The sequence below is a fragment of the Rhodococcus sp. P4_F5 genome (assembly GCF_056401315.1).
In genome coordinates this window covers 1-57,671 of the sequence record NZ_JBFUJP010000024.1, presented here as the reverse complement: position 1 = coordinate 57,671, position 57,671 = coordinate 1, and the positions used below count along the sequence as shown (strand labels likewise).

At 70.9% G+C, this 57,671-nt stretch carries 49 protein-coding genes and 3 pseudogenes (1 of these 52 running past the window's edge); 33 read left to right on the top strand and 19 right to left on the bottom strand.

From position 1 onward, the window contains the following. On the top strand, positions 1-745 hold the 3' portion of the coding sequence (locus tag AC1DU4_RS12335) for an alpha/beta hydrolase (RefSeq protein WP_477840168.1). The gene continues 65 nt to the left of window position 1, outside the view; only the last 745 of its 810 coding nucleotides appear in the window; its start codon lies beyond the left edge, outside the window; its stop codon occupies positions 743-745. A 3-nt stretch (positions 746-748) separates the two neighbouring features. On the opposite strand, the gene AC1DU4_RS12330 is transcribed toward AC1DU4_RS12335, so the two are convergent. Continuing rightward, positions 749-1,768 carry an alcohol dehydrogenase catalytic domain-containing protein gene (locus tag AC1DU4_RS12330; RefSeq protein ID WP_477840166.1) on the bottom strand — a complete coding sequence of 340 codons (1,020 nt, stop codon included), beginning with the start codon at positions 1,766-1,768 and terminating at the stop codon, positions 749-751. A 340-nt stretch (positions 1,769-2,108) separates the two neighbouring features. On the opposite strand from AC1DU4_RS12330, the gene AC1DU4_RS12325 reads away from it, so the two are divergent. Next, positions 2,109-2,702 carry a VOC family protein gene (locus AC1DU4_RS12325; protein ID WP_477840206.1) on the top strand — a complete coding sequence of 198 codons (594 nt, stop codon included), beginning with the start codon at positions 2,109-2,111 and terminating at the stop codon, positions 2,700-2,702. 9 nt (positions 2,703-2,711) lie between these two features. Here AC1DU4_RS12325 and AC1DU4_RS12320 read toward each other — a convergent pair whose 3' ends face one another. The 8 genes from AC1DU4_RS12320 to AC1DU4_RS12285 all read right to left on the bottom strand — a co-directional run bounded on the left by AC1DU4_RS12320 (position 2,712) and on the right by AC1DU4_RS12285 (position 15,580). Beyond that, positions 2,712-4,136 (bottom strand): aldehyde dehydrogenase family protein, encoded by a 1,425-nt coding sequence (locus AC1DU4_RS12320; RefSeq protein WP_477840164.1) that lies wholly within the window; start codon positions 4,134-4,136, stop codon positions 2,712-2,714. A gap of 29 nt (positions 4,137-4,165) precedes the next feature. Next, positions 4,166-5,290, bottom strand: a complete 1,125-nt coding sequence (locus AC1DU4_RS12315) for an NDMA-dependent alcohol dehydrogenase (protein WP_477840162.1) — start codon at positions 5,288-5,290, stop codon at positions 4,166-4,168. A 117-nt stretch (positions 5,291-5,407) separates the two neighbouring features. Next, entirely contained in the window at positions 5,408-9,592 is a 4,185-nt protein-coding gene (locus AC1DU4_RS12310) for a TIGR02680 family protein (RefSeq protein ID WP_477840160.1), read from the bottom strand. A gap of 12 nt (positions 9,593-9,604) precedes the next feature. Next, entirely contained in the window at positions 9,605-11,035 is a 1,431-nt protein-coding gene (locus AC1DU4_RS12305; protein ID WP_477840158.1) for a TIGR02678 family protein, read from the bottom strand. Beyond that, entirely contained in the window at positions 11,032-12,483 is a 1,452-nt protein-coding gene (locus AC1DU4_RS12300; RefSeq protein WP_477840204.1) for a TIGR02677 family protein, read from the bottom strand. Before AC1DU4_RS12300 ends, AC1DU4_RS12305 begins: the two co-directional genes overlap by 4 nt. Positions 12,484-12,683: 200 nt before the next feature. Next, entirely contained in the window at positions 12,684-13,388 is a 705-nt protein-coding gene (locus AC1DU4_RS12295) for an MspA family porin (protein WP_477840156.1), read from the bottom strand. Positions 13,389-13,523: 135 nt separating this feature from the next. After that, positions 13,524-14,666, bottom strand: coding sequence for an MFS transporter (locus AC1DU4_RS12290; protein ID WP_477840155.1), 1,143 nt, complete (start codon positions 14,664-14,666; stop codon positions 13,524-13,526). Continuing rightward, a complete protein-coding gene (locus AC1DU4_RS12285) occupies positions 14,663-15,580 on the bottom strand; it encodes a PAC2 family protein (protein WP_477840152.1) in 918 nt (305 codons plus the stop codon). Before AC1DU4_RS12285 ends, AC1DU4_RS12290 begins: the two co-directional genes overlap by 4 nt. Before the next feature lie 51 nt (positions 15,581-15,631). Here AC1DU4_RS12285 and metH point away from each other — a divergent pair, with 51 nt between their 5' ends. The 8 genes from metH to hisG are packed head-to-tail and all read left to right on the top strand — an operon-like array spanning position 15,632 to position 26,057. Continuing rightward, entirely contained in the window at positions 15,632-19,201 is a 3,570-nt protein-coding gene (gene metH, locus AC1DU4_RS12280) for a methionine synthase (RefSeq protein WP_477840150.1), read from the top strand. Continuing rightward, the gene (locus AC1DU4_RS12275) at positions 19,194-19,901 is read left to right on the top strand and encodes an HAD family hydrolase (protein ID WP_477840148.1); all 708 of its coding nucleotides are present in this window, start codon (positions 19,194-19,196) and stop codon (positions 19,899-19,901) included. Before metH ends, AC1DU4_RS12275 begins: the two co-directional genes overlap by 8 nt. A gap of 23 nt (positions 19,902-19,924) precedes the next feature. Then, a complete protein-coding gene (locus AC1DU4_RS12270; RefSeq protein ID WP_477840146.1) occupies positions 19,925-21,436 on the top strand; it encodes an ABC transporter substrate-binding protein in 1,512 nt (503 codons plus the stop codon). 4 nt (positions 21,437-21,440) lie between these two features. Next, entirely contained in the window at positions 21,441-22,388 is a 948-nt protein-coding gene (locus tag AC1DU4_RS12265) for an ABC transporter permease (RefSeq protein ID WP_477840145.1), read from the top strand. Next, on the top strand, positions 22,385-23,200 hold the full coding sequence (locus tag AC1DU4_RS12260) for an ABC transporter permease (protein WP_477840143.1): 816 nt from the start codon (positions 22,385-22,387) through the stop codon (positions 23,198-23,200). The genes AC1DU4_RS12265 and AC1DU4_RS12260 overlap by 4 nt, the downstream gene beginning before the upstream one ends. An 11-nt stretch (positions 23,201-23,211) precedes the next feature. Continuing rightward, a complete protein-coding gene (locus AC1DU4_RS12255; protein WP_477840202.1) occupies positions 23,212-24,843 on the top strand; it encodes a dipeptide ABC transporter ATP-binding protein in 1,632 nt (543 codons plus the stop codon). Positions 24,844-24,870: 27 nt separating this feature from the next. Next, positions 24,871-25,152, top strand: a complete 282-nt coding sequence (locus AC1DU4_RS12250) for a phosphoribosyl-ATP diphosphatase (RefSeq protein ID WP_477840141.1) — start codon at positions 24,871-24,873, stop codon at positions 25,150-25,152. 53 nt (positions 25,153-25,205) lie between these two features. After that, positions 25,206-26,057, top strand: a complete 852-nt coding sequence (gene hisG / locus AC1DU4_RS12245; RefSeq protein WP_477840139.1) for an ATP phosphoribosyltransferase — start codon at positions 25,206-25,208, stop codon at positions 26,055-26,057. A gap of 80 nt (positions 26,058-26,137) precedes the next feature. Here the strand turns inward: hisG and AC1DU4_RS12240 are convergent, their stop codons facing one another. The 3 genes from AC1DU4_RS12240 to AC1DU4_RS12230 form a co-directional block, all read right to left on the bottom strand. Continuing rightward, positions 26,138-27,256, bottom strand: coding sequence for an NADH:flavin oxidoreductase (locus AC1DU4_RS12240; protein WP_477840138.1), 1,119 nt, complete (start codon positions 27,254-27,256; stop codon positions 26,138-26,140). After that, positions 27,253-27,768 (bottom strand): nuclear transport factor 2 family protein, encoded by a 516-nt coding sequence (locus AC1DU4_RS12235; RefSeq protein WP_477840136.1) that lies wholly within the window; start codon positions 27,766-27,768, stop codon positions 27,253-27,255. The genes AC1DU4_RS12240 and AC1DU4_RS12235 overlap by 4 nt, the downstream gene beginning before the upstream one ends. A 67-nt stretch (positions 27,769-27,835) precedes the next feature. Next, positions 27,836-28,561, bottom strand: a complete 726-nt coding sequence (locus AC1DU4_RS12230) for an IclR family transcriptional regulator (protein ID WP_477840134.1) — start codon at positions 28,559-28,561, stop codon at positions 27,836-27,838. 344 nt (positions 28,562-28,905) lie between these two features. On the opposite strand from AC1DU4_RS12230, the gene AC1DU4_RS12225 reads away from it, so the two are divergent. The 4 genes from AC1DU4_RS12225 to AC1DU4_RS12210 are packed head-to-tail and all read left to right on the top strand — an operon-like array spanning position 28,906 to position 31,634. Beyond that, positions 28,906-30,060, top strand: a complete 1,155-nt coding sequence (locus AC1DU4_RS12225) for a 3-ketosteroid-9-alpha-monooxygenase, oxygenase component (RefSeq protein WP_477840132.1) — start codon at positions 28,906-28,908, stop codon at positions 30,058-30,060. Beyond that, positions 30,060-30,287 carry a hypothetical protein gene (locus AC1DU4_RS12220; protein WP_477840130.1) on the top strand — a complete coding sequence of 76 codons (228 nt, stop codon included), beginning with the start codon at positions 30,060-30,062 and terminating at the stop codon, positions 30,285-30,287. Before AC1DU4_RS12225 ends, AC1DU4_RS12220 begins: the two co-directional genes overlap by 1 nt. A 28-nt stretch (positions 30,288-30,315) precedes the next feature. Further along, positions 30,316-31,104: an SDR family NAD(P)-dependent oxidoreductase gene (locus tag AC1DU4_RS12215; protein ID WP_477840128.1), complete on the top strand. Its 789-nt coding sequence runs from the start codon at positions 30,316-30,318 to the stop codon at positions 31,102-31,104. After that, on the top strand, positions 31,104-31,634 hold the full coding sequence (locus AC1DU4_RS12210) for a nuclear transport factor 2 family protein (RefSeq protein ID WP_477840127.1): 531 nt from the start codon (positions 31,104-31,106) through the stop codon (positions 31,632-31,634). Before AC1DU4_RS12215 ends, AC1DU4_RS12210 begins: the two co-directional genes overlap by 1 nt. Positions 31,635-31,726: 92 nt before the next feature. On the opposite strand, the gene AC1DU4_RS12205 is transcribed toward AC1DU4_RS12210, so the two are convergent. Further along, the gene (locus AC1DU4_RS12205; RefSeq protein WP_477840125.1) at positions 31,727-32,536 is read right to left on the bottom strand and encodes a thioesterase family protein; all 810 of its coding nucleotides are present in this window, start codon (positions 32,534-32,536) and stop codon (positions 31,727-31,729) included. Next, complete coding sequence (locus tag AC1DU4_RS12200; RefSeq protein ID WP_477840123.1) at positions 32,533-33,438, bottom strand: RecB family exonuclease; 906 nt, start codon at positions 33,436-33,438, stop codon at positions 32,533-32,535. Before AC1DU4_RS12200 ends, AC1DU4_RS12205 begins: the two co-directional genes overlap by 4 nt. A gap of 88 nt (positions 33,439-33,526) precedes the next feature. Between AC1DU4_RS12200 and AC1DU4_RS12195 the strand changes: the two genes are divergently transcribed. Beyond that, positions 33,527-34,393 carry a tRNA (adenine-N1)-methyltransferase gene (locus AC1DU4_RS12195; RefSeq protein ID WP_072844727.1) on the top strand — a complete coding sequence of 289 codons (867 nt, stop codon included), beginning with the start codon at positions 33,527-33,529 and terminating at the stop codon, positions 34,391-34,393. Between the two features lie 20 nt (positions 34,394-34,413). Here AC1DU4_RS12195 and AC1DU4_RS12190 read toward each other — a convergent pair whose 3' ends face one another. After that, the gene (locus AC1DU4_RS12190) at positions 34,414-34,896 is read right to left on the bottom strand and encodes a WKL family lipoprotein (RefSeq protein WP_477840121.1); all 483 of its coding nucleotides are present in this window, start codon (positions 34,894-34,896) and stop codon (positions 34,414-34,416) included. 171 nt (positions 34,897-35,067) lie between these two features. Here AC1DU4_RS12190 and arc point away from each other — a divergent pair. After that, positions 35,068-36,822, top strand: a pseudogene (arc, locus tag AC1DU4_RS12185) (proteasome ATPase); the annotation flags it as partial. A gap of 24 nt (positions 36,823-36,846) precedes the next feature. Here arc and AC1DU4_RS12180 read toward each other — a convergent pair. Continuing rightward, a complete protein-coding gene (locus AC1DU4_RS12180) occupies positions 36,847-37,398 on the bottom strand; it encodes an NUDIX hydrolase (protein WP_477840201.1) in 552 nt (183 codons plus the stop codon). An 89-nt stretch (positions 37,399-37,487) separates the two neighbouring features. On the opposite strand from AC1DU4_RS12180, the gene AC1DU4_RS12175 reads away from it, so the two are divergent. From AC1DU4_RS12175 to prcA, 7 genes and pseudogenes are all read left to right on the top strand, one after another. Then, positions 37,488-37,820 carry a nitroreductase family deazaflavin-dependent oxidoreductase gene (locus AC1DU4_RS12175; protein WP_477840119.1) on the top strand — a complete coding sequence of 111 codons (333 nt, stop codon included), beginning with the start codon at positions 37,488-37,490 and terminating at the stop codon, positions 37,818-37,820. Positions 37,821-37,877: 57 nt separating this feature from the next. Further along, positions 37,878-39,140, top strand: a complete 1,263-nt coding sequence (locus AC1DU4_RS12170; protein ID WP_477840117.1) for a hypothetical protein — start codon at positions 37,878-37,880, stop codon at positions 39,138-39,140. 238 nt (positions 39,141-39,378) lie between these two features. Further along, on the top strand, positions 39,379-40,086 hold the full coding sequence (locus AC1DU4_RS12165; protein ID WP_477840115.1) for a hypothetical protein: 708 nt from the start codon (positions 39,379-39,381) through the stop codon (positions 40,084-40,086). Then, entirely contained in the window at positions 40,011-41,510 is a 1,500-nt protein-coding gene (gene dop, locus AC1DU4_RS12160) for a depupylase/deamidase Dop (RefSeq protein WP_477840113.1), read from the top strand. The genes AC1DU4_RS12165 and dop overlap by 76 nt, the downstream gene beginning before the upstream one ends. Before the next feature lie 183 nt (positions 41,511-41,693). Continuing rightward, complete coding sequence (locus tag AC1DU4_RS12155) at positions 41,694-41,888, top strand: ubiquitin-like protein Pup (RefSeq protein WP_072844720.1); 195 nt, start codon at positions 41,694-41,696, stop codon at positions 41,886-41,888. Continuing rightward, a complete protein-coding gene (gene prcB / locus AC1DU4_RS12150; protein ID WP_477840111.1) occupies positions 41,885-42,769 on the top strand; it encodes a proteasome subunit beta in 885 nt (294 codons plus the stop codon). The genes AC1DU4_RS12155 and prcB overlap by 4 nt, the downstream gene beginning before the upstream one ends. Then, a pseudogene (gene prcA, locus AC1DU4_RS12145) lies at positions 42,766-43,515 on the top strand (proteasome subunit alpha); the annotation flags it as partial. The gene prcB and the pseudogene prcA, both read left to right, overlap by 4 nt. 35 nt (positions 43,516-43,550) lie before the next feature. On the opposite strand, the gene AC1DU4_RS12140 reads toward prcA, so the two are convergent. Next, entirely contained in the window at positions 43,551-44,969 is a 1,419-nt protein-coding gene (locus AC1DU4_RS12140) for a phosphatase PAP2 family protein (protein WP_477840109.1), read from the bottom strand. Between the two features lie 88 nt (positions 44,970-45,057). Between AC1DU4_RS12140 and pafA the strand changes: the two genes are divergently transcribed. The 7 genes from pafA to AC1DU4_RS12105 all read left to right on the top strand — a co-directional run bounded on the left by pafA (position 45,058) and on the right by AC1DU4_RS12105 (position 53,498). After that, positions 45,058-46,416, top strand: a complete 1,359-nt coding sequence (pafA, locus tag AC1DU4_RS12135; RefSeq protein WP_477840107.1) for a Pup--protein ligase — start codon at positions 45,058-45,060, stop codon at positions 46,414-46,416. Positions 46,417-46,442: 26 nt separating this feature from the next. Beyond that, positions 46,443-47,453 (top strand): helix-turn-helix transcriptional regulator, encoded by a 1,011-nt coding sequence (locus AC1DU4_RS12130; protein ID WP_477840105.1) that lies wholly within the window; start codon positions 46,443-46,445, stop codon positions 47,451-47,453. Beyond that, complete coding sequence (locus tag AC1DU4_RS12125; RefSeq protein ID WP_477840103.1) at positions 47,450-48,421, top strand: helix-turn-helix transcriptional regulator; 972 nt, start codon at positions 47,450-47,452, stop codon at positions 48,419-48,421. The genes AC1DU4_RS12130 and AC1DU4_RS12125 overlap by 4 nt, the downstream gene beginning before the upstream one ends. A 74-nt stretch (positions 48,422-48,495) precedes the next feature. Further along, positions 48,496-48,762, top strand: a complete 267-nt coding sequence (gene tatA, locus AC1DU4_RS12120) for a Sec-independent protein translocase subunit TatA (protein ID WP_072844714.1) — start codon at positions 48,496-48,498, stop codon at positions 48,760-48,762. Positions 48,763-48,832: 70 nt separating this feature from the next. Then, entirely contained in the window at positions 48,833-49,774 is a 942-nt protein-coding gene (gene tatC, locus AC1DU4_RS12115; RefSeq protein WP_477840101.1) for a twin-arginine translocase subunit TatC, read from the top strand. Between the two features lie 51 nt (positions 49,775-49,825). Next, positions 49,826-52,546 carry a DEAD/DEAH box helicase gene (locus tag AC1DU4_RS12110; protein ID WP_477840099.1) on the top strand — a complete coding sequence of 907 codons (2,721 nt, stop codon included), beginning with the start codon at positions 49,826-49,828 and terminating at the stop codon, positions 52,544-52,546. Positions 52,547-52,667: 121 nt separating this feature from the next. Continuing rightward, the gene (locus AC1DU4_RS12105) at positions 52,668-53,498 is read left to right on the top strand and encodes a DUF4333 domain-containing protein (protein ID WP_477840097.1); all 831 of its coding nucleotides are present in this window, start codon (positions 52,668-52,670) and stop codon (positions 53,496-53,498) included. A 19-nt stretch (positions 53,499-53,517) separates the two neighbouring features. Here AC1DU4_RS12105 and AC1DU4_RS12100 read toward each other — a convergent pair whose 3' ends face one another. Beyond that, entirely contained in the window at positions 53,518-54,471 is a 954-nt protein-coding gene (locus AC1DU4_RS12100; protein WP_477840095.1) for a 5'-3' exonuclease, read from the bottom strand. Between the two features lie 37 nt (positions 54,472-54,508). On the opposite strand from AC1DU4_RS12100, the gene AC1DU4_RS12095 reads away from it, so the two are divergent. The 3 genes from AC1DU4_RS12095 (at position 54,509) to AC1DU4_RS12085 (ending at position 56,848) form a co-directional block, all read left to right on the top strand. Then, complete coding sequence (locus AC1DU4_RS12095; RefSeq protein WP_477840093.1) at positions 54,509-55,648, top strand: M24 family metallopeptidase; 1,140 nt, start codon at positions 54,509-54,511, stop codon at positions 55,646-55,648. A 150-nt stretch (positions 55,649-55,798) separates the two neighbouring features. Then, a complete protein-coding gene (locus AC1DU4_RS12090) occupies positions 55,799-56,278 on the top strand; it encodes a helix-turn-helix domain-containing protein (RefSeq protein WP_477840091.1) in 480 nt (159 codons plus the stop codon). Positions 56,279-56,416: 138 nt separating this feature from the next. After that, positions 56,417-56,848, top strand: coding sequence for a DUF6278 family protein (locus tag AC1DU4_RS12085; RefSeq protein ID WP_477840198.1), 432 nt, complete (start codon positions 56,417-56,419; stop codon positions 56,846-56,848). Positions 56,849-56,922: 74 nt separating this feature from the next. On the opposite strand, the pseudogene AC1DU4_RS12080 reads toward AC1DU4_RS12085, so the two are convergent. Continuing rightward, positions 56,923-57,441: pseudogene (locus AC1DU4_RS12080) on the bottom strand (recombinase family protein). Between the last annotated feature and the right edge of the window lie 230 nt (positions 57,442-57,671).

The following is a 57,671-nucleotide window of genomic DNA, read 5'->3' as shown; positions in this document are numbered from 1 at the left end:
GACGACCGCGGTCCCGGCGGCCGCGAAACCGCTGCCCACGATCGTGCTGGTGCACGGGGCGTTCGCCGACACCACCAGTTGGGACGGCGTCGCGGCGAATCTGCGGGGCCGCGGCTACACCGTCGTCGTACCGGACAACCCGCTGCGCGGGCCCGGCCACGACTCCGCCGCGATCGAGAAGACGCTCGCCGGCATCTCGGGCCCGGTGGTGCTCGTCGGGCACTCCTACGGCGGCGCGGTCATCACCAACACCCACAACCCGAATGTGCGGGCGCTCGTCTACGTGGCGGCCTTCGGCCCGGCGCAGGGCGAGCCGGTTCAGCTGGCACTGGACCCGATCCGATTCCCGGGCAGCCAACTCCTGCCGCCGGCCCTGCAGGTGAAGGTCGTCGACGACGCGCACGCGATCGGCGGCAAGAACCTCGACGGCTACATCGCCGACGCATACTTCCACCAGGTGTTCGCGCCCGACGTCAGCGACAGTGTCGCCGCGACCATGCTCGCCCACCAGCGCTCGATCGCCCTGTGGGCGAACCTCGAACCGTCCGGGCCCACGTCGTGGTCGAACACCCCGAGCTGGTACCTGGTCTCGGCGGGCGACACGGTGATCCCGCCGGCGGCGCAGCGGTTCATGGCCGCCCGCATGCACGCGCACACCAGCGAGGTCCAGGCCTCGCACGTCGCGCTGGTCTCGCAGCCCGGCGTGGTGGCCGACACGATCGTCGCGGCGGCCAACGGCTCGTAGCGGTCAGAGCCCGGTCGTCAGGACGACGCGGAATCGGGCCTTGCCGCTGAGGGCGTGGCGATACGCGGCCGGCGCGTCGATCAGCGGGACCTGCTCGATCATGGGACGGATGCCGGTGAGGGCCGCGAAGTCCAGGGTCCGTTCGACGTCGCGGGCGGTGCCGGCCGGGTGCCCGCGCACCGCGCGTGACTGAAAGATCAGTTGGAGGGGGCTGACCGGGATTGGATCCGGGACGGCGCCGATGACGATCAGTTCGCCGTCCGCGGAGAGTCCGTCGATGGTGGCGGCCATGGCCGCGGAGTTGGCGGCGGTGGCCTGGACGACCCGGGCCCCGCCCAGAGCGAGCAGCTCGACGGCGACGTCCTGCGTGGTGGAGTCGATGTAGTGCCGGGCGCCGAGCTGGCGGGCAAGCGGTTCCTTGTCCGGGCCGCGGGCGATCGCCACCGTGTCGAAACCCATCTTCGCCGCGAACTGGACGCCCAGGTGCCCGAGGCCACCGAGGCCGAGGACCGCGACCAGGTCGCCGGGCCGGGCCGAGCTCCGGCGCAGCGAGTTGTAGGTGGTCACCCCGGCGCAGGCCATGGGCCCGGCCTCGGCGGCGGTGAACTCGTCGGGGATGCGGGCGATCGCGGTGGCGGGCACCACCACCGCGTCGGCGTACCCGCCCGGGTAGTGCCAGCCGGGAACCTGGAGGCTCTCGCAGTGCATGAAGTCCCCGTCACGGCACGGGTCGCAGTACAGGCACGCGCCGCCGAACCAGCCGACCGCCACCCGATCCCCGGGGCGCCAGCGGGCGACCGCCTCGCCGACCGCGTCGATGCGACCCGCGATTTCGTGGCCGGGGGTCACCGGGAAGGTCACGCCGGGCAGGGCGTTGGTGACGAACGCGTCGTCGGAGTGACAGATGCCGCAGGCCTCCACGGTGACCCGCACCTGACCCGGACCGGGGTCGGGAATCTCGCGGGTGGTGAGGTGCAGTTCGGCGCCGGGCTGGTCTACCTGGACGGACCGGATACTGGCCATGACGAATATCTCCTCCCTGGCGTGATCAACGCGGGTCGGAGGACCGTACGAGATGTCGTGCGCGGCAGAGATACTCGCCAGGAGTTGGGTGCAGAGACGGTCCGGACCGCCGCGGCGCGTCCCGTCCTGACGGGGCCACCGGCATTCGGCGTCGATGCTTCGAGCGTAATGCCCATCCGTCGCGATGACCATCGCCCGGCCGGTCGCCATCTCCTTCGAGGTGCTACGGGTGATGGACTTTCAGCGTTTCGTGGTGGGAGTGTGGATCTCGGGCCAATCGGAGTGAGATCGGCCGGCGGTGACATCGGCCGGCAGCAACGGAGGAGTGGTTGCCGTGGACATGAAGCTCGAGATCGTGGTCTTGCCGGTCTCCGATGTGGACCGGGCCAAGAACTTCTACCAGTCGCTCGGGTGGCGTGAGGACGCCGACGTCACCACCGGCCGGGATTTCCGGGTGGTGCAGCTGACACCGCCGGGTTCGGCCTGCTCGGTCATCTTCGGCACCGGTGTCACCTCGGCGGCCCCCGGCTCGGCGGACGGCCCGCAGCTCGTGGTGACCGACATCGAGGCGGCCAGGGCCGACCTGGCGAGCCGCGGTGCGCCGGTCAGCGACGTCTTCCACGACACCGGTGGGGTGTACCACCACGCCGGGGCCACCGGACGGGTCCCCGGGCCGGACCCGGACCGCCTGAGCTACTGCTCGTGGCTGTCCTTCGCCGACCCGGACGGCAACACCTGGTTCGTGCAGGAGGTCACCACCCGGCAACCCGGCCGGGTGGTGACCTCCGGTCCGGTGGCCTACGCCTCCGCCGCCGACCTGGCGGAGGCGCTGCGCCGCGCGGCCGCCGCGCACGGCAGGCACGAGGAACAGATCGGGCAGGCGGACCCGAACTGGCCGGTTTGGTACGCGCAGTACATGGCGGACGAGCGCTAGGGACGAGCGTCAGAACTGGATGGACTTCGTCTCCAGGAACTCGGCGAGGCCGTCGGGTCCGAACTCGCGGCCGTTGCCGGACTGCTTGTAGCCACCGAACGGTGCGTTCAGGTTGAACGCACCGCCGTTGACCGCGACCTGACCGGTCCGCAGGCGTCCGGCCACCGCGCGGGCCCGGTCGACGTCCCGCGACCACACCGCGCCCGAGAGGCCGTAGTCGGTGTCGTTGGCAATGGCGACGGCCTCGTCCTCGGTGTCGTAGGGGACGATCGAGAGGACCGGCCCGAAGATCTCCTCCCGGTGAATCGTCATGTCCGGGGTCACATCCGAGAACACGGTCGGCTTGACGTAGTACCCGGCCGGCAGTCCGGGGAGCGGTCCGCTGCCGCCGGTGAGAAGGGTGGCGCCCTCCGCCACGCCGCGGTCGATGTAGCCGCGGACGCGGTCCAGTTGCGTCTTCGAGACCAGAGGGCCGAGCACGGTTCCCGCGTCGGCGGGTTCGCCGACGGCGACCGACTCCGCGGCGGCCTTGACCGCGGACTCGACCTCGGCGAGCCTGTCCCGGGGGACGATCAGGCGCGTCAGCGCCGAGCAGGTCTGGCCGGAGTTGAGGAACGCCATCTGCACGGCGTGCGGCACGACCGCGTCGAGGTCGGCGTCGGGGAGCACCACGTTGGCGCTCTTGCCGCCGAGTTCGAGGGTGACCCGCTTGACGGTGCGGGCGGCCAGTTCGCTGACCCGGGTGCCGGCGCGCGTGGACCCGGTGAAGGACACGAGGTCGACGTCTGGGTGCGAGGCGATGGCCTCGCCGACCACCGGTCCGGTGCCGCTGACCAGGTTGAACACCCCCTTGGGCAGGCCGACGGCGTCGACGATCTCCGCCAGCAGCCAGGCGTCGAGCGGCGCCACCTCGCTGGGTTTGACGACGACGGTGTTGCCGGCGGCGAGCGCGTAGGCGACCTTGCCCGCGATCTGGTGCAGCGGGTAGTTCCACGGGGTGATCGCGCCGACGACCCCGACCGGTTCGCGGACGATGAGCGAGTTGCCGCGCGCGGTCTCGAACTCGAAGGACTCGGCCACCTCGGCGGCGTGCAGGAAGCTGTTGATCGGCATCGGCACCTGCACCGCCGCCGCGAACGAGAGCGGGGACCCCATCTCGTCCGAGATCGTCTGCGCGACTTCGTCTGCGCGGTCGATCAGGCCCTGCGCGACGGCCCGCAGGTAGGTGGCGCGTTTGTCGACCGGGGTGTGCCACCAGTCCTCGAACGCGGCCCCGGCCGCGGCGACCGCGGCGTCCACGTCGGCGGGCGTGCCGTCCGGAATCGCGGCGATCACCTCCTCGGTGGCGGGGTTGAGGACGTCGATGCTCGCGGTTCCCTGGGAGGGGACCCACTGCCCGCCGATGTACAGCTGGTCGAAAGGATGTGTGCTCATGTCTGCCTGCTCCGTTGGTCGGTCGGCGGTCAGTAGTCGGCGTCGGTGAACTCGATGACGCCGCGCAGGTTCCTGCCTGCCAGCATGTCGTCGTAGCCCTGGTTGATCTCCTCGAGCGTGTACGTCCGGGTGATCAGCTCGTCGAGTTTCAGCGCGCCGCTGCGGTACTCGTTGAGCAGGGCCGGGATCTGAGTGCGCGGCCCGATGCCGCCGAAGATCGCGCCCTGCAGGCGTTTCTGCAGCAGGGTCAGCTCGAACAGGCTCAGGGTCACGTTGGTGTCGGCGTAGTCGCCCATGCCGACCACCACGACGGTGCCGCCCTTGGCCGTGATGCTCATCGCGGGCGCGATGATGTCGCCGGTGATCTCGCCGACGGTGATGACCGTGACGTTGGCCATCTCGCCCCAGGTGATCTCGCCGATCGTCGCGGCGGCCTCCTCGATGGAGGCGAAGGCGTGGGTGGCGCCGAACCGGATCGCCTCGGTCCGCTTGAACTCGACCGGGTCGATCGCGACGACGAACCGGGCACCGGCGGCGTGCGCGCCCTGGACGGAGTTGATGCCGACACCGCCGACCCCGACCACCACCACGGTGTCGCCGACCTTGGTGCCGCCGGCCTCGGTCGCCGATCCCCACCCGGTGGCGACGCCGCAACCGAGCAGCGCCGCCGACTTCAGCGGAATGTCGTCCTCCACCTTGACCAGTGACGCCTGGTTGACCGTGATGTAGGGGGAGAAGGTGCCGAGCAGGCACATCTGCGTGAGACCCACGCCGTCCTGGGTGACCCGGTACGTCTTGTCGGCGATCGAGAGCCCGGTGAGCAGTCCGGCGCCCTCGTCGCAGATGTTCTGCAGACCCATCGAACACGGCTTGCACACGCCGCAGGCCGGGATGAACGCGGTGACGACGTGGTCGCCCTCGGCGAGCCGGCTGACGCCCCGGCCGACCTTCGTGACGATGCCCGCGCCCTCGTGACCGCCGACGACGGGGAAGGGGACCGGGCTGTGCCCGGTGCGCAGGTGGTGGTCGGAGTGGCACATCCCGGAGCTGGTCAGGCGAACCTGGACCTCGCCGTCCACGGGATCCCCGAGGTCGACCTCCTCGACCTTCCAGTCCTCGCCGACACCGCGGAGTACAGCTGCCTTGGTCTTCAAGATTGCTCCTTCTGTGGCCCAGCTCACATTGTCGTGATTGGGCCACGTTAGGTGCAGTGGGTGACCTGTGTCACGTGCGCCGCGCCACGGGGCCGCGTGAGCTGCGCGAGGAGCCGCCTACGCCGGCGCGAACTCGAGCCCTCCCTCGGCCGGTGCGAGCATCCGCCGGCGCAGCGGCGAGCCGAGCGCCTGCGCGAGGTCGGTGCCGTCGTGCTCGGCCAGCAGTTCGCCGCCGGACCACACCAGCAACGCGGCGCTCACGGTCTGCTCCGCCGTCGAGTGCGCCAGGTCGTAGTGCGCGCACCCCGGGACCCCGGCGTAGGTCACCCACAGGTCGTAACCGGTCATGAACAGGTCCAGGTCGAACTGCACGCTCAGCCCGAGCAACTCGCTGCGGCCGTTGTCGTCGACACCCGCGAACGCCTCGTCGAGCCCGAGCAGCCGGGGGGAGTGCGGGTCGGCGGACGAGAGCATCACGTGCGCCGCCGCGAACAGGGGCAGGTGCAACGACACCGACTGCTCGCCACCGGAGAGCGCGCCGTGCCGCGCCACCGTCAGCCGGTCCTCGCTGCCGTCGCCGCCGATCAAGGTGAACGAGAACACCCGCCAGCGGCGGTAGTCCAGGGCCGTCGACAGGATCTCCGGGTAGGACCGCTCGGGGTGCGCGGCCCGCGCGATCCGGATCTGCGCCGCGAAATGCGCACGCATCGTGGCCAGTTCGTCCGGGCCGAGGCCCGACGCGTCCCGGTCCAGCAGCTTCGAGATGGCCCGCGAGTTGTCGTCGAGGTTGTCCGCCAGCACCCAGTGCACACCGATGGTGCTGCCGGAGGACATGCGCCGCTCGCGCATCTCCGCGCCCATCTGGCCGATCAGCTCGCGGGCGTCGACGGTCCGCTCGTGGATCTGCTGCGCCAGCCCGGTCAGCAGCGCGTCCTCGAGGATGCGCCGTTCGGACTCGGTGAGCAGCTGCTCCTGGTCGGCCCGCGCGCCGCCGATCCGGGCCGCGAACTCGCCGATCGAGGAGTAGCCCTGCTCGTCCTGCACCCGCACCGTGGTCAGTCCGTCGGGTGCGTCCCACTGCAGCCGGTAGTCCTGGCCGGCCGCCGCGAGTTGCGCGTCGAAGTCCTGCAGCGCGGAGGTCAGGGCCGTCCGGGTGGCCTTGCGGGCGCCGTCGCTGACCTTGACCGACGCGGTCGCGTCCGCCATCGCCGAGTGCAGCGCGTGCACCTCCGGCGGCAGCACCGACGTCCCCGAGCCGGGGCCGTCCTCGTTCTGGATGCGGTACACCAGCTGGTCGGCGCTGAGCCACGCCGCCGCACTCGCGGGCCAGGAGTGGGTGTCGGTGACGCCGATGAGCTCGAGTAGGTCACGGCGCGCATAGGGGGCGAGACGGTCGGCGTCGGCGCGGGCCTCGGTGAGCGCGCTGCGCAGGGTCTCGACCGCGGTGTGGTGGGCGCCCGCGGACTTGCCGATCTCCTCGACCGCCGAGTCGCTGGCCTTGCGCGCCGCCCGCTGCTCGACCTTGCACTCCTCGATCCGCGCCCGGGCCTTCTCGAGGTCCGCGTCGATCTGGTCGGCGTTCGCGCCGAGCAGGTCCCGGAGCATGTCCAGCCGCTGCACCTGCTGGGCGTAGCTCTCCTCCGCGATCGCGGACTCCTCGGCATGCTCCTCGGCGATGCCGCGCGCCTCGGCGTGCCGGTCGTCGGCCTCGCGCAGGTGCTCCACCTCCTTGGCGTGCTCGCGGCGGCACCGCAGCACCAGTTCGCCCTGCTTCTCGAAGTGCCCGATGGCGGCCGCCAGGGAGTCGAGGTCCCGGGCCAGGTGCGGGGTCCGGTGCGCGACCGCGGTGGACCGCAACGCCTTCTCCTTGGCGCCGAGGTCGGCGATGGCCTGGTCCAGCTCCCGCTGCAAGGACGCCGCGGCCTCGGAACGGGTCCGCAGCGCGCCCGCCGACTCCGTCACCGCCTTGAGCGCGGCCAGCACCGGGGTGGCGCGCGGCAGCGACTTCGCCGCCGCTGCCACCGCCGTGATCAGCTCGGCCGTTCCGCGTTGGGTGTGCAGGGCGGCCTCGCGGGCTGCCTCGGCGGCCTCGAGGGCGGCGTCCAACTCGGCCAGCCGCAGCTCGCGGCGCCGCGCCCGGGCGGTCGCGCCGATGTACTCGGCGTCGGTCTTGGTGTGGCGGCCCTGCTGCACGCCCTGCCAGAACCGGCCGTCGTGTCCGACCGCGACGGCTGTGTCGGACGAGCCGGACTCGTCGCCGGCTGTGCGCAGCGAGATCGACGCCAGCAGCGCCTCGACCCGGCCCTCGGGAACACCGGCGTCGGCCTCGACCAGCAGCACGTCGGCCAGCGTCGGGCCGTCGGGGCGGCGGTCGGCGGGCAACGGCACCAGGTACTGCTCGGACGCCTCGTCCGGTGCCTCGTCGTCGCCGCACACCCAGCCGTCGAGCAGGTTCGCGGCCTGCAGCGCCGACTCGACGCCGGCGGCGACCGCGGGGTCCACGTCGTCGGCGAACCGCACCAGCCGCCACAGCGGGGCGCCGGACAGGTGCTCGCGCGAGCCGGTGCGGGCCGCGAAAGCCGGTGGTGCATCGTCGCTCTCGGCGGCGATCCGGTCACGGTCGGCGGTCAGTGCGGCCACCGTGGCCGCCGCCTGCGCGGCGTCCGCGCCGGCCTGCTGACGCCGGAACCGGACGGCGTCGAGGCCCTCCTCGGTGTGCTCGGCCAGCAGCGCGGCCAGGCTGGGGGAGTCGTCGTCGCCGACGTCCGCGACCGCGTCGTGCAGGGCCACGAACATCTCGCTCGACACCCCGATCGACRCATAGGTCGCGGAGTTGCGGGTCCACCACGTGCGCAGCGCCTTCGCGCACTCGGACCGGGCCAGCTGGGCGCCGGCCTCGGCCTCCACGACGGCGGCCCGGGCGGCGTCCAGCAGCTCCCGGCCGCGGTCCGCGGCGCGGTCCGCGCGGGTGCGTTCGGTGCTCGCCTTGTCGACGGTGGCCAGTGCCTCCCGGACCACGCGGACGTCGCCGTCGCGCTCCTCGGCGTGCGCACGCACGGCGGCGGTGAGCTGGTCGGTGCGCGCGGCGTCGGGCAGCGGCGTCCAGACGATGCCGGCGTCCTCGGCGGCGGACTGCAGTTCGTCCTCGGCCCGGGCCAGGGCCGCGGTGGCGGCGGAGACGGCGGCGGCGGAGCGGTCCGACTCGCCGGCCCGCTGCTCGAGGCTGGCCTGCGCCTTGCGGGCCTTGTCCGACTGCTGCTCGGTGGAGAGCTTGAGCTGCGCGACCACCGCGGCCAGGTCGTCGAGTTGCTGCTTGCCCTCGTACGCGCCGGAACGCTGCAGCGTCTCGAGGTCGGACCGGCTCTGCTCGAGGTCGCGTTCGGCGGCGGTCAACCGTTCCTCCGCCGCGAGCCGCTCCTCCTGGCGCCGGGCCTGCAGGGCGGCGGCGTCGAACAGCGTGCCGATGCCCTGCTCGACGGACTCGAGCCGCCGGGAGACCTGTTCGACGTCGGCGCGGGCCTGCTGGCGCAGGTACTTGCGGTACACCGTGACGAAGTCCTGTGCCGCCTGGTCGGCCGCCGCGAGACCCTCGAGCGCGCGCCCCACCTCCTCCATGTCGCTGAAGGACCGGGCCGCCTCGAGCACCAGATGCTCGTCGAGCGGCCGGAGACCGTCGGTCAGGGCCTGGGACAGGCCCTTCGGGTCGAGGTTCTTCGCCAGCTGCGGTCGGCGCAGGGTGAGGATCAGGTTGATCAGCTGGTCGTACCGCTCGGCGCCGAGGCCGAAGAGCCGGGCGTCGATCGCGGCCCGGTAGTCGGTGGGACGGTCGGTGAGCGCGTCGGTGCCGAGCTGGTCGGCGAGCTGGCGCTTGGTGAGCGGGCGGTCGTCGCTGCCGAGCAGCGAGAAGTCCACTCCCACTCGGCCTTCGGCGACGAAGTGCCACCGGGTGACCTTGTCGTTCTGCCGGGTGGCGCGCATCCCGATGCCCACCGTGACGGCCTCCGGGTCGTCCTGCGGCCCGCGGGCGAACTCCATCCAGACGTACGAGTGCGCGCTGTCCTGTCCGCGGTAGAGCAGGTTGGACTTCATGGTCCGTTCCTCGCCGGCGAACGGGTTCAGCCGGCGGGGCTCGATGCGACCGTCGAGGACGAACGGGAACAGCACCTCGAGCGCCTTGGTCTTGCCCGAGCCGTTGGGCCCCCGCAGCACCAGCCGCCCGTCGGCGAAGGAGAACTCCTGGTCGCGGTAGTCCCACAGGTTGATGATCCCGGCCCGGGTGGGACGAAAGCGCGCGCGTGCCATGCGAATCTGCCTCTACTTCTCTGCGGGGCTGGGGTCGGTGGAACGGAACTGCGGGGAACCGGACTGTGGCGAGCCGGGGTGCACGTCGAACAGGTCGGGCTGGGCGGCGCGCTCGCGCACCGTCACCACCACGCCGCGGTACCGCGCCAGCGCGGGCAGCGCCAGCACCCCACCGTCGGTGCGCCGCACCAACATCTGCTTGTCCAGCAGCTCGACCGCACGGCGCCGCAGCCCGTCCGGGTCCGCCTGCCACTGCGCCGCGAAGGTGCGCCCGAACCGTCGGACCAGCTCGGCCACCGCCGCGTCGATCCAGCTGTCCTCGATCAGCGGGTACCGCGGCGGCTCCCGGTACTCGGTCTCGGCCGCCACGGCGTCGGTCTCCGGCTCCTCCGGTTCGTCCGCGAGCCCGCGGAAGATGCCGGCGTCCGGGATGGCGGAGTCCAACTGCGCCACCAGGTCCGAGTGCCGGGACTCGGGCAGCGGCAGCCGCACCGGCTCGGGGGCATCGGGATCGAGCACCCGGTCCGCGATCTCCCCGGCCAGCAGCAGGGCCACCTGCGCGACGGTGCCGGTGCTGGGGAACCTCAGGTCCGAGAGCCGGCCGGACGAGTCGATCAGGGTGATGCCCTCGGCGCGGCGCTCGGCGACCAGACCGGTCAGCTTCTCCACGTCCGCGGCGGTGCGGGGCAGGGCCAGCTGGAGGGCCTCGTCGTCGTCGAGCTCGGCGGCGTACACCACGGGCCGCTCCACCAGCGCGCGGCGCACCCGGCGGGCGGTCTCCCGGACGTCCGTGGCGTGTTCGGCGTTCGGCGGCGCGTCGGCACCGCCGGCCACCAACCCCTCGACGGACACGAGGTGCTGCAGTGCCCGGTGCGGCCGGAACAGCGCCACCACCACGGAGCGGTCGATGTCGTAGAGCGCTTCTCCCGCAGCGGGATTCGCGGCCCACCCCGTGGCGTCGCCGTCGGCGAGGGCGATCGCGCCGCGGGCCGTGAGCCACCCGACGGCGTCGACGAAGGCGTCCCGGTCCGCGGCCCGCTCGGTGGACAGGTCGACGCCGTCCACCTGGGCGGCGTCGGCGGCGACGTGGTCGGCGAGCTCGGAGAGGGTGATCTGGTTGCCCGCACGTCCCAGGGCCGCGAGGCACAGCGCCAGATAGGCGTACCGGTGCCGGTCGAAGTCGCGGTCGGTGCCGGTGCGGGCGGGGGTGGTGGCGTCGAGCCGGTCCGCGACGGTGAACAGCCGGGCCGTCGTCTCGGTGACCTCGAGCCGGTACCCGAACAGCTCGAGCAGGTCGTCGCGCAGTTCGGTGGCCCAGCGGCGCAGCAGCGGCAGCGCCACCCGGTCCGGGTAGGTGGCGGTGACGAGGTGGTTGGCCAGGATCACCCGGGCCGCACGCTGGTAGGAGTCCAGGGCCAGCGGTGAGATCTCGTGCGCCCTCACTGCACGCTCACCCGCAGCCCGTCCAGGTGCAGGCTGCCGCGTGCGGTGCGGACGGTCGTCGACTCGGTGTGCGGGGTCAGCGTCAGCCGCACCCCGCTGTCCGATCCGGTGGAGCTGGCCACCCGGCCGCTGACCGGCACCCGCGCGGTGAGCGCGGCGTTGAGCAGGCTGAGCAGCACCTGCGTCTCCTGTTCGTCGAGGGTCCGCTCGTAGACGCCGCCCGCGGCGAGGGACGCGGCGGCGACGCTGCGGGCCCGCTGCTGGTCGAGTTGACGCTCGCGGAGACGGCGGATGCCGGCGTCGTTGCGCTGCACCCGCCCCGGCAGGCCGGTGGAAGGCGTGCGCCCGGTCTCGGCGAGGGTGCGGGAGATCTCCACCGGCGGCGCGTCCCACCAGGACCGCGACTGCGGGATCACGTCCGCGTCGGGGTGCAGCATCGACAGGTGCCGGGGCTGGCCGAGGTCGAATACGGACCGGTACAGCGCGTGCGCCGCGTCCTCGGTGGGGGTCGCGGCGAACCAGCCGGCGAGGTGGCGCAGCTGGCTCTCCCGGCTCACCCCGCCGCGGCGGGTCTCGGTCACCCGGCGCAGCAGCGCGAGCACGGCCGCGATGGCGCTCATGGTGCCCTCACGCAGCCGCTCGGACTCGCTGAGTCCGGCCTCGGCGGCGACGAACCACTGGGTCAGGCCGCGCCAGCGCGCGGCCCAGTCCGCCTCCCGCTCCTCGACCGGCAGGAACATCCGTTCGTCGCTCGCGGCGGCCCGGGCGAGCAGCCGTTCGATGCCGGTTGCCTCGACCTCGGCGATGGCGTGCGCGATCTTCGGCGCGTAGCGGGCCAGGTCGGAGCTGAACTCCCGCATGTGGGTCAGCAGTGCGTCCTTGTGCGTCAGGAACGACTCCGGGGTGATCTCGGTGGTGCGGACCAGGTCGCCGAGCGTCAGGTAGAACTGCGCGGCCCGGGCGGCCATCTCGGAGAGCGTCGAGTCCAGGCGGTTGAGCTTGCGGTAGATCAGGTCGCCGTCCGCCGTGCGGTTGGCCTCCGCGAGTTCGTTCATGTCGGCCAGCAGGTCCGGCAGCGCCAGGCGGGAGAGCGAGGCGTCGTCGCCGCGGGCGCCGAGCACGTCCTCGACCGCGCGGAAGGTCTGGTAGCCGAGCTGGCTGAACTGGTAGACGAAGTGCCGGTTGCGGTACTCGGCGAGGGTCGCGGCGCGGGAGCCGTCGTAGCTTCGTTCGAGCACGCCCCACTGGTGCAACTGTTCGAGCAGGGGGCCGATCTCCGCGGCCGTCAGCCGGCCGGCGGGGTCGTCTGCCGCGATCGTGGCCAGCCGGTCGGCAACCTCGGCGCCGTGCAGGAGCACCACGTAGTTCGCCCGGGCATGGTCGAACGCGCGCAACACCCACAGGTAGTCCGCCCGCTTCTCCGCGGTCGCGAAGGAGAACAACCGCAGCCGGTCGTCGCGGACGAACGTGTCACGGGTTGCCAGGTCGGCGGTACCGGAATCGCTCACCGGGAACAGCCTAGGGGAGCGGGACACTCGCGTGGTCAACCGGCAGGGAGCGCGTGTCCCGGGGCGGGTCGACGGCCCGGAAACGCGGCGCGTCCCGGGACCGTGACGGTCCCGGGACGCGGTCGGACACCTTCGGGTGGCTACAGCGGGACCGGCATGCCGTAGGTCATCACGATGTTGCCGTCGGCGGTCTCGAGCCGCGCGTAGGGGCGGATCGTGGTCTGCCCGATCGCTCCGGAGACGCTGCCCTGCACCCCGCCGATGCGGATCTTGGCCGCAGGTCCGTCGAACTCCTTGTCCTTGACCACCGGGACGTCGGTGATGCCGCCCGGCTGGAGGTCGAAGATGAAGTTCTGCTGCGGGATGATGTCGCCGAGAAGCTCACCGCGGTTCTCGAACCCCAGTCCGAGCGCGAAGTCGTCGGTGAGGTCGCCGAGGACGATGCCGTTGGTTTGCTCCAGTTCGAACCCGAGGCCCGGAGTGTTCAGCTGGATGGAGGCGCCGGTCAGGGCGACCGGGTAGCCGACCTGGTAGCCGAAGGTCAGCTTGCTGCCCCTGGCGTCCGCGGCGCCGGGACCCTCGATGCGGGCCTGCGCGTAGCCGTTGTGGAAGAACTCCCGGCTCAACGGTGAACTGTCGAGCGGCGCGACGGGCTGGATCGAGGTGTCGCCCTGGCTGACTTCGAGCCGGTTGCCGTGGTCGTCGAAGATGCTGTTCGCGTTGTCGACTCCTGCGGACGAGGTCCCGCCGCCGAGCGTGATCCCGAGCAGTGCCGCGCCGGCAACGGCGAGCGCGCGGGTGGCAACTACCTTGCGATTCCGACGTGGCTTGCGATTATCCGTCATGAAATCATCATCCGTTCGGTCGCGTTCCGAGGTGCCCAGCACCTGGTCACCAGTTCAATGATGGATCCCCGATCTTGGTCAGACGTTAGTGGATGACGGCCGAGTGCGCGCGCCTTTGCACACCGGACCCGCCGGTCAATTCCGTTCCGGTGCGGCGGTGTGTCCGTTTCGCGGCATCAGCAGCGGCGCCAGCACCGCGAGCGCCGTCGTCGGCACCAGGAACGCCGCGGCCGGGCTGACCGAGTAGAGCGGCGTCAGCAGCAGCGGGGCCAGCGCACCGCCGCCGAACCTGAAGGCCTGCACCACCGACACCGCGCCACCCCGGTTGGCGCCGGTGCCGGCGAGGATCGAGGCGTTCACCCCGACGAGGACGAGCTGCGAGGCCGCGCCCGCCAGCGCCCAGGCCACCGCGACGACGGCGATCGAGCCCACCAGTCCCGTGGCGATGACCGTCGCGGCACCGCCGATCGAGCCGACCAGCACCGCGGTGCGCGCGCCGTACCGGTCGATCAGGTCGCCCACCGGCCGCGCGGCCAGCATGCCGACGATGCCGAATCCGGTGAGCAGCAGCCCGCGTGACGCGGGTTCGAGGCCGAATGCGTCCTCGGCCCGGAACGCGATCAGGAAGTTGACGCCACCGAGGGCGCCCCAGCCGAGCATCGACACCACGCCGATCCGCAGCACGGTCGGCTCGAGTGCGTCCCGGAGCCGGGGCGGCGGGCCGGTGGTCGCGTGCTCGCTGCTGGCGGGCAGGCCCGCCGCACCCAGCGCGAGCGCGACCGCCGCGATGACGACGAAGGCCAGTCGCCACTCGAACTCCGCGGCCAGCCCGCCGACGATCGGCGCGGTGGTCATGCCCGCGGCCTGCAACGCACCGAAGGTGCCCAGGGCCCGGCCCAGTTTGGCGCGCGGGGTGACCGCGGCCAGCGCTGCGAGCAGCAGCGGCGTGGTGAAGGCGTTGCCGGCGCCCTGCAGCACCCGCCCGGCGAGGAACACCTCGAAGGTCGGGGCCAGCGCGCACAGCAGCGAGGCGAGTACATAGCCGCCGTAGGCGACCCGGACGGTGCGCAACCGGCCCCACCGGGCCCCGTAGGTGCCCGAGACCAGCATCAGGGCCGCGAACGGCAGCAGGTACGCGGTCACCGTGGACGCCGCGGTGGCGGCGCTGACACCGAGGTCTGCGCCCATCTCGGGCAGCATGCTGATGACGACGCCACCACCGAACGGACCGAGAAAGCCGCCGGCGTAGAGCGCGCCGCGTTGAAGTCGAGATCTCACAGACCGCCGAAACTCCCAGGCCCACGCCGCCGCAGGTACCGCTCGAACTCGGCGGCGATGGCGTCACCGTCGATCTTCGAGATCACCTCGGAGATGTCCACCTCCGCGTCGCCGCGTTCCTCGAGCGAGCGGACGTACTCGCTGATCTCCTCGTCGTCCTTGGTCATCTCGGTGATCGACTGCTCCCAGTCCTCGGACTGGGCGGGCAACTCCGCGAGCGGTACCTCGACGTCGAGCACGTCCTCGACGCGCTGCAGCAGCGCCATCGTGGCCTTCGGGTTCGGCGGTTGCGAGACGTAGTGCGGTACCGCGGCCCAGAACGAGATCGCCGGGACCCCGGCCCTGACGCACTCGTCCTGGAGCACGCCGGTGATCCCGGTGGGCCCCTCGTACCGCGTCTGTTCCAGGTTGAACCGGGCCGCCGACTCGGAGTTGTACGCGGTGCCGGTCACCGGGACCGGGCGCGTGTGCGGGGTGTCCGCCAGCAGTGCGCCGAGGATCACCACCGTGCTCACGCCCAGGTCCTCGATGATCTCGAGCAGGTCGTCGCAGAAGCTGCGCCAGCGCATGTTCGGCTCGATGCCGCGCAGCAGCAGGACGTCGCGGTCGCTGCCGGGCGGCGAGCACACCGAGATCCGGGTGGCCGGCCACTCGATCTCCCGGGTCACCCCGTCGACCTGCCGCACCGTGGGCCGATTGACCTGGTAGTCGTAGTAGTCCTCCGAGTCGAGCTCCGCGAGGGGGCGCGCGTCCCAGATCAGCTCCAGGTGCTCGACGGCGCCGCTGGCCGCGTCGCCCGCGTCGTTCCAGCCCTCGAACGCAGCGACCAGGATCGGATTTCGCAGCACCACCGCGTCGCCGTCGGGGGAGGAATGACGGCCGTCGGGCGTGACAGGGGGTTCGCTTGGACTCACCCACCCAGCCTACGACCAGGGTGATTTAGTCCGCCCACTACTGTGGACGGCATGTCTACCCCATTCAATTCCGGCCTGTTGGATGCGCTCACGCGGCGCGTTGTCATCGGCGACGGTGCGATGGGAACGATGTTGCAGGCAGCGGACCTCACCCTCGACGACTTCCTCGGGCTCGAGGGCTGCAACGAGATCCTCAACGAAACCCGGCCTGACGTGCTGCGCGACATCCACGCCGCCTACTTCGAGGCCGGCGCCGACGCCGTGGAGACGAACACCTTCGGCTGCAACCTCCCGAACCTCGCCGACTACGACATCTCCCACCGGATCCGTGACCTGTCCGAGCGGGGCACCCGCATCGCCCGCGAGGTCGCGGACGAGATGGGCCCGGGCCGCGACGGCATGCCGCGCTTCGTGTTCGGGTCCGTGGGGCCGGGCACCAAGCTGCCGACCCTCGGCCACGCGCCCTTCGCGGTGCTGCGCGACGCCTACACCGAGTGCGCGCTCGGCATGATCGACGCGGGCGCGGACGCGATCCTGGTCGAGACCTGCCAGGACCTGCTCCAGGTCAAGGCCGCGATCATCGGCAGCCAGCACGCGATGGACCAGGCCGGTCGCCGGATCCCGATCATCACCCACGTCACCGTGGAGACCACCGGCACCATGCTGCTGGGCAGCGAGATCGGCGCGGCCCTGACCGCGCTCGAGCCGCTCGGCATCGACATGATCGGTCTCAACTGCGCCACCGGGCCGGACGAGATGAGCGAGCACCTGCGGCACCTGTCGAAGCACTCGACGCTGCCGGTCTCGGTGATGCCGAACGCCGGCCTGCCGGTGCTCGGCCGCAACGGCGCCGAGTACCCGCTGACCGCCGAGGAACTCGCGGTCGCGCTGAGCGGCTTCGTCTCCCAGTACGGGCTGTCGATGGTCGGCGGCTGCTGCGGCACCACCCCCGAGCACATCACCGCGGTCGCCGAGGCGGTCCGCCTGGTCGAGAAGGCGCAGCGCACCCCCGCGCCGGAACCCGGCACCTCGTCGCTCTACGCGTCCGTCCCGTTCGAGCAGGACGCCAGCATCCTGGTGATCGGCGAGCGCACGAACTCCAACGGCTCCAAGGGTTTCCGCGACGCGATGATCAGCGGCGACTACCAGAAGTGCATCGACATCGCGAAGGACCAGACCCGCGACGGCGCTCACATGCTGGACCTGAACGTCGACTACGTGGGACGGGACGGCGTACTGGACATGGCCGCGCTGGCCAGCCGGCTCGCGACCGCGTCCACGCTGCCGATCATGCTCGACTCCACCGAGCCGGAGGTGCTCGCGGCGGGTCTCGAGCACCTCGGCGGCCGCAGCGCCGTGAACTCGGTGAACTACGAGGACGGCGCCGGCCCGGACTCCCGGTTCCAGAAGATCATGCGGCTGGTCAAGGAGCACGGCGCCGCCGTGGTCGCCCTGACCATCGACGAGGAGGGCCAGGCCCGCACCGCCGAGCACAAGGTCCGGATCGCGCGGCGGCTGGTCGAGGACATCACCGCCAACTGGGGCCTCGCCGAGTCCGACATCATCATCGACGCGCTGACCTTCCCGATCTCCACCGGTCAGGAGGAGGTGCGCCGCGACGGCATCGAGACCATCGAGGCCATCCGGCAGCTGCACGAGATGTACCCGGAGGTGCACTTCACGCTGGGCATCTCGAACATCTCGTTCGGGCTCAACCCGGCCGCGCGCCAGGTGCTCAACTCGGTGTTCCTGCACGAGTGCACCGAGGCCGGCCTGGACACCGCGATCGTGCACGCGTCGAAGATCCTGCCGATGGCCCGGATTCCCGACGAGCACCGCGAGGTGGCCCTCGACCTGGTCTACGACCGTCGCCGCGACGGCTACGACCCGCTGCAGCGGCTGATGGAGCTCTTCGAGGGCGTCTCCGCGGCGTCGGCGCGCGAGACCCGGGCCGAGGAACTGGCCGCGCTGCCGCTGTTCGAACGGCTCGAACGGCGCATCGTCGACGGCGAGCGCAACGGGCTCGAGCCGGACCTCGACGCCGCCATGACCGAGGTACCGCCGCTGGCGATCATCAACGAGACGCTGCTCTCGGGCATGAAGACGGTCGGCGAACTGTTCGGCTCCGGCCAGATGCAGCTGCCGTTCGTGCTGCAGTCCGCCGAGGTCATGAAGGCCGCGGTGGCGTACCTGGAGCCCCACATGGAGGCGTCCGACGAGGACGGCAAGGGCCGGATCGTGCTGGCGACCGTCAAGGGCGACGTCCACGACATCGGCAAGAACCTCGTCGACATCATCCTGTCCAACAACGGCTACGAGGTGGTCAACCTCGGCATCAAGCAGCCGATCGCGACCATCCTCGAGGCCGCCGTCGACAAGCGCGCTGACGTCATCGGCATGTCCGGTCTGCTGGTGAAGTCGACCGTGGTGATGAAGGAGAACCTGCAGGAGCTGAACTCCCGCGGGGTCGCGGAGCAGTTCCCGGTGCTCCTCGGCGGCGCGGCCCTGACCCGCTCCTACGTCGAGAACGACCTCGCCGACGTCTACCACGGTGAGGTGTCCTACGCCCGCGACGCCTTCGAGGGGCTGCGGTTGATGGACGACATCATGTCCACCAAGCGCGGCGGCGGCCCGGACCCGGACAGCCCGGAGGCGTTGGCGGCCAAGGAGAAGGCAGCCGAGCGCAAGGCGCGGCACGAGCGGTCCAAGCGGATCGCCGAGGCGCGCAAGGCCGCCGAGGTGCCGGTCGTGGTGCCCGAACGGTCCGACGTGGCAACCGATGTGACGCTGCCGACGCCGCCGTTCTGGGGAACCCGCGTCGTCAAGGGCATCGCCGTCGCCGAGTACTCGGGGCTGCTCGACGAGCGCGCCCTGTTCCTGGGCCAGTGGGGCCTGCGCGGCCAGCGGGCCGGCGACGGACCGACCTACGAGGACCTGGTGGAGACCGAGGGCCGCCCGCGGCTGCGGTACTGGCTGGACCGGCTCGCCGCCGACGGCATCCTGGCGCACGCCGCGGTGGTGTACGGGTACTTCCCGGCCGTCTCGGAGGGCGACGACATCGTGGTGCTCACCGAGCCGGAACCCGATGCGCCGGAACGCTTCCGGTTCACCTACCCGCGTCAGCAGCGGGACCGGTTCCTGTGCATCGCGGACTTCGTGCGCTCGCGCGCCGCGGCCCGTGAGACCGGGCAGGTGGACGTGCTGCCGATGAACCTGGTGACGATGGGCCAGCCGATCGCGGACTTCGCCAACGAGCTGTTCGCCGCCAACTCGTACCGCGACTACCTCGAGGTGCACGGGATCAGCGTGCAGCTGACCGAGGCGCTGGCCGAGTACTGGCACCGCCGGGTCCGCGAGGAGCTGACCCTGCCCGACGGCCACAACCTCGCCGAGCAGGACCCCGCCGACGTCGAGGAGTTCTTCAAGCTCGCCTACCGCGGCGCCCGCTACTCGTTCGGGTACGGCGCCTGCCCGGACCTCGAGGACCGGGTCAAGCTGGTCGCGCTGCTCGAGCCGGAGCGCATCGGGGTGAAGCTGTCGGAGGAGCTGCAGCTGCATCCCGAGCAGTCCACGGACGCGTTCGTGCTGCACCACCCGGAGGCCAAGTACTTCAATGCCTGACCTGGTACTGGCGGACCCGGCGGTCGTCGGGGGCACGCTCGAGGGTGTGCTGTGGGACATGGACGGCACGCTGCTCGACTCCGAGAAGCTCTGGGACGTGGCGATGGGCGAGCTCGCGACCGAGCTCGGCGGGGTGATGACCGAGCAGATGCGGCACGCGGTCCTCGGTGCCTCCGCGCCCGACGCGCTGGCGCGGATCTTCGCGGCGCTGGACCTGGAGCCGACGCCCACCGCGGTGGCCGGCGCGGGGGACTGGATCAACGCCCGCGTCACCGAGCTGTTCGCACTGGGCATCCCGTGGCGGCCCGGGGCCCGCGACGCGTTGCGTGCGGTCCGCGCGAGCGGGCTGCGCACCGCGCTGGTGACGAACACCGAGCGTGAGCTCGCCGAGCAGGCGCTGGACACGTTGGGGCGCGAGCACTTCGACGTCACGGTGTGCGGCGACGAGGTGCCCCGCGGCAAGCCGCAGCCGGACCCGTACCTGCGGGCCGCGGCCCTGCTGGGCCTCGAGCCGGCACAGTGCCTGGCGATCGAGGACTCGCCGACCGGTGCGGCGGCCGCCGTGGCCGCGGGCTGCGCGGTACTGGTGGTGCCGTGCGAGGTGGACGTGCCGACGGGTCCGCGCCGGGTGCACCGGACCACGCTGGAGGGCATGGGCGAGTCGATGCTCGCCTCGGTGTGGCGCGCCGCGCACGCCTGACCTGGGGTGGCAAGATCGCACGCATGACAGTGCGGCGGGGCGGACGGCTGGCGGCTGCCGTCGCCCCGGCCGTCGCCGTGGTGGTGCTGGCGACGGGGTGCTCGGCGGGCGCCGGGCTCTCCGGGGCCGGCGGCCCGGACACGCTCACCGTCGCGCTCACCGCGAAGCCGGACAACCTCGACTTCACCCGCACCGCGGGCGCCGCGATCCCGCAGGCGTTGCTGGGCAACGTGTACGAGGGTCTGGTCCGGCTCGACGACAACGGCGTGATCACCCCGCAGCTGGCCGCCTCGTGGACCGTCAGCGACGACCGCACCGTCTACGACTTCACCCTCCGCGAGGACGTGGTGTTCAGCAACGGGGACGCCTTCGACTCCGGCGACGTCAAGTTCAGCATCGACCGGGTCAAGACCGAGTGGACCGCCAACTCGCCCGCCACGATGGCGGTGGTGGACCGGGTCGAGACCCCGGACCCGCACGTGGCGAGGGTGGTGCTGCGGCGGCCGAGCAACGAGTGGCTCTTCGCGATGACCGGCCCGGTCGGCGCCATGTTCACCCCCGACGGCGTCAGCCACCTGGCCACCACCGCGGTCGGGACCGGGCCGTTCACGGTGGTGCGGTGGAACCCCGGCTCGGAGCTGGTCCTCGCGGCGAACCTCCGGTACTGGGGGCCGGCGCCGGGGATGAAAACCGTTCGGCTGCGCTACTTCGCGGACGCCACCGCCCAGGCCAACGCGATGCGCAGCGGGGGAGTCGATGTCGTCTACAGCCTGGGTGCGCCGCAGCTGCTCGCCCAGTTCGCCGGTGACGACCGGTTCCGGGTCACCCAGGGCACCACCAACGGTGAGGTCACCCTGTCGATGAACGGCGCGGTCGCGCCGTTCGACGACGTGCGGGTGCGCCGCGCGGTCATGTACGCGGTGGACCGGAAGTCGGTGCGGGACACCGCCTATGCGGGATACGGCGAGCTGATCGGGTCTATGGTCCCGCCGACGGACCCGTGGCACGAGGACCTCACCGGCGTCTACCCGTTCGACCCGGACCGGGCGCGGGCGCTGCTCGCCGAGGCGGGCACCCCGAACCCCGTGGTGCGCTTCAGCGTTCCCAACCTCCCGTACGCGAGCGCCGCCGCGCAGGTGGTGGCCTCGCAGCTGCAGCAGGTCGGCTTCGACGTGCGCACCGAGCCCGTCGAGTTCCCCGCGGTCTGGCTGGACAAGGTGTTCGCCCGCCACGACTACCAGATGTCGGTGATCCAGCACTCCGAGCCGCACGACATCGTCACCTTCGCGAATCCGAAGTTCTACTGGGGCTACGACAATCCGGAGGTGACCCGCCTGGTTGCCGAGGCCGACGCCGCCGACGAGGCCGGGTACGTCGAGCGGATGCGGGAGGTGGCCAGGACCGTCACGGACGACGCCGCCGCGGACTGGCTGTTCCTGTTCCCCCTGCTGGTGGTGGCGGACTCGGACCTGACCGGACTGCCCCGCAACGCCACGAGCCTCGCGCTCGACCTCGCACCGGTGCGGCGCGGGTAGCGGGATGGCGCTCGCACTGCTCCGGCGGCTCGGGATCTTCGCGATGACCGCCGCTGTCGCGTCCGTCCTGGTGTTCGCGTTGCTCTCGGTGCTGCCCGGCGACCCGGCCCGGATCGCGCTGGGCGTGCAGGCCGCCGAGGCAGACGTGGCCCGCGAACGCGTGGCGATGGGCCTGGACCGGCCGCTGTACCGGCAGTACCTGGACTGGGTCGGGGGGATGCTGCACGGCGACCTGGGCACCTCGTACCTCACCCGGCAACCGGTGGGCCCGGAGATCTTCGACCGGCTGCAGGTGACGCTCTGGGTGGTCGCGGCGGGCATGGTGGTCGCGCTGGTGATCGCGCTGCCGCTGGGGGTGGCCGCCGCGGTCCGCAGCCGCCGGCCCGACGGCGTGCTGATCGGCGGGATCAGTCAGGTCGGCATCGCGATCCCCGCGTTCCTCGCCGGCGTGCTGCTCTCCACCGTCTTCGCCGTCGAGCTGGGCTGGCTGCCGTCCAGCGGCTGGCAGGCCCCGATCGAGGGGATCGGCGGGTTCCTGTCCTACCTGGCCCTGCCCGCGCTGGCGCTCGGGCTGGTGCAGGGGTCGGTGCTGACCCGGTACGTGCGGTCGGCGGTGCTCGACGAGATGGGCAAGGACTACCTCCGCACGGCGCGGGCCAAGGGCCTGACCCGGACCCACGCGCTGCTGCGGCACGGCCTGCGCAACGCGGCGATCCCGGTCGTCACGGTCGCGGGCCTGCAGCTGACCACGCTGCTGATCGGCGCGGTGGTGGTCGAGCGGGTGTTCGTGGTGCCGGGACTGGGCAGTCTGCTGCTGGACAAGGTGAGCCAGCGGGACATGGCGGAGGTGCAGTCCATCGTGATGGTGCTGGTCCTGATGGTGCTGCTGCTGAATCTGTTGGTGGACATCGTCTACACGGCGATCGATCCCCGCATGAGGAGTAGGGCGTGAAGAGGGCGTCCGGCAGCCTGGTGGCGGGAGCGGTGCTGATCACCGGGGTGCTCCTTGCGGCGCTGGTCTCCTTCGTGTGGACGCCCTACGACCCGACCGTCGTCGACCCCGCCTCCCGGATGCTGCACCCGAGCGCGGCGCACTGGCTCGGCACCGACGACTTCGGCCGCGACATCTTCAGTGCGCTGCTGGTGGGGGCGCGGACGACACTGCTGGTCGGGTTCGTCGCGACGGCGATCGCGGCGACCCTGGGCATCCCGGTCGGGGTGGCCGCCGGCCTGCGGCCCGGTCGCACCGACGAGGTCCTGATGCGCGGGAACGACGTGCTGCTGGCGTTTCCGGCGCTGCTGCTGGCGATCGTCTTCGCGGCGGTGTGGGGTGGCTCGACGGTGACGGCGATGGTCGCGCTCGGCCTCGGCTCGGCGCCGTCGTTCGCGCGGGTGGCCCGGGCCGGCACCCGGCAGGTGACCGCCCACGACTACATCCTGGCCGCCCGGGCGGCGGGCCGGCGGCCGGCGACGATCGCGCGGCGGCACGTGCTGCCGAACATCTCGAGCGCGCTCATCGTGCAGGCGTCGGTGACCTTCGCGATCGCGGTGCTCGCCGAGGCGGCGCTGTCGTACCTGGGGTTCGGCACCCCGCCGCCGACGCCGTCGTGGGGGCGGATGCTGCAGGAGTCGCAGCCGTACCTGTACCTGCAGCCGGCGGTGATGCTGTGGCCGGGACTGGCGATCGCCCTGACTGTGCTCGGGTTCAACCTGCTCGGCGACGGGCTGCGGGACCGGCTCGACCCGAAGTCGGTGCGGCAGTGACGGCCGGGACCCTGCTCACCGTCGCCGACCTGACGGTGCGGACGGGTGACCGGACACTGCTCGACGGCGTCGGGTTCGCCCTGTCGGCGGGTGAGCGGCTGGGGCTGATCGGCGAGTCCGGGTCCGGGAAGTCGCTGACCGCGCTGAGCGTGCTGGGGCTGCTGCCGGACGAACTGCACGCGAGCGGGTCGATCGTCGTCGACGGCGGGCCCGGGAACCTGGTGGGCGTTGCGGAACGGGTGTGGACGTCGCTGCGCGGCGACGACATCGCCATGGTGTTCCAGGAACCGATGACCGCGCTGAACCCGCTGATGCGGGTGGGCCGGCAGGTGGCCGAGATGATCGAGCTGCACCAGCGTGGCACCGACCGCGCCGGCCGGCGCGCCGCGACCCTCGACCTGCTGGCGTCGGTGAACCTGCCGGACCCGGCGCGGACAGCCCGTTCCTACCCGCACGAGCTGTCCGGCGGGCAACGGCAGCGGGTGCTGATCGCGATCGCCATGGCGAACCGCCCCCGGGTGCTGATCTGCGACGAGCCGTCGACCGCGCTGGACGTGACGGTGCAGGCGCAGATCCTGGACCTGATCGACACCACGGTCCGCGACCACGACACCTCGCTGCTGTTGATCACCCACGACCTGGCCGTCGTCTCCCAGCTGTGCGAGCGGGTGCTGGTGATGCGCGACGGCCGGATCGTCGAGTCCGGCCCGGTGGCCGAGGTGTTCGCCGACCCGCAGCACCCGTACACGCGCTCGCTCCTCGACGCCTCGACGCTCGGTCCCGGAAGCTCGGCGGCGGGTGAGCACGCCGTCGCCTCGCCGCCGGAGTCCGGGCCGGCGCCGGTGTTCAACGAGCAGCCGCGGCCGCTGGTGTCGGTGCGCGGGCTCGGCCGCACCTACCGCGGTTCGCGGTCCAGTCTGCTGCGTCCGCCGGAACCGGTTCACGCGCTGGCCGACGCGTCCTTCGACATCGGCCCCGGCCAGCGCTTCGGGGTGGTGGGAGAGTCCGGTTCCGGGAAGTCGACGTTGATCCGGTTGCTGTGCTCCCTGGACACCCCCACCACGGGTTCGATCCGGTTCGGCGGGCAGGAGGTTGCCGGCGCACCGGAACGGGACCTGCGCGGGTTCCGCCGCGACGTGTCCATCGTGTTCCAGGACCCCATGGGCTCGCTGGACCCGCGGATGCGGGTGGGCGAGATCGTGGCCGAGCCGCTCACCGACCGGACCGACGCCGCGGAGAAGGTGGCCGAGATGCTCATCGCGGTGGGCCTCGAACCCGACATGGCACACCGGCATCCACACCAGTTCTCCGGCGGCCAGCGTCAGCGGATCTCGATTGCCCGCGCATTGATCACCAGCCCCAAGTTCCTGATCGCGGACGAGCCGGTCAGTGCCCTGGACGTGTCGGTGCGGGCGCAGGTGCTCGACCTGCTGGCGCGGCTGGTCCGCGAGTACCAGCTGACCCTGCTGCTCGTCTCGCACGACCTGGCGGTGGTGCGGCACGTCTGCGAGGTGGTGGCGGTGATGAACCGGGGCCGGATCGTGGAGTGCGGGCCCACCGAGGACGTCTACGAGCGGCCGCGCGACCCGTACACCCGGACCCTGATCGGCAGCGCGCCGATCCTCGGCCGTCCGGCAGGCTGAGTGCGCGGGTGGCGGCCCGTACCCACTGTGAAACAATCACGACCCGTGAAGACCTTCGAATCGCTGTTCGCCGAGCTGTCCGACCGTGCCGCCACCCGCCCCGAGGGCTCCGGCACCGTGGCCGCGCTGGACGCGGGCGTCCATGCCCAGGGCAAGAAGGTGATCGAGGAGGCCGGYGAGGTGTGGATCGCCGCCGAGTACCAGAGCGACGAGGAACTGTCCGAGGAGATCTCGCAGCTGCTCTACTGGGTGCAGGTCTTGATGGTGGGGCGCGGGCTGAAGCTCGAGGACGTCTACCGACATCTGTGAGCCCCGCTCGCATTCCCGGTAGACCCCATTCGACCTTCCCGAAAGGAAGCCACATGCTGCGCGTCGCAGTCCCCAACAAGGGCTCGCTCTCCGAGTCCGCCGCCGAGATCCTCAGCGAGGCGGGCTACCGCCGCCGCACCGACTCGCGCGACCTCACCGTCCTCGACCCGTCGAACCAGGTCGAGTTCTTCTTCCTGCGCCCCAAGGACATTGCCATCTACGTCGGCTCCGGCGAGCTGGACCTGGGCATCACCGGCCGCGACCTCGCGCTGGACTCGGCGGCCCCGGTCGCCGAGCGGCTGTCGCTCGGCTTCGGCCGGTCCAGCTTCCGGTACGCCGCACCGGCGGGCAAGGAGTGGGCACCCGCGGACCTCGCCGGCCTGCGCATCGCCACCTCGTACCCGAACCTGGTCCGCGCGGACCTGGCCGCGCGCGGCATCGAGGCCACCGTGATCCGCCTCGACGGCGCCGTGGAGATCTCGATCCAGCTCGGTGTCGCGGACGCGATCGCCGACGTGGTCGGCTCCGGACGGACGCTGCGCCAGCACAACCTGGTGGCGTTCGGCGAGTCGCTGTGCGACTCCGAGGGCGTGCTGATCGAGCGGGAGGGGTCCGACCGCTCGGACAAGGCCCGCAACCAGCTGATCGCCCGGGTGCAGGGCGTGGTGTTCGCGCAGCAGTACCTGATGCTCGACTACGACTGCCCGCGCTCGCTCCTCGACGAGGCGCTGCGCGTCACCCCCGGTCTCGAGTCGCCGACCATCTCGCCGCTCGCGGACGAGGCGTGGGTGGCGATCCGGGCGCTGGTGCCGCGCAAGGTCAGCAACGACGTGATGGACCAGCTGGCCGACATCGGCGCCAAGGCGATCCTGGCGTCCGAGATCCGGGCCTGCCGCGCGTTCTGAGCCGACAAACACAGACGAACGGCCCCGACCACAGGGTGTGGTCGGGGCCGTTCGTCTGTGTTCGAGGAACTCCGGTGAGCTCAGTGCAGCCGGCCCTCGTGCCGCTCACGATCGAACGTCGGCATGGGCCCGCCGCCGCGCAGCGTTCGTGCCAGCGAGGGATCCGCGAGGTGCAGCCGTCCGATCGCGACGAGGTCGAACTCCTGGGCCTCGAGTCTGCGGAGCAGCCCGTCGAGCTCGGCGGGTTCGGGGGTGCCGTCGTCGCGCAGTGACTTGCTCAGGCCAACGCTGCCGACCGCCATGCTCGTGGCCCCGGTCAGCTTCTTGGCCCAGCCCGCAAGGGTCAGGTCGCTGCCCTCGAACGCGGGGAGGTCGAAACGCCGGATGCTGGCGTCCAGCACGTCGACTCCCGCCTCGACCAGGGCGCCGAGGATCACCGACAGCTCGTCGGGGGTGTTTGCGATGCGGGCACCGTAGTCCTGCTGCTTGTGTTGCGAGAACCGGTAGAAGATCGGCAGATCCGGGCCGATCTCGCGCCGGATCGCCCGGACCACCTCGACCGGGAAGTGGGTCCGTCGCTGCAGGTCGCCGCCCCAGTGATCGGTGCGCCGGTTGGTCGACTCCCACAGGAACGCATCCAGCAGGTAGCCGTGCCCGGCGTGGATCGCAATGCCGTCGAAGCCGGTGTCGACGGCGTTGCGCGCCGATCGCACGTACGCGGCGACGACGTCTTCGATGTCGCCTTCGGTCATCGCCCGGGTGGGGGCGCTCGCCCGCTCGACGTAGCTGTCCGGGTAGACGGTGCGCCCCACCTGTCCCCAGAGCCCGGACGGGCGCATCGGGGCCAGTGCCGGATCCACCGTGCTCATCGCGCCCCACAGCGGGCCGACGTGCCACAGCTGCGGGACGATCCGGCCGCCCGCCCCGTGTACCGCCTCGACCACGTGCCGCCACCCCGCCAGCGGGGCTTCGCCGTGCAGTCGTGTCACTTTCGGGCTGTCGACGGCAGTGGGGTGGTCGATCGCCACTCCCTCGGTGATCACCAGGCCGGTGCCGCCCTCGGCGCGGCGCCGGTAGTAGGCGGCCACGTCCGGGCCGGGCACACCATCGGGAGAATGCTCCCGGGTCATGGGGGACATGACGATCCGGTTGGGCAGCGTCAGCGAGCGGATCTGGAGCGGGGCGAAGAGCGGGTTCACAGCGCCTGCAGGTAGTCGAAGAATTCCGCGCTCGCGTCTTCACGCAGCCGAGTGAGCTTGCGGTAGCTGATCAGCCAGTGGCCGTTCACCTTTCGGTACTCCTCGTGGTAGTGCCCGTAGCCGTGGAGATGCTCCTCGTGGGTGCCGTTGGTCCACCAGAGCTTGTCCTCCATCGCCCAGATCCCGCGGGCGGTGGTGTCGGAGGTGAGCTCGATCTCCGGGGTGTGACCGTGGTGCACGGTCGTCACCACGGTCTCCCCGCCGAGCATGGTGCTGATCGCGCGAGTCAGGTTCTCCTTGCCCACGACGCGGTTCGAGCCGCCCTCGGCCTGCGGTTGCTTCTCGTCCGGCAGGCCGCCCCACGTCTCGGAGACCACGTCGTCGGTGTGCAGCGTCGGGTAGATCTCCCACTGCTTGTTGTCCATGCATCGCAGCCGGGCCGCGAAGGTGCGCTTGATCTCCTCGATCGCCATGAGCTGCTCGGGGATCGTCAATGTGAGCTCGGATGTCATGGCCCAACGCTGTCAGCGGCCCGGTGCCCGGGCAATTTTCCGTTCCGATGAGCGGACTGACGCCAGGTCAGGCGGGGCGTCGGGTCGCTGCGGCCAGGTCGAGGTACTGCGCGATGGCGGCGGCCGCCATCCGCACCGGCGCGGCATGTCGGTGGTCGAACTTGACCCGGTTCACCGGACCGCTGACCGACAGGCCGACCGCTGCGCCGTCCAGGGAGCCGACCCGCACACCGATGCAGCCGAACCCCGACGCGCAGGTTCCGAACGCAACACCCGACCGGCGTGCGCCACCGGGCTCCGGGCGGCGGCCGCCGAGAACCGCGCCGGACTCGGGGGCGGCGGCGAGCAGCGCCTTGCCGATCGTCGACGACCGCGCGGGTATCCGGTCGCCGACTCGCGTGCGCAGGTCAGACCCGGCCCCGCCGCCGACCTTGTCGAGGTAGAGCACGTGCTTGCCGTCGAGGACACCGAGGTGCACGACATGGCCGGTGACGCAATGCAACTCCTGTAGCAGCGGCGGCACCACCCGATCGAACCGGTTCTGGTACAGCGACAGCGCACCGATTTCCGCGAGTGTGTCACCGAGTCCGTACTCGACACCCAAGCGCCGGAGCCAGCCCATTCGGACCAGATGCTCGAGCATTCGGTACGTGCTCGTCCGCGGTATTCCGGTGCGGCGGGACACGTCGGTGAGGCTGAGGCGCGGAGCGCTGCGGAAGCTGTCCAGCACCAGGGACAGGCGATCGAGCGTGGACGTGGGCAGACCGCGTTCCGAGCGTTCTCCGTCGTGCAATGCCTTCCCTCCTCCAGTGTCGCCCGCGCGGCGGAGTCGGCGCTGCCGGGCCGGCGAGGTCAGCACACCCGCGATCGCCGACCGATACCAGGGGCACGTCCCGGTGAGCGGGATCCGACGCCGACCGACCGGGCGTCGCCGAAGGCGGGCAGAAGGGTCGGTGACCTGCACCGATTCCGCTCAACGGACATGCAAGTTGTTGCCGTGCCCGCGGCGTTGACAGCCTCTCCAGGCGGCGTGACCGCGATCACGTCGACGCCGGCTCTCGCGGTGCCGCGTGCTTTCGAATCAGACGAATCGGCCCGCGCCCGACACGCGCCGGGTCCACGATCAAAGGAGACACAGTGACCACTGTGGATATCGACGGAGCCGGCGAGGTCCGTGTCATCGAGCAGGGCACCCCGCCCGATCGTTTCGCGCGTGGGTGGCACTGCCTCGGCCTGGTCGAGCAGTTCCGGGACGGCAAGCCACACTCGATCGAGGCGTTCGGCACCAAGCTCGTCGTGTTCGCCACCTCCGAGGGCGAGATCAAGATCCTCGACGCCTACTGCCGGCACATGGGCGGCGACCTGAGCCAGGGCGAGGTCAAGGGCGACTCCGTCGCCTGCCCGTTCCACGACTGGCGCTGGGGCGGCAACGGCAAGTGCACCGGCATCCCCTACGCCCGTCGCGTGCCCCCGATCGCCAAGACGCGCGCCTGGACGACCACGGAGCGCGACGAGCTGCTGTTCGTCTGGCACGACCCGGAGGGCAACCCGCCGCCGCCGGAGGTCGCGATCCCCGCGATGCGGACCGACGACGCCGAGTGGACCGACTGGGAGTGGAAGTCGATCGTCATCGACACCAACTGCCGCGAGATCATCGACAACGTCGTCGACATGGCGCACTTCTTCTACGTGCACTACTCGTTCCCCACCTACTTCAAGAACATCTTCGAGGGACACGTCGCCGTCCAGGAACAGGCCGGCGTGGGTCGCGAGGACATCACCGAGTGGACCGACCCCGACGTCCCGAAGCTGGTCGGCCACGGCTCGGTCGCGGCGTACCACGGGCCGTCGTTCATGATCGACGACCTCGTCTACCACTACGACCAGTACGACGTCGAGTCCGTCCTGATCAACTGCCACTACCCGATCTCCCCGAACCAGTTCGTGCTCATGTACGGCATCTCGGTCAAGAAGACCGAGCAGATCCCGGCCGAGGTCGCCGGCCAACTGGTCGACGCGATGATCGGTTACATCGGCGTCGGCTTCGAGCAGGACATCGAGATCTGGAAGAACAAGACCCGCATCGACAACCCGCTGCTCACCAACGAGGACGGCCCCGTGTACCAGCTGCGCCGCTGGTACGAGCAGTTCTACGTCGACGCCGCCGAGGTCACCCCGGAGATGGTCGACCGCTTCGAGTTCGAACTCGACACCACCAGGCCGGTCGAGGCGTGGAAGCAGGAAGTCGCCGACAACCTCGCCCGGCGCGATGGTGCGGAGATGTCGGTCTGATGCAGCACATCGATTGTGCGCGTTGCGGAGTTCAGGTCCTCGTCGAGAAGAACAGCTGGCAGCACACCAGCGTCCAGTGGAGCACCGCCCGCCCCGACACCGTCTGCGACGAGTACCGGGACGACCCGACGCTGACGCTGCGCGGGGCCCGGGTGGGGCGTTGCCCCGCACTGCGCGACTCGATCGTCGCGGCCGCCGTGGACGGACGCATCCCTGTCTCCGACTGACCACCGATCCGGAAGAAACGAGAGAATGATGAGCGACAAAGACAAGTACGGCCCGTGGGCCGTCATCGCAGGCGGCTCGGAAGGCGTCGGCGCCGGGTTCGCCGAGGAACTGGCGGAGGCCGGACTGAACCTCGTGCTGCTCGCCCGCAAGCCCGGCCCCCTCGAGGAGACCGCGGCCAAGGCACGAGCTCACGGAGTCGAGGTGCGCACCCTCGCCGTCGACCTCCTGGCGGCGGACGCCGTCGAACGGATCCGGGAGACCACCGCGGATCTCGAAGTGGGACTGCTGATCTTCAACGCCGGTGCCAACACCTACGGCCACGAGTTCGTCACCGGCGATCTCGACGCCTGCCGAAAGGTCCTCACGCTCAACATCGACCGCCAACTGGAGCTCTCCCAGATCTTCGGTGCACCGATGCGCGAACGTGGCCGCGGCGGCATCATCCTGCTCGGCTCGCTGGCCGGTTTCGTCGGTGCCGAGCACATGAGCATCTACGCGGCGGCGAAGGCCTTCAGTCGCGTCTTCGCCGAGGGACTCTGGCTCGAGATGTCCGGGCACGGCGTCGACGTGCTCGAGCTCGTCCTCGGCGTCACCCGGACGCCGGCCATGGAACGGGCCGGCCTCGACTTCGACCTTCCCGGCCTCAACGCGTCGGACCCGTACGCGGTCGCCCGCGAGGGTCTCGACCACCTCACCGACGGCCCGATCTGGGTCGCGGGCGGCAACTACGAGCTGGCCGGCAGCCGTGCCGGCTTCCCCCGCGCCGAGATCGTCAGGGCAGCCTCCGACGAGGCCCGCGCGATGATGGGGCGCTGATGACCGAGACGGATTTGGGTTTCGGGCCTCGGCTCGTGGTCCTCGAGCAACGCCTTCGGCTGCTGGAGGACCACAACGCGATCATGCGACTCATGTACTCCTACGGCCCGAGCGTCGACAGCGGCCTGGCCGCCGTCGTCTCCGGGCTCTGGACCGAGGACGGCGTGTACGACGTCGACACCGGCCGGATGAACGGGCGCGACGAGATCGCGACGATGGTCGGAACCCATCCGCACCAGGGCTTTCTCGAGAAAGGGTGCGGACACGTGATGAGCCCGGCGCACATCACCGTCGAGGGCGACACCGCCGTGGCGGTGTGTCACACCCAGTTGATTCTTCGTGAGCAGGAGGGGAGTGGCTACCGTGTCAGTAGGGTCACGGCCAACCGGTGGGAACTCGTCCGGACGCGGGACGGCTGGCGCGTCGTAACCCGGACGAGCCGAATGCTCGACGGACACGAGGATTCACGCGCGATCCTCGCGAGTGCCTTCGGCTCGGCGGACGGACTGCGGCAGCAGCACACCTGCTGACGACGCCCTCGCCCGCCGGCGACGGCGCGACGGCATGCGGTCGCGATGGACGATTGCGATCGCATGCCGCCCGTGTCGACGCCACCCGCGGGCTAGCGCCCGCGGACCTGCAGGGTCTGGTTGATCCGGCCGACCGGGCCGGACTCGTCGTGCAGGACGCCCGCGCACATGCCGACCCCGTCCGGGCCGTAGGACGTCTCCGCGGCGATGCCGACCCACTCGCCCTCGGGAACCCGGAACAGGTGCACCGTCAGGTCGGTGTTGAGGAACGTCCACTCGGCCGGGTCGAGCTTGGTTCCGACCCCGTTCGCGACATCGGCCACCACGAACAGCTGCTGGACGGGGGAGAGTGGTTCGCCCTCCACGAGAACGGCATTCGGGCGCGCCCACATCTGCCCCGGGCCCTCGCAGCCGATGTCGGTCAGCCACATCCACTCGAGGCTGGTGACGAACCCGGTGTCCCAGAACGGGCCCTCCAGTGCCGTCTCGTGTGCCTGCGACCGCGGGGCCAGTGCCGGGTCGCCGGCATGCGCGACGGCGGACGAGTCGTCGGTCTGCATGCGCCAGCCGGTGCCGCGGGCCACCGCGCGGGCGGTGCCGTCCGGGCCGGCGGCCCACAGCTCGGCGACCACGAGCTCGACCCGGCGGCCGGGCCGCTCCACCCAGGACCGCACCTCGATGTCGGCGATGGGGACCGGGCCCAGGATCTCCACGACCACCCGGGTCAGCCGGGTGTCCTCACGCGACTCGCACCGCTCGAGCGCCCGCACCAGCAGCGCCGACGGGGGTGCGCCGTGCTGCATGGCCGGTCCCCAGGTGCTCTCCGTCAGCGCGGTGCTGGCGAAGCGCTCGGTGCCGTCGGCGTCCCGTCCCAGCGGGAGGTAATAGGCCTGGTCACTCAATTGTCGATCTCCTCGGAACTCTCGTCTTCAGAACTACCGGCGCCCGATGCGGTCGGACCCTCGGGCCAGCCGGGGTAGGGCGGCGGCGTGCCGCCGAACGCGGGGCAACGGACCTTATGATCGCACCAGTCGCACAACCGCCCGGGATTCGGTGGGAAGTCCCCGGTCGCCCCGGCGGTGCGGATCGCCTGCCAGATCGCGGTCAGCGTGTTCTCGAAGCGGAGCAGCTCCTCCTCGTCGGGGGCGTAGGTGAGGATCTCCCGGTCCGCGAGGTACAGCAGTCGCAGTTGCGCGGGCACGACTCCGCGGGTGCGCAGCAGCACCAGCGCGTAGAACTTCATCTGGAACAGCGCCTTGGCCTCGCTGGTCTCCCGCGGGGCACGTCCGGTCTTGTAGTCGACCACCCGGAGGTGGCCGTTCGGCGCGACGTCGATCCGGTCGACGAATCCTCGCAGCACCACGCCGTTGTCCAGCTCGGTCTCCACCCCCAGCTCGCAGGACTCGGGATCGAAGCGGGTGGGGTCCTCGAGCTGGTAGTAACCGTCCACCAGTGCCCGGGCCTCGGCGAGGAAGGCGGTGCGCTCCTCGGCCGGCACCGCCTCCGCGACCTCGGGGGACTCTGCGAGCACCCGCTCCCAGGCGGGGCCGAGCAGGGTGGCGGCGCGCTCGGGGACCCGCTCGTCCGCGGGCAGGCCGTAGAGCGCCTCCAGCGCGGCGTGCACGACGGTGCCGCGGATCTGTGCCTTGGACGGTGTCTCGGCGATCCGGTCGACCGCTCGGAACCGGTACAGCAGCGGGCACTGTTTGAAGTCGCCGGCGCGGGAGGGGGAGAGAGCAGGCCGGGAGCGGGCTCGAACGCCGTCGGCGGGGGAGACGGGGGGCGACGTCGCGGGTGTGCTCACACCTGGCAGGGTATGCGCAGGGTCCGACACCGCTGTCGGGGCCGGCGCGAGGGTCGCCGGGAGTACCTACGCTAGGAGCAGTTGACTGATGACAGTGCGCGATGCCAGGCCGAGTGGGCCGTTCCGGGTGGGCGACCGCGTCCAGCTGACGGACGCGAAGGGCCGGCATTACACGGTGGTGCTCACCGAGGGCAAGGAGTTCCACACCCACCGCGGTGGTATCGTGCACGACGCGCTGATCGGCGCCGACGAGGGCAGCGTCGTCACCTCCACCAACGGCACGCCGTACCTCGCACTGCGTCCGCTGCTGGTCGACTACGTGCTGTCGATGCCGCGCGGCGCGCAGGTGATCTACCCGAAGGACGCCGCGCAGATCGTGCACGAGGGCGACATCTTTCCCGGTGCCCGGGTACTGGAGGCGGGTGCCGGTTCCGGCGCGCTGACCTGCTCGCTGTTGCGCGCGGTGGGGCCCGAGGGAACGGTGCTCTCCTACGAGGTGCGCGACGACCACGCCGAGCATGCCGTGCGCAACGTCGAGACCTTCTTCGGCGAACGGCCGGAGAACTGGGAGCTGACCGTCGCCGACGTGGCGGACTTCGATCCCGAGACCGCGGGCGGACAGGTGGACCGGGTGATCCTGGACATGCTGGCGCCGTGGGACACGCTGCCGGCGATGGCGAAGGCACTGGTGCCGGGCGGCGTGCTGATGGTCTACGTCGCCACCGTCACCCAGCTGTCGAAGGTGGTCGAGGCGCTACGCGAGCAGGAGTGCTGGACCGAACCGCGGTCCTGGGAGTCGATCGTGCGCGGCTGGCACGTGGTGGGCCTCGCGGTGCGCCCCGAGCATCGGATGCAGGGGCACACCGCGTTCCTGGTGAGCGCGCGCAGGCTCGCCGAGGGCACCGTCACCCCCAAGCCGCAGCGCCGCGCGGGCAAGGGCAAGGCCCCCGCCTAGGGCTTGTCTTCCGGCCTGCGTCAGCTGACGCAGGTCAGGCGGCCCATCGAGAAGATGGTGCAGACGGCGGTGTCCGAGACGACCCACTTGCCGTCGACCTGGTCGAAGGTCAGGTCGGTGGGGGCACCGCCGTGCGGGCCGGTGATCGTGGCGGTGGCCTTGACGGTGTCGGCGTCGACCGGGGTGACAGCGGTGACCGCGGTGGTCAGCGGGTAGCCCCGCAGGACGCCGTTGAACTGCTCGAGCACCGGCGCCTGCTTCTCGCCCTTGACGATCAGCGCGGCCTTGTCCGCGGCCGGGACGGCGGGGTCGAAGAACGTCACCAGCGTCGCGTTCAGTGCCTCCGTGCTGGGCGCGTCCGCGGGCGCCTCGGTGGCGGCAGCGTCGGCGGTCGTCGTCGTGGCGGTGGACTCGGTGGCGGTGGAGTCGTCGGAACTGCAGGAGGCGACGCCGACTGCGACGAGGGCGGCTGCGGCGGCGACGAGGGACTTACGGATGATCACGAATGGGCCTTTCGCTTGCGACAAGACTGCGGATAGATAGGTGAGGCTAACATGACCTAGAACCKGTTCTGTCTGACGGACATCTCACACTGTGTCGTGTCGCTGGTGTCGCTCCGCAGATTCGGCGCGGCGGCTGTAGCGTTGATAGATCGCAACTGGGAGGAGTCGCGCATGAGCGCATCAGAGAATCCGGACTCGTCGGCTGCCAGGGCGGAGCTGGAGGCCCTGCAACTCGAGGCGGCCCGGTTGCGTCGCCAGTTGGCGCAGTCGCCCGAGCAGGTACGCGAACTCGAGGCTCGGGTGGACTCGCTCTCGATCCGCAATTCGAAGCTGATGGACACGCTCAAGGAGGCGCGTCAGCAGCTGATCGCGTTGCGCGAGGAGGTCGACCGGCTGGGCCAGCCGCCGAGTGGGTACGGCGTGCTGATCGGGATGCACCCGGACCAGACCGTCGAYGTGTTCACGTCCGGGCGCAAGATGCGGTTGACGTGCTCGCCGAACATCGAGGCGGAGTCGCTGCGGCCCGGCCAGACGGTACGGCTCAACGAGGCGCTCACCGTGGTCGAGGTCGGCTCGTTCGATCGGATCGGCGAGATCTGCAGTCTCCGAGAGGTGTTGGACGACGGCGAGCGTGCGCTCGTGATCGGGCACGCCGACGAGGAGCGGGTGGTCTGGCTCGCACACCCGCTGATCCTGGCGGCCTCGGACGTCACCGAGCACCCCGTCGACGAGGACATCGACTCGCCGACCCGCAAGCTGCGGCCCGGCGACTCGCTGCTGGTCGACACCAAGGCCGGGTACGCGTTCGAGCGGATCCCGAAGGCCGAGGTCGAGGACCTGGTGCTCGAGGAGGTGCCGGACGTCGACTACGGCGACATCGGCGGACTCGGCCGGCAGATCGAGCAGATCCGCGATGCCGTGGAACTGCCGTTCCTGCACAAGGACCTCTTCCACGAGTACGCGTTGCGGCCGCCGAAGGGTGTGCTGCTCTACGGCCCGCCCGGCTGCGGCAAGACGCTGATCGCCAAGGCGGTGGCCAACTCGCTGGCCAAGAAGATCGCCGAGGCCCGGGGGCAGGACGCGAAGGACGCCAAGTCCTACTTCCTCAACATCAAGGGCCCGGAACTGCTCAACAAGTTCGTCGGCGAGACCGAGCGGCACATCCGGATGATCTTCCAGCGGGCCCGGGAGAAGGCCTCCGAGGGCACCCCGGTGATCGTGTTCTTCGACGAGATGGACTCGATCTTCCGTACCCGTGGTTCCGGCGTCTCCTCGGACGTCGAGACCACCGTGGTCCCGCAGCTGCTCAGCGAGATCGACGGCGTCGAGGGCCTGGAGAACGTCATCGTGATCGGCGCGTCCAACCGTGAGGACATGATCGACCCCGCGATCCTGCGGCCCGGCCGCCTGGACGTGAAGATCAAGATCGAACGCCCCGACGCGGAGTCGGCGCAGGACATCTTCTCGAAGTACCTCACCGAGCACCTGCCGGTGAACGCCGACGACCTGGCGGAGTTCGGCGGCGACCGCACCGCCTGCATCAAGACCATGATCGAGCGGGTCGTGGACCGGATGTACGCGGAGAGCGACGAGAACCGCTTCCTCGAGGTCACGTACGCGAACGGTGACAAGGAGGTGCTGTACTTCAAGGACTTCAACTCGGGCGCGATGATCCAGAACATCGTGGACCGGTCGAAGAAGTACGCCATCAAGTCGGTGCTGGACACCGGCACCCCGGGCCTGCGCGTGCAGCACCTGTTCGACTCGATCGTCGACGAGTTCTCCGAGAACGAGGACCTGCCGAACACGACGAATCCGGACGACTGGGCGCGGATCTCGGGCAAGAAGGGCGAGCGGATCGTCTACATCCGCACGTTGGTGACTGGCAAGAACGCCAGTGCCAGCCGCGCGATCGACACCGAGTCCGGGCCACCGCCGTCCGGTCGGCCGCTACCGCGGCGTGGCGGTCAGGAAGTCCGCGAGCAGGGCCCGGCTGTCCGGGGCGAACGGCCACGCCGGGTCGGCGAGGTGCGCGCGYAGCTCCGCCTCGGTCCACCACCAGCCGTCGACGATCTCGCTCGCCTGGTGCACCACCGGCCCGTCCCAGCGCCCCTCGAAGGCGAAAAGGTGGCAGCGCAGCAGCTTTCCGTCCCACTCTCCGTCCCAGGAGACCCGGGCCAGGGGAGTGAGGTCGATGCCGTGCACCCCCAGTTCCTCGCCCAGTTCGCGGGCGGCGGCGTCGGTCGGTGTCTCGCCCGGGTCGACGACGCCGCCGGCGAGGCAGTCGTGCATGCCGCCGAACACGGCCTTGGCAGGGGAGCGGCGGTGCACGTAGATCCGCTGCCCGTCGAGGGACCGCAGCAGCACGCCGGAACTGGCGTGCCACAGTCCCTCCTCGTACACCCGCGACCGCGGGGCGGTGCCCGTCTCGTGTCCCTCGGCGTCGTAGACGGTGACGACCTCGTCCCCGACGGGTGCGGCATTGCCGGGCTGGTGATCCATGTCCTCATCGTGTCACGAGGCGTTAGGCTGACCGAGTGCCTCTCCCGAGGCGGCTGGCCCGCTTCAACAGGGCGGCGACCAATCGCGTAGTGCTACCGGTCGCCGGTCGGCTGCCGGGATTCGCGATCGTCCACCACCGGGGTCGCCGCAGCGGCCGTCCGTACCGGACCCCGGTGAACTGCTTCCGGTACGGCGACGGTTTCCGCTTCGGGATCACCTACGGGCGGGACAGCGACTGGGTACTCAACGTGCTGGCCGCGGGCCGGGTCGACATCACCACCCGCGGACACCTGCTGGCCCTGACCGACCCGCGACGGGAATGCGACCCGCAGGCGCGGTGGGCGCCCCGGCCGGTGCGCGTGGTGCTTCGGCGCCTCCACGCGGGCGACTACCTGCAGTGCCGTCTCGGCAGCGGAACGTGAGCGTTCTGATCAGGCGTTGACGTGCGCGCGCTCCGCCACATCGAAAGGCGTGGTCCGATGAGAATGCACGGTCGACAGGTGAGCTTTACAGGGGCGGCGCTGGCGCTGTGTGCCGCGGTCTTGGTTCCGCCGTCGGCGGCCCACGCGTTCGCCGAGGACATCTGCTACACGGAGGACGGCGCCCCCGCCCACAACTGCGGCCCGCTGCCACCGGTGTGCCCGCTCGACGCTCCGGACGCTCCGGTGTGCGGACTGCAGGCGTTCGCGGCGTACGGGTTCACGTTGCGTCGACCGCTCGGCGGACGCAGCCTCGTGCACACGGACTCGACGTACATCATCGCTCGCAGCGTGGGCTTCTCCGAGCGCGCCGCGTACTGGATCGCGGCATACGACGAGGCGACCGATCTGGGGTCGTTCGCCCCGCGCGACGTCGACGGCAGGCTCGTCCCCGACGCGGATTCCCTGACCACCCAGGACATCAGCGGCCTGGTGCGCACCCACTTCGCCACCGGCGGTTTCCTCTTCCACTTCCTGCCGACGATGCGTGGGCCGTCGGATGCCCAGCCGGACGGGCTCAGTCCCGATGCCCACGATCCCGCACACGAGGTCATGCTCACGCACCTGCGCCGGTGGGCCATGGCCGGGCCAGGAAGCGCCGCGCCGCTGTGCACCGGCGGCTTCACCAACCCCAGCGCGGACGGCGACTATGCCACCGGCGCAGCCTGTTACGGCGACCCTCAGCCCGCGCAGATCCACGGCGAGTATGCCGTCGAGACCCCGGTGGCCATCCCGTTCGACAACGAGACCGGCGAGCAGGTGATCTCCGGCGACGTGCGGTCCGGGCAGTTCGACTCCTGGATCGGCGACAACGCCTGGAACGCGCGGACCGGCATCTACCTGCATGCGCTCGGCGACCGCATCTCGCACCGGGCCTGCACCGACGCCGGCACGATCACGCCGCCGTCGCCGGATCGGTCGGAGTTCCGCATCGACCTGAACAAGCCCACCTGCGACCAGGGCCCGCACGCGATCCGCCACGAGTACGAGACGGGTGTGGACTTCGCCGGGCTCGAGCCGGGGGACCGGACGACCGAGGCGATGCTGTCGATGGTCTACGACGAACTGGTCGCCTTCGCGCAGGCCCGCGGAACGTTCGACGAGCGCGCGACGCTCCCCGCGACCAAGACGGCACTCGTCTCCGGCGGCCTGGTGCCGGCGTTGCAGATCAGGGAACCGGTCGAGCGGATGACCGCGGTGACCGAGGTCGGCTGCCAGGCAGGGGTGGGGCAGTTTCCGGGCACGCCGACCTGCCCGGCCTGACCGTTTCGGTGGTGCCGCGGCCGGTCGTCATCGCTCGCCATTCACCACAATAATGTCATAACGCAGCTTATCGGCGTTTGAGCCGAAGGCTCGAGCCGTCGGCGAACGATCTAGGACACGCTCCGAGGGAGGGGGTGTCGGCCCGGGAAATGGCGCCGCGAAATCGGCAACGGACCCCGGTAGGGGACGTTAGGGTGCGTCCACCGTTCTGATCAACGACCGATGAAGGGGATGAGGAATGCACACAGCGGGGGTTCTGCGGGTCGGCATCTTGGGAGGGATTGCCGCCGTTGCGGTGGCGACTGCGGTGTCGCCGATCGCCGCGGCCGCCGGTTCGTCGGGTGGCTCGGCGGACGGTTCGGTGTCCGGTTCGCTGGCGGGGTCGGTGGGGGGTTCGTTCGGAGAGCCCATCGGTCCGGATGCGGTCACGGTGATGCAGATTCCCGCGACCGGGATTGCGGTGAGCGGACTCGTCGTGCCGTTTCCCTACAACGGAACGGTGAACGCCGAAACCTCGGATGTTCCCGGCGAGACGGTGTTCTCGGCGCCGCTCTCGGACGAGGTCTGCTCCGCAAACGGTTTCGGCTTCCGATCGGTCAGGATCGGCTACACCAACGTCGCCACGGGCGATGCGGGATCGGTGGACGTGCATCCGTGCACCACCTTCATGGGGTCGCCACTGGATCGTGTCACCGCGCACACGGGATCCGGACCGGTGGTGTTCACCGTGTGGCCGGCAGCGATCGCTGCCGGCCGCCGGCTGGCTTCCGCCTCGCCCTGCCGACCACGGATCGCAGCCGACAGCGGCGCGGCGGCGCCGCAAGGGAATAGTCGGAGGGCCGAGCGCATCGACGATCTAGGCTCGTGGGCATGCAGCGCATCATCGGTATCGAGGTCGAGTACGGGATTTCCTCCCCGACGGAACCGACCGCGAACCCCATCCTGACCTCGACTCAAGCGGTACTCGCCTATGCGGCGGCCGCCGGCGTCCCGAGGGCCAAGCGGACCCGCTGGGACTACGAGGTGGAATCGCCCCTGCGCGATGCCCGCGGCTTCGACCTGGGCCGGTTCAGCGGCCCGGCCCCGGTGATCGACGCGGACGAGGTCGGCGCCGCCAACATGATCCTCACCAACGGCGCTCGCCTGTACGTCGACCATGCGCACCCCGAGTACTCGGCGCCCGAGGTTGCGGACCCGCTCGACGCGGTGATCTGGGACAAGGCCGGCGAGCGGGTGATGGAGGCCGCGGCCCGGCACGTCGCGAGCGTGCCCGGCGCACCGCGACTGCAGCTCTACAAGAACAACGTCGACGGCAAGGGCGCGTCGTACGGCACCCACGAGAACTACCTGATGTCGCGGCAGACGCCGTTCAACGCCGTCGTCGCCGGCCTGACGCCGTTCTTCGCCTCCCGGCAGGTGATCTGCGGGTCGGGACGCGTCGGAATCGGGCAGTCCGGCGACGAGGCCGGCTTCCAGCTGTCCCAGCGCGCCGACTACATCGAGGTCGAGGTCGGGCTGGAGACCACCCTCAAGCGCGGCATCATCAACACCCGCGACGAGCCGCACGCCGACGCGGACAAGTACCGGCGTCTGCACGTGATCATCGGCGACGCCAACCTCGCGGAGATGTCGACCTACCTCAAGGTCGGCACCACCGCGCTGGTGCTGGACCTGATCGAGGCCGGTGTCGACCTGTCGGACCTGCATCTGGCCCGGCCGGTGACCGCGGTCCACCAGATCAGCCACGACCCGACCCTGCGTCAGGCGGTCGCGATGGCCGACGGCCGCGAGCTGACCGGCCTTGCCCTGCAGCGGATCTACCACGAGCGGGTGGCGGAGTTCACGGCCCGACGCGGCGACGACGACCCGCGGGTGGCGGACCTGCTGGACAAGTGGGCCATGGTCCTGGACCTGCTCGAGCGGGACCCGATGGAGTGCACGCACCTGCTGGACTGGCCGGCCAAGCTGCGGCTGCTCGAGGGCGCACGCAGCCGCGACGGGCTGGGCTGGGCCGCGCCGAAACTGCACCTGATCGACCTGCAGTACTCCGACGTGCGGCTCGAGAAGGGGCTCTACAACCTGCTGGTGGCGCGCGGGTCGATGGACCGGCTCGTGACCGAGCAGCAGGTGCTCGACGCGGTGCACAACCCGCCGACCGACACCCGGGCCTACTTCCGGGGCGAGTGCCTGCGCCGGTTCGGGGCGGACATCGCGGCCGCGAGCTGGGACTCGGTGATCTTCGACCTGGGCCGGGAGTCCCTGGTGCGCATCCCCACGATGGAGCCGCTGCGGGGCAGCAAGGCGCACGTCGGCGCCCTGCTCGACGCCGCGGAATCGGCCGCCGACCTGGTCGATCAGCTCACCACCTGAACACCGCCCCCGCGACACGGCCACGCACCCGCGTTCTGACGGTGTTGCTCGGTAGGGTGGAGATCCGTGCACGAGGCGCACACTGGGTGTGGCAGGGACATCGACGGTCGAGAAGACCCCGGCGTTCAGGAAGACCCGGTGTGCGGGCGCAACTGAGGAAACCTAACGAGGAGGTCGGCGGCTATGGCGCAGGAGCAGACCAAACGCAGCGGCGGTGGCGACGAAGACGACGGCCAGGTCGGCGAGGGAGCGGCCGGTCAGGAACGTCGGGAGAAGTTGGCCGAGGAGACCGACGACCTGCTCGACGAGATCGACGACGTGCTCGAGGAGAACGCCGAGGACTTCGTGCGCGCGTACGTGCAAAAGGGTGGGCAGTGACGGCGGATCACCCGGCGTCGCGCCCCGCACTCGGGGATGAGCGGCTGCGGTACGGCACGCAGCTGTCCTCGTTCTCCGAACATCTGCGTCTGCATGCGCCGGACCTGTTGCCGGAGAACCGGTTCGACGTCGGTCGCTCACTCCGGACCGGGAGTGAGCCGATGAACGCCGCGGACCTGGCACCGCACGGCACCACGATCGTGGCGGTCTCTTTCGAAGGCGGCGTGGTGCTCGCCGGTGACCGCCGCGCCACCATGGGCAACATGATCGCCAGCCGCGACGTGGAGAAGGTGTACGTCACCGACGACTACTCCGCCGCCGGCATCGCGGGCACCGCGGGCGTGGCGATCGAACTCGTCCGCCTGTTCGCGGTCGAGCTCGAGCACTACGAGAAGATCGAAGGGGTGCCGTTGACCTTCGACGGCAAGGCCAACCGGCTGTCCTCGATGGTCCGCGGCAACCTGGGCGCGGCCATGCAGGGGCTGGCTGTGGTGCCGCTGCTGGTCGGCTTCGACCTCGACGCGGCGGATCTGTCCAAGGCCGGCCGAATCGTCTCGTACGACGTGGTCGGCGGACGCTACGAGGAACGCGCCGGATACCACGCGGTGGGCTCCGGGTCGCTGTTCGCGAAGTCGGCGTTGAAGAAGACGTACGACCCGCGGGGCACCGAGGAGGACGCACTGCGCGCCGCGATGGCCGCGCTGTACGACGCCGCCGACGACGACTCCGCGACCGGCGGACCGGACATGACCCGGGGCATCTACCCGACCGCCGTGGTGATCACCGCGGACGGCGCCGTCGAGGTGGCCGCGGCCAGGGCCGCGGAACTGGCCCGGGACGTCGTCACCGCCCGCACCCAGGAAGCAGGTGACATGCCGTGACGATGCCGTACTACGCGTCCGCCGAGCAGATCATGCGCGATCGCTCGGAGCTGGCGCGCAAGGGAATTGCCCGCGGCCGCAGTGTCGTCGTGCTCACCTTCGCGGACGGGGTGCTGTTCGTGGCGGAGAACCCGTCGACGGCGCTGCACAAGGTCAGTGAGCTCTACGACCGGCTCGGGTTCGCCGCCGTCGGCAAGTACAACGAGTTCGAGAACCTGCGGCGGGCCGGCATCATGCATGCCGACATGCGGGGGTACTCCTACGACCGCCGCGACGTCACCGGCCGTTCGCTGGCCAACGCGTATGCGCAGACGCTCGGCGGAATCTTCACCGAGCAGCCCAAGCCGTACGAGGTGGAGCTCTGCGTCGCCGAGGTCGGCCGGGCGGGTCAGGACACGCACGCCCAGCTCTACCGGATCACCTACGACGGGTCCATCGTCGACGAGCAGCGGTTCGTGGTGATGGGCGGCGCGACCGAGCCGATCGCGCTGGCCCTCAAGGACAGCTACCGGCCGGGCCTGGACCTGGCCGCCGCGGTGGACGTGGCGGTCACCGCGCTGCGCAGGGGCACGGTGGTGCCCGGCAGCGGCGACGCGGAGCCGCGCACCATCGGCGTCGAGGCGCTCGAGGTGGCGGTGCTCGACCAGAACCGCCCGCGGCGCGCCTTCAAGCGGATCACCGGCGCCGCACTCGCGGCGCTGCTGCCCGCCGCGACCAAGCCGGAGTCGGCCGCCCGTGGGGAAGCCACGGGCGGTCACCGCCGCGACGTCGTACACGTGCCTCACCGGTACAGGCGCAGCGCCGCGGGCCGGCTCGCGAACCGGAACTCCCGGCCCCGGCCGATCACCTCTCCGTCGGTCGCCAGTGACACCGGGTCGCCCTGCAGCCGCACCGTGACGGTGTCGGTGTTCGCGTGCGCGTACGTCTGCGAGTTCGCCAGGGTGCCGGTGGCCGTCGCCCACAGCAGCCGGGTGCGCGAGAAGCGCCGGTCCGCCCGCAGGTACCGGACGTCGAGCGTGCCCTCGTTCAGGTCCGGTCTCGACAGCGGGACCTGGTCGGACGGCGCGTACCTGCCGTTGCCGACGAACAGCATCCAGATCGAGGTCCGCCGACCGTCCACCGTCGCCGGGATCGGCTCGGCCGAGGCCAGCACCCGGGCCATTGCGGCGGCGGCCGCCGGCCACTTGCCCAGTCGCGGTTCCCACCGCTCACGCAGCCGGACCGCGTCGGGATACCCACCCAGGCTCGCCGTGTTGACGAAGACCGTTGCGGGTTTCCCGTCGCGCAGTACCTCGCCGACATCCACCCGGACCGCGGTGCCCGCCGTCACCGCGTCGCGGGTGGCCTCGACGTCCTCGACGCCGACGTCGCGGGCGAAGTGGTTCAGTGTGCCGCCGGGGAAGACCGCCAACACGAGGTCGTGCCGGAGTGCGGCGTCCACCGCGGTCACGACGGTGCCGTCGCCGCCGCACACCCCGAGCGCGCGGGGCGCCGAGCGTTCGACGGCGGCCTCGAGTTGCGCGTTGACGTCGCCGTCCGGGTCGGCGCGCAGGACGGTGGCGGCCGGCAGCAGACGCTGCAGCTGGTCGCTCGGGTCCTCGTCGGATGCGCCCGAACCCGGGTTGACCAGGATCAACAGGCCGCTGCCGTCGGGCAGGGCGGGGGCGGTCGCGGTGGTGCCGAGGGTGGCGGGCTCGTCCGTCCGGACCGCCCACCAACGGCGGGTGCCGAACGCGACCGCCGCACCGACCACGGCGCCGGCCAGCACGTCCGACGGCCAGTGCACCCCGACGTGGATGCGCGAGTACGCGACCGCGGCGCCGACCGGGGCGAGCGCAACCGCGGCCGCCGGCGACTCCAGGGCCACCCCGGTGACGAAGGCGGCCGCCGAGGCGGCGTGGCCGGACGGGTACGACGACGATGTGGGCACCCGCCGCGGCCGCCGTCCCGGCGCGACGTGCTCCTGGGGCGGTCGGCGCCGCGGGAAAACCGGTTTGAGCACGGCGTTTGTCAGCGCGCTGGCCCCGGCGAGGGACAGCACACCGCGAACGCCCGCACGCCGGGTCCGGCCGCCCACCGCGAACGCGACGGCCCCCACCGCGAACCACAACAGGCCGTGGTCGGCCGCCCGACTGGCCGCGCGCAAGCCGTCGTCGACCCACACCCTCGACTCGACGACGGTCGGTTCCGTGTTCGTCACGGCTCCAGGCTAGGCCGCACTGGTCACCGTTCGATGTCCGTACGCGTGGATCCGGTCAACGAGGCTGTGCGCGTTGTACTCTCGAAGTGTGCAGCGACGAATTATGGGCATAGAGACCGAGTTCGGTGTGACCTGCACCTTCCACGGCCACAGGAGGCTGAGCCCCGACGAGGTGGCCCGCTACCTGTTCCGCCGGGTGGTGTCCTGGGGTCGCAGTTCCAACGTGTTCCTCCGCAACGGCGCACGGCTCTACCTCGACGTCGGATCGCACCCCGAGTACGCGACCGCCGAGTGCGACAGCCTGGGGCAGCTGGTCACCCACGACCGTGCCGGTGAGCGCGTGCTCGAGGACCTGCTCGTCGACGCGGAGGAGCGCCTCGCCGAGGAGGGCATCGGCGGCGACATCTACCTGTTCAAGAACAACACGGACTCCGCGGGCAACTCGTACGGCTGCCACGAGAACTTCCTGGTGGTCCGGGCGGGGGAGTTCTCCCGGATCTCGGACGTGCTGCTGCCGTTCCTCGTGACCCGGCAGCTGATCTGCGGCGCGGGCAAGGTGCTGCAGACCCCGAAGTCCGCCACCTTCTGTCTCTCGCAGCGTGCGGAGCACATCTGGGAAGGGGTCTCCTCGGCGACCACCCGGTCCCGGCCGATCATCAACACCCGCGACGAGCCGCACGCCGACGCCGAGAAGTACCGGCGCCTGCACGTCATCGTCGGCGACTCGAACATGTCCGAGACCACCACCATGCTCAAGGTCGGCTCGGCGGCGCTGGTGCTGGAGATGATCGAGGCCGGCGTCACTTTCCGCGACTTCGCCCTCGACAACCCGATCCGCGCCATCCGTGAGGTCAGCCACGACATGACCGGCAGCCGCCCGGTTCGGCTCGCCGGCGGCCGGCAGGCCAGCGCCCTCGACATCCAGCGTGAGTACCACTCGCGGGCGGTCGAGCACCTGCGCACCCGTGAACCCGACCCGTACGTGGAGCAGGTGGTGGACCTGTGGGGCCGCGCGCTCGACGCCGTGGAGGCGCAGGACTTCGCGAAGGTCGACACCGAGATCGACTGGGTGATCAAGCGCAAGCTCTTCCAGCGGTACCAGGACAAGTACGGCATGGAACTGTCGGACCCGAAGATCGCCCAGCTAGACCTCGCCTACCACGACATCAAGCGGGGGCGCGGCGTCTTCGACCTGCTCCAGCGCAAGGGTCTGGCCAAGCGGGTCACCGAGGACGAGCAGATCGACGAGGCCGTCAACACCCCGCCGCAGACCACCCGGGCCAAGCTGCGCGGCGAGTTCATCTCCGCGGCCCAGGACGCGGGCCGGGACTTCACCGTCGACTGGGTGCACCTCAAGCTCAACGACCAGGCCCAGCGGACCGTGCTGTGCAAGGACCCGTTCCGGTCGGTCGACGAGCGCGTCGAGCGCCTGATCGCCTCCATGTGAGCGTGGTGTGGCTAGGCTGCTGACCCGTGGCGATCAGCAAAGTCGAGCGGTTGATGAATCTGGTCATCTGCCTGCTCGCGACGCGGCAGTTCCTGACGGCCGAGAAGATCCGGCACCTCGTCGCCGGGTACGACGAGGAATCCAACTACGACGCCTTCAGTCGGATGTTCGAGCGGGACAAGAACGAGCTGCGTGACCTGGGCGTGCCGCTCGAGACGGGGCAGGCCTCCCGCTTCGGCACCGTCGAGGGCTACCGGATCAACCGCGACGCCTACGAACTGCCCGACATCGACCTCACCAGCGAGGAGGCCGCCGCGGTCGCGATCGCGGTGCAGCTGTGGGAGTCGCCGGAGCTGACCTCCGCCGCACAGGGCGCGCTGATGAAGTTGCGCGCCGCGGGCGTGGTCGTCGACCAGGACCCGGCCGCGCCCGTGGTGACCGCACTGCCGGCCCGCACCCGCGGCTCCGAACCGGCGCTGGAGAAGCTGCTGGCCGCGGTGGACGCCGGACGCGCCGTCCGCTTCGAGCACCGCCCGGCGCGCAACGAGCCTTACCGGACCCGGACCGTCGAGCCCTGGGGTGTGGTCACCCACGACGGCCGCTGGTACCTCGTCGGGCACGACGTCGACCGCGACGCCACCCGCACGTTCCGGCTCTCCCGGATCGGCGACGACGTCGTCGCGTTCGGCCCCGAGAACGCGGTGCACAAGCCGGCCGGCGTCGACCTCCGGGCGATGGTCGACCGGATCGTCGGCACCGGGGGCGTCGCGGGCACCGCGACGGTGGTGGTCCGCGACGGCCGGGCCCAGGAACTGCGGCGGCTGGGCCGGGCGGTGTCGAGGCGGACCGTCGGCGACTGGGACGGGACGGTGCTCGAGGTGCCGGTCCGGTCCTGGGACTGGGTGGCCCGGCTGATCGCCGGATACGGGGAGGACGCGCTGGTGCTGGCACCGCCGGACCTGCGTGGGGACGTGATGGACAAGCTGCGGGCGGCCGCAGTGGTGGGGGAGAACCCGGGTATGGAGACTGCTCGATGAGTCAGCTGTCGCGACGGCTGTCCCGGCTGCTGAACATGGTCCCGTACTTCGCGGCGAACCCGGGGATCAGCGCGGCCGAGGCCGCCGCGGAGCTCGGGGTGAGCACCACCCAGCTGATGAGCGACCTGAACCAGCTGTGGATGTGCGGGCTGCCCGGCTACGGCCCCGGCGACCTGATCGACCTGTCGTTCTCCGAGGAGAGCATCCAGGTCACCTTCTCCGCCGGCATCGACCGCCCGTTGCGCCTGACGTCCACGGAGGCGACGGCGTTACTGGTGGCGCTGCGCTCGCTGGTGGAGATGCCCGGCACCGCGGACCCGACGGCCGTGCAGGGCGCGATCGCCAAGATCGAGTCCGCGGCGGGCACAGCCGCGGGTGGTACCCACGCCGCGCCGCCCGTCGAGCCGGAGGACCCGATCGCCGCGACGGTCCGGGCCGCGGTCGGCCGTGGCCGGGCCCTGGACCTGACCTACTTCTCCGCCTCTCGCGACGCGGTGACCCGACGGGTGGTGGACCCGGTGCGGATCGTGCTGATGGACAACCACAGCTACCTGCAGGCCTGGTGCCGTCAGGCCGAGGGCGTCCGGATGTTCCGGTTCGACCGGATCGACGCGGCGACCCAGTTGGACGAACCGGCGCGGCCCCCGCAGGAGGCGCTCGACGATTCGCACGCGACGGACCTGTTCCACGACGACGACACCCTGCCGCAGGCCCGGCTCGCCGTCGCCGCGGACCACGCCTGGGTGATGGACTACTACCCGATGACCGACGTGCGGGTGGCCGCCGACGGGTCGATCGAGGCCTCGATGCGGTACGGGTCGCTGGAGTGGATGGCCCGGTTGATGGCCGGCTTCGGGCTCGGGGTTCGGGTACTCGGCCCCGAGGAGCTCTCGGTCGCGGTACGGTCCCGTGCGAGCGCCGCGTTGGCGGCCTATTCTCAGTCCGCTGACGGATCCACTTCCGGATAAATCGGTCACTCACGACCGAGAACGCGGGCCATCGGTCCGGTAGCATCGAACCAACTAAGTCTCTGGAGGTAGAAATGGGCGGATTGCAGCCCACGCACTGGATCATCGTCGCAGTGGTGCTCGTCATCCTGTTCGGCTCGAAGAAGCTGCCCGACGCCGCTCGCGGCCTCGGACGGTCGCTGCGGATCTTCAAGAGCGAGGTCAAGGAGATGCAGAACGACGGCACTCCCGCGGCCGCCGCGCCTGCGGCCCCGGCCGTGACCCCGCAGTTGCCCGCCGTCACCCCGGTGACGGCCGAGGCGGCGCCGGTCACCCCGCAGACCGAACCTCGTACGTCCTAGTCCCGTACCCGACCTGGCCCGGGATGCTGCTGTGTCCCGGGCCGACGGCTGACCAGAACTAGGGTCCAYAGTGCGAATCCCCTTCGACCCGCGCCAGAGCAAGCGCAGGGTCAATCCCGACGGCACCATGTCGCTGGTCGAACACCTCTACGAGTTGCGTACCAGGCTGCTGCTGGCGCTCCTTGCGGTGCTGGTGACGACGGCTTTCGGCTTCTTCTGGTACGGACACCAGATCCTCGGACTCGAGAGCCTGGGCGACCTGCTGCGCGGCCCGTACTGCTCGCTGCCGGAGTCCAGCCGCGCCGAGATCAGCCCCGACGGCAGTTGCCGCCTGCTGGCCACCGGGCCGTTCGACCAGTTCATGCTGCGGTTCAAGGTCGCGCTGGCCGCGGGCATCGTGCTGGCCTGCCCGGTGTGGCTCTACCAGCTGTGGGGTTTCATCACCCCCGGTCTGCACGACAAGGAACGCCACAACGCGATCGGCTTCGTGACCGCCGGCGCGGCCCTGTTCGTGACCGGCGCGGTGCTGGCCTACGTGGTCGTCGCGCAGGCGTTGAGCTTCCTGCTCACCATCGGCGACACCGTCCAGGTGACCGCGCTCAGCGGCAACGAGTACTTCGGGTTCATCATCAACCTGCTGATCATCTTCGGCGTCAGCTTCGAGATCCCGCTGATCATCGTGGCGCTGAACTTCGTCGGGGTGCTCCCGTACGAGAAGCTCAAGGCCTGGCGTCGGGGGCTGATCTTCGCGCTGTTCGTCTTCGCGGCGTTCGCCACTCCCGGCTCGGACCCGTTCTCGATGCTGGCGCTGGCGCTGGCGCTCACCGTCCTCTTCGAGTTCGCGGTACAGATCGCCCGCGTCCACGACAAGCGCAAGGCACGCCGGCAGGCCGCCGAGGGCTGGGGCGGGCTCGACGACGAGGAGGCCTCGCCGCTGGGCGAGACCGCGCCGATCGACAAGGCGGACGCGGTCAGCGCGCCGTCGTCCGGCGACTTCTCCGACACCCTGTGACGGCGCACATGTCGGTCGCAGTCCGCGACCGACATGTGACAGCCTGACGGGGTGGAACTAGAGGTCTTCGCGGCGCAGCTGAAATTTTCCCTTGATCGCTTCCAGTCCGAGGCGTGCCGTGCCCTGGAGGCCGGTCACGGGGTGCTGGTGTGCGCCCCGACCGGCGCGGGCAAGACCGTGGTCGGCGAGTTCGCCGTGCACCTCGCGTTGGTCTCCGGGCGCAAGTGCTTCTACACCACCCCGATCAAGGCGCTGAGCAACCAGAAGTACGCCGAACTGGTGGAGCGCTACGGCAAGGCCTCGGTGGGCCTGCTCACCGGTGATTCGAGCATCAACCCGCAGGCGCCGGTGGTGGTGATGACCACCGAGGTGCTGCGCAACATGCTGTACGCGGACTCCGACCTGCTGCGTGGGCTCTCGCACGTGGTGATGGACGAGGTGCACTACCTGGCGGACCGGTTCCGCGGCGCCGTGTGGGAAGAGGTGATCCTGCACCTGTCCGAGGACGTGCGACTGGTGAGCCTGTCGGCGACCGTGAGCAACGCCGAGGAGTTCGGGTCGTGGATGGCGACCGTGCGCGGCGACACCGAGGTGATCGTCGACGAGGTGCGGCCGGTCCCGCTCTGGCAGCACATCATGGTCGGCCGGCGCATGTTCGACCTGTTCGACAACGACACGCAGGCCCAGGACCCCGCCGCACGCCTGGTCGTGGACCGCGAGCTGGTGCGGCACCTCAAGCAGCGGGAGGCGGCGGCCCGGCTCGAGTCGTGGGAGCCGCGGGGCCGGGTGCGTGGCGGTCGCGGTGGCAACACCAACTACCGCCCGCCGGCCCGGCCGGAGGTGATCGCCCGGCTCGACGAGGACGGCCTGCTGCCCGCCATCACCTTCATCTTCAGTCGCGCCGGCTGTGATGCCGCGGTCGCGCAGTGCCTGCGCTCCCGGCTGAAGCTGACCACCGAGGAGCAGGCCGCCGAGATCGCCGAGATCATCGACCGTCACACCGGCGCGCTGCCGAAGGCAGACCTCGCGGTGCTCGGCTACTGGGAGTGGCGCGAGGGCATCGAACGCGGCATCGCCGGGCACCACGCCGGCATGCTGCCCGCGTTCCGGCACGCCGTCGAGGAACTGTTCGTCAAGGGGCTGGTGCGGGCGGTGTTCGCCACCGAGACGCTGGCGCTGGGGATCAACATGCCGGCCCGCACGGTGGTGCTCGAGCGGCTGGTCAAGTACAACGGCGAGACGCACGCGGAGCTGACGCCCGGCGAGTACACCCAGCTCACCGGCCGGGCGGGCCGCCGCGGCATCGACATCGAGGGACATGCGGTGGTGCTCTGGCAGCCGGGGATCGAGGCCACCGAGGTGGCCGGCCTGGCCTCCACCCGGACCTTCCCGCTGCGCAGCTCGTTCCGGCCGGCGTACAACATGTCGATCAACCTGATCGACCGGATGGGCGCACGGGAGTCCCGCTCGCTGCTGGAGCGGTCGTTCGCGCAGTACCAGGCCGACCGTTCGGTGGTCGGGCTGGTCCGCACCGTCGAACGCAACGAGGCGGCGCTGGCCCAGCTCGCCGACCAACTCGGCGGCGTCGACGGCGAGTTCTTCGAGTACGCGCAGCTGCGCGGGCGGGTGCGCGCCCGTGAGCGTCAGCTCGAACGTCAGGGCCGCACGGATCGCAGGCAGGACGCGGTCGAGTCGCTGACCGCGCTGCGCCGCGGCGACGTCATCGCCATCCCGGTCGGACGACGCTCCGGACTCGCCGTCGTGCTCGAGGTCGACTCCGACGCGACCGACCCCCGGCCGTTGGTGCTCACCGAGGACAAGTGGGCCGGCCGGGTCTCCGCGGCCGAGTTCCCGATGCCCGCGAAGGCGCTCGGCACCATGCGGCTGCCGAAGTTCGTCGACCACCACACCGCCCGCAGCCGCCGCGACCTCGCCGCCGCGCTGCGCAGCACCGGCATCGTCGCGCCGGGCCGGTACGGCAAGCGGCGTTCGCCCGCGTCGAGCGACCGGGAGCTGGCGACGCTGCGGCGGGCCCTGCGCTCGCACCCGTGTCACAGCTCGCCGGATCGTGAGCAGCTGAACCGGATCGGCGAGCGGTACAACAAGCTCGCCCGCGAGACCGAGACGCTGCGGCAGAAGGTCGCCGCGACCACCAACTCGCTGGCGCGCACCTTCGACCGGATTCTCGGCCTGCTCGGCGAGCGGGACTACATCGAACAGGGCGAACTGGGCGCCGCCGGCGCAACCGGCCACGGCATCACCGAGAACGGGCAGCGGCTGGCTCGGATCTACTCGGAGAGCGACCTGCTGGTGGCCGAGTGCCTGCGCCACGGCGCCTGGAAGGGGCTCGGTCCGGCCGAACTCGCCGCGGTGGTGTCGAGCATGGTCTACGAGTCGCGTCAGGACGGGGACGTCGGCGACCGCGGACCCACCGGCCCGATCCGGCATGCGCTCGGCGAGACCGTGCAGTTGTGGTCCGCGCTGCGGGCCGACGAGGTCCGGCACCGGCTGCCGTTGACCCGGGAGCCCGACCTGGGGTTCGTCACCGCCGTCTACAAGTGGGCACGCGGCGAACCGCTCGTCGACGCGCTGCTGGCGGCCGGGGACCGTGGCCAGGCCCTGTCGGCGGGCGACTTCGTCCGGTGGTGCCGGCAGGTGATCGACCTGCTCGACCAGGTGCACTCGACCGCGCCCGACCCCGAGGTGCGGTCCGCGGCATCGAAGGCGGTCGGCGCGATCCGCAGGGGTGTCGTCGCCGTCGACGCGGCCTGAGCGTGCCGGATGTGATTGGATTCGGGCGCTGTCGAAACATCGGGCCGCCGAGGGGTTGTCGCGCCCGACGCGTTGCGGCGGGGGAGCAAGGACGACGGGCGAGCACCCGAGTGGAGGCACGATGAACGATCAGTTCGACGCCGGCAGCACCGACGGGCAGGCCGCGCAGGACCAGCAGTGGGCGCAGCGTCCCGACGCGCCACAGCCTCAGCCGGCGGACGCGGCGCCCGTGCCCACACCGGCCCCGCCGCAGTGGGACCAGCAGGCCTGGGGTGGTCAGGTGCCGCCGCACGCCCCGCCGCCCCAGATGCCGGCAGAGCCGTTTCCCGCGCAGCCGTTCCCCGGGCAGCAGCAGTTTCCGCCCGCGCAGTACCCGGGTCAGCAGTTCCCTCCGGCACAGTTCCCGCCGGCGGGATTCCCGGGTGGCCAGTACCCGCAGCCGGGCCCGTTCCCGACCGGACAGGTCCCGCAACCCCAGTACGCGCAGCCGCAGTTCCMGCCGCCCCAGTACGCCGGTGCGCAGTTTCCGCAGCAGCCGTACCCGGGACAGCCGCTGCCGGGCCAGTACCTCCCGCCCGGTCAGTACCCGGTGGCGCAGCCCCCGTACCCGGCGGCGCCGCCCGAGCACGGCCCGGCCAAGTCCTCCGTGTCGAAGTGGGTGGGCATCGGCATCGTCGCCCTCCTGCTGGTCGGCGGTGTCGTCGCCGCGGTGCTCGGCACCCAGGGCACCACCCTGGACCGGGCGGCGGCGGAGCAGGGCGTCGCCCAGGTGCTGGCGGACTCGTACGGGGCCACCGGCGTCGCCGACGTCGCCTGCCCCGCCGGGCAGAAGGTGGTCAAGGACGCCACCTTCACCTGCACGCTGACCGTCAAGGGAAACCCGCAGMAGGTCACCGTCACGTTCACCGACGACGAGGGCACCTACGTGGTCGGCCGGCCGACCACGCCCTGACCGGCGGGCCGGTCACCGGTCACGCCTGACGCGGCGCCGCCATCGCCTTGACCAGTCGGCCGACGGACGTCTCGATCGCGAGGTCGGCGGCCAGTTCGGCCAGCCGGTCCGGGTCCACCGGCGCGGCGGCCAGCAGGTCCGGCCGCGACAACGTCACGTCGGCGTCGGTGAGCACCCGCACCACCGGCAGCGCCGCGTCGAGGTAGTCCGCCGAGGCCGTCAGCTTAGCCCGAATTCCCTTGGCCAGACCGGACTCCGGGTCCGCCACCGCATCCCGCAGTGCCGCCACGGAGCCGTACTCGAGCAGCAACGCGGACGCGGTCTTCTCGCCGACGCCCTTCACACCGGGCAGGCCGTCGGACGGGTCGCCGCGCAGCAGGGCCAGTTCCGCGTAACCGGGCCCGGGACGCCCGGCCGGGACCCCGTACTTCTCGGCGACCTCGACGGGGCCGAACAGTTCGGCCTTGGCCAGTCCGCGGCCCACGTAGAGCACCCGCACCGGCACCGGCTCGTCGGCGACCACCTGCAGCAGGTCCCGGTCCCCGCTCACCACGACCACGGTGTCCTCGCGTTCGCGGGCGGCGAGCGTGCCGAGCACGTCGTCCGCCTCGCACCCCGGCGCGCCCGCGGTGGCGATCCCCGCCGCGGCCAGCACGTCGAGGATCATCGGGACCTGCGGGGTCAGGGTGTCCGGCACCTCCTCGACGTCCGGGCCCTGCTCGTGTTYGGCTGCCACGCGGTGAGCCTTGTACGACGGCACCGCGTCCACCCGGAACTGCGGGCGCCAGTCCAGGTCCAGGCAGACCGCGAGCCGGGACGGCTGGTGCCGGGTGATCAGCGAGGCGACCATGTCGGTGAACCCGCGCACCGCGTTGACCGGTCGGCCGTCCTTCGCCGTGAACGATTCGGGCAGTGCGTAATACGCGCGGAACCACAGGCTTGCGCCGTCGAGGAGAAGGAGGGGGCCAGTCATGCCGCTCATCCTGCCAAACATCGCTAGCCTCAGTGTCATGAGTGCACAGAGCTCCTCGACAGGACGATTCCCGACCGCCGTATACGGCGAGCGCCTGCGCCGCGCCGCCGAGCTCACCGCGGCCGCCGGACTCGATGCGCTGCTCATCACCCCGGGCCCGGACCTGCGGTACCTGCTGGGCTCGCGGGCCGACTCGTTCGAGCGGCTCACCTGCCTGGTGGTGCCGGCCGACGGGAGTGCCGCGTCGGTGGTGGTCCCGCGCCTGGAGCTCGCCGCGCTCGGCGACTCGGCGACCGCGGAACTGGGCCTGTCGGTGCGGGACTGGGTGGACGGCGTGGACCCGTACGCGCTGGTCGGGTCGCTGCTGCCGACGCCGAGCCGCACGGCGGTCGCGGAGGCGATGCCGGCCCTGCACGTGATTCCGCTGACCGCGGCCCTCGGCGCACCGCCGGTGCTGGCCACCGGGGTGCTGCGCGAGCTGAGAATGCTCAAGGACGAGGCCGAGATCGAGGCACTGCGCCGGGCGGGCGCGGCGATCGACCGGGTGCACGCGCGGATGGGGCAGTGGCTGCGGGCCGGTCGCACCGAGGCCGAGGTGGCCGCGGACATCGGCGCCGCGATCGTCGAGGAGGGCCACACCGGCGCCGAGTTCATCATCGTCGGGTCCGGTCCGCACGGCGCCGACCCGCACCACGAGGTGTCGGACCGGGTGATCGAGTCCGGTGACATCGTGGTGATCGACATCGGCGGCCCGGTGGAGCCGGGCTACAACTCCGACTCCACCCGCACCTACAGCCTGGGCGAGCCCAGCCCGGAGATCGCGGAGCAGTTCGCCGTGCTCGAGCGGGCCCAGCGCGCCGCGGTGGACGCGGTCCGGCCGGGGGTCACCGCGGAGTCGGTCGACGCCGCGGCCCGCGACGTGCTCGCCGCCGCCGGGCTCGCGGAGGTCTTCGTGCACCGCACCGGCCACGGCATCGGCCTGTCGGTGCACGAGGAGCCGTACATCGTGGCGGGCAACAGGATCGAGCTAGCCGAGGGCATGGCGTTCAGCATCGAACCGGGCATCTACTTCCGCGGCCGGTGGGGCGCACGGATCGAGGACATCGTGGTGGTGACGGCCTACGGCTGCGAGTCGATGAACCTGCGTCCGCACGGTCTGACGGTCCTCGGCGGGTAGCGCGGTCCGACACCCGCCGCGATCCTTGACGGCGCCCGTCTGGGGGGACTTGACGGCGCCCGTCTGGGGGACTTGTCGCCCCGACTGGATTGAACCCCTTACCCTTTCCACCTGCGGTTATAGGATTGCCTATAGCGCAACGGGGAGAAGATGCCGATCATCATGGGTCTCGATCACGAGCAGCAGCAGCTCTACCGCGGGCTGGCACAAGACAAGGCCCGCGAGAAGGTGGCGCGGATCAACTACCTGCGGCACCTGCGCCAGCTCTACGAGTCGGGGCTGACGCAGACCGACCTTGCTCGGATCGCGGACGTGAGCCAGCCGACCATCAGCGACCTCCTCAAGCGAGCCCGCGTCGAGGCCCTCGACGTCCGGCCCGGTACGCACGGAGGCACCGCATACGAGATCGCCGCCCGGTACGCCGCGGGAGAGATCGACCGCGTGACGCTGCGGCGCGAGTTGATCGAGTGGACCTACGAGAAGCCCGGCGCCCCGAGCCCCTTCCCGCACGCCAACGACGCCCCTCCGATCACCGAGGGCGGGTTCAACAACCAGGTCGGCCGAGCCCTCGACGAGGGACTCCTCGACGACGAGGACTACGACGCCGTTCTCGACGCCCTGGCCGACTGACCCGCCGCGTCTCCCGAGCAGATCGAGTCCCGTCGTGCCTGGCTCGCCTCACCCTGACCCCGAACGCACCACACACGACGATCTTGTCCGGGAAGAACAGCCGTGCGCCGACGCCGGGTGTCCGATACTGGGTTCGTGATGCGACTTGTTCAGCGGGTGTTTCGTTTTGGACCCAAGTACGGCATCGCTCGCGGGATCGCTCTGTATGTCCGTGATCGAGATATCGAGGGGCAGCCCCTCCATCCGGACGAGCTGCCCCAATGGATGGCTGCCCGCGGCGAGCAGCTGAGTAACTCGGTGGAAGGTCTGGACGCCATCGATGCTGCCATCGATGCTTGGTCGCGTGACCCAGAGATCAGTCCGATGTTGGGCAACGAGATTGGCCAGTTTCTTGGTGTCGTGCTTGTCGATCAGGTCGAGGGCGCACGATGGCATGCCTGGCCGAACGGCCATCCGGTGGTGCGCCTAGCCAATGATCGGGACGTCGACGTCATCGCGATCGCACGCGATCGGATCTCGACTGGGGCCCCGCGATTGGCGACTGTCCTGTGCCAAGCACGCGGGACCTGAGGCTCGGTTCTCTCCGACTCGTTGTGCGCGCTGGTTAGCCGGGCCGGTCTCGATAGGTGAACACCGCGCCGGCCCTAGCCGAGATGCCGGTACAGGGTGCTCCGCGCGACCTCGAGCACCTCGGCGACCTCCGACATGGGCACGCCCTCTGCGCGCATCTTCTTGGCTTGTCGCTTCTTCGCGGGGGTGAGCGCGGCCGGACGGCCCCGACGCGGCCGCGCTCGCGGGCCGCCGCGAGGCTGGCGACTGTCCTCTCGCGGATGAGGCTGCGCTCGAAATCTGCGAGGCACCGAAGATGAGCCGCCCGCCCGCGGTCGAGGTGTCAATGGACTCGGTCAGAGAACGGAAGGCGACGCCGCGCTGCTCGAGCTCGGCGATGGTCTCGATTAGGTGGGGGAGGCTTCGCCCGAGTCTGTCGAGCCGCCACACGACGAGGGTGTCGCCGGGCCGCAGTACATCCATGAGGGCAGCGAGTTCCGGCCGGACGGGATGTCGGTCCACACCTTTAAACAGCCCGCGGCGCTCAGAGCGTCGCTCTGAAGATCGAGGTTCTGGTCGGCGGTCGAGACGCGGGCGTAGCCCAATAGTGTGATTCGCGGCGTTAGGTGGCGGTGTTCTCGCCTCGTTCCTTGGCGTTCGGAGAGGGGGATGACCGCCGACAGCTCTTCACGATCCGCCGTGCACGCGGGTCCTGTAGGACGATCGCTATTCCGGACAGATGGTTTGTTGTCAGCTTCCTACAAGAGCTTCAGTCGGCGGGTCGAGACGGTTCCGCCCGTCGTCCGCTTCTCCTATCCTTATTGGGTATCCATGTCCCGATGGC

Coding starts and splice junctions, on each gene's coding strand:
- AC1DU4_RS12195 (WP_072844727.1), top strand. CDS start 33,527: ATGACAGTGCGCGATGCCAGGCCGAGTGGGCCGTTCCGGGTGGGCGAC.
- metH (WP_477840150.1), top strand. CDS start 15,632: ATGTCTACCCCATTCAATTCCGGCCTGTTGGATGCGCTCACGCGGCGC.
- AC1DU4_RS12330 (WP_477840166.1), bottom strand. CDS start 1,768: ATGGCCAGTATCCGGTCCGTCCAGGTAGACCAGCCCGGCGCCGAACTG.
- AC1DU4_RS12325 (WP_477840206.1), top strand. CDS start 2,109: ATGAAGCTCGAGATCGTGGTCTTGCCGGTCTCCGATGTGGACCGGGCC.
- AC1DU4_RS12170 (WP_477840117.1), top strand. CDS start 37,878: ATGAGAATGCACGGTCGACAGGTGAGCTTTACAGGGGCGGCGCTGGCG.
- AC1DU4_RS12095 (WP_477840093.1), top strand. CDS start 54,509: ATGAGTGCACAGAGCTCCTCGACAGGACGATTCCCGACCGCCGTATAC.
- AC1DU4_RS12220 (WP_477840130.1), top strand. CDS start 30,060: ATGCAGCACATCGATTGTGCGCGTTGCGGAGTTCAGGTCCTCGTCGAG.
- tatA (WP_072844714.1), top strand. CDS start 48,496: ATGGGCGGATTGCAGCCCACGCACTGGATCATCGTCGCAGTGGTGCTC.
- dop (WP_477840113.1), top strand. CDS start 40,011: ATGCAGCGCATCATCGGTATCGAGGTCGAGTACGGGATTTCCTCCCCG.
- AC1DU4_RS12085 (WP_477840198.1), top strand. CDS start 56,417: ATGCGACTTGTTCAGCGGGTGTTTCGTTTTGGACCCAAGTACGGCATC.
- AC1DU4_RS12090 (WP_477840091.1), top strand. CDS start 55,799: ATGCCGATCATCATGGGTCTCGATCACGAGCAGCAGCAGCTCTACCGC.
- AC1DU4_RS12155 (WP_072844720.1), top strand. CDS start 41,694: ATGGCGCAGGAGCAGACCAAACGCAGCGGCGGTGGCGACGAAGACGAC.
- AC1DU4_RS12235 (WP_477840136.1), bottom strand. CDS start 27,768: ATGACATCCGAGCTCACATTGACGATCCCCGAGCAGCTCATGGCGATC.
- AC1DU4_RS12210 (WP_477840127.1), top strand. CDS start 31,104: ATGACCGAGACGGATTTGGGTTTCGGGCCTCGGCTCGTGGTCCTCGAG.
- AC1DU4_RS12270 (WP_477840146.1), top strand. CDS start 19,925: ATGACAGTGCGGCGGGGCGGACGGCTGGCGGCTGCCGTCGCCCCGGCC.
- AC1DU4_RS12215 (WP_477840128.1), top strand. CDS start 30,316: ATGAGCGACAAAGACAAGTACGGCCCGTGGGCCGTCATCGCAGGCGGC.
- AC1DU4_RS12275 (WP_477840148.1), top strand. CDS start 19,194: ATGCCTGACCTGGTACTGGCGGACCCGGCGGTCGTCGGGGGCACGCTC.
- AC1DU4_RS12295 (WP_477840156.1), bottom strand. CDS start 13,388: ATGACGGATAATCGCAAGCCACGTCGGAATCGCAAGGTAGTTGCCACC.
- AC1DU4_RS12265 (WP_477840145.1), top strand. CDS start 21,441: ATGGCGCTCGCACTGCTCCGGCGGCTCGGGATCTTCGCGATGACCGCC.
- AC1DU4_RS12320 (WP_477840164.1), bottom strand. CDS start 4,136: ATGAGCACACATCCTTTCGACCAGCTGTACATCGGCGGGCAGTGGGTC.
- hisG (WP_477840139.1), top strand. CDS start 25,206: ATGCTGCGCGTCGCAGTCCCCAACAAGGGCTCGCTCTCCGAGTCCGCC.
- AC1DU4_RS12125 (WP_477840103.1), top strand. CDS start 47,450: ATGAGTCAGCTGTCGCGACGGCTGTCCCGGCTGCTGAACATGGTCCCG.
- AC1DU4_RS12165 (WP_477840115.1), top strand. CDS start 39,379: ATGCACACAGCGGGGGTTCTGCGGGTCGGCATCTTGGGAGGGATTGCC.